Raw genomic sequence first — 54,934 nt, forward strand, 5'->3', positions numbered from 1 at the left:
ACCCTCACGATGCCGCCATCGTGCGCGCCATCATTGCCCTGGGCCACAGCATGCAATTCACCATCATCGCCGAAGGCGTGGAGAACCCCGCGCAGCAAGCCTTCCTGGCCGCCGAGGGCTGTGAGCAAATGCAAGGCTACATCGTCAGCCTACCCCTGCCGCCGGAGCTTTTTGCCGCAAGCCACCTTCACCTGCGTGTTTCAGAGTTTTCGGATGGCACAGCGGAGAATCCATCGTTATAATCCGCGACCTGTTAAGGGCCTATAGCTCAGTTGGTCAGAGCAGAGGACTCATAATCCTTTGGTCCACGGTTCGAGTCCGTGTGGGCCCACCACCTTCAAAGCCGCGTATTACGCGGCTTTTCGCTTTCTGGGGCGTTGCGAATTTTAGCCTACCCGCCTTCAAATTTCGTCAATGTGTCCACAATGTGTCCACGCATACCTGCAAGGGGGTTCAGCCTGACCACATCCGCGAGGTGTCCAGGACTGAAATGGGCGTACTTCTGAGTCATAGCCAAAGTGGCATGGCCAAGCACTCGCTGCAGGGTAAGGATGTCGCCGCCATTGCGCATGTAGTGGCTGGCGAAGGTATGCCGCAGGACGTGTGTCAGTTGACCGTCTGGCAGATCGAGGCCCAGCTGGTCGACCACTTTTCGAAAGATGTTGTAACCGGGCCGGAATGGTAGTGCTGCCTGCAGGCGCTTTTCGAATTCAGTGGTGATCGGCACCGAGCGGTTCTTGCTGGACTTCGTTTTGAGATAATTGATCAGACCATCACGCACCTGGCGCGGTTGCAGCCCTTCGGCTTCACCCCAGCGCGCCCCCGTCGACAAGCAGACCTCCGCGATCAACCCAGCGTCTGAGTCCTCCACCGCCAACGCATCGAGCAGTGGCTTGATCTCGTCGGCTTCAAGGTAGGCCATCTCGGTTTCGTCAAACTTGAGCTTGCGCACCAGCGCCAGCGGGTTCTCCCCTGTCCACTCCCCCAGCCTAGCCAGCTCGTTGAACACAGCCCGCAAGTAAGCCAGTTCATGATTAAGCATATTCGCGCTGATCGGCTTTCCCTTACCTTCAGCCTGGCTGAATCCACGACCTGGTGTTGCCCTGGTGTGCTTACCCTCTGCCCGCTCTGCGCGGTAGGTCGCAAAGTGGGATGAGCTGAAGCTATGGGCTTTGGGGTTTCCCATCCGCTCCGCCATAGCTAGGAGAAGCTGCAGACGTTCGTCCCCTGTCTTGAGGTTTTGGCCGTGCAGCTTGTGCCACAGCTTCATCAGATCGGAGAGTGAACGATCGTCTCGCTTCGTGGGCGCTTCGAACTCCCCACGCGAACCGTCGCCCATCACCCGCCGCTCCACGTGCACCGCCTCGTTCTTCGAAGCAACACGCTTGCGGAAACGCGGCCCGTTGCGCCCCTCAGGGCGACAGTCGACCAGCCATACACCTGATGGAAGTTTTTTTATGGCCATGAGTTACACCGGACTCACCTGGCCGATCTCCACAGCAGTTCTACCAGTGGTCAGCCAGAGCGCGTATTTCGTGAGTTGTGGGTGGTTGGCCACGACCAGGAACGGCGCCAGTGCTACTTCCGTAATTCCCGCCTCATATTTCTTCCAGGTACTCAGGCTGAACCCCAGCAGTTGGCAGAACTCACCCTGTGTCATCCCTTCCTTAGATCGAATCGCCTTCATCTTGGCCGGCATATCCATGCACTACTCCTCGCTTGACAGGTTCCAATATTGGAACCATCATTGGTTCCACATATGGAACTTTGGTCCCCAATATTTGCGAGAGGTTAACAGAATGCAGATCGTAATCGACACGCCATACATCACCGTTGGTGAGTACGCCCGGCGCTCCGGACAGTCCGATACAGCGATTCGTCGTGAGATTGAACAAGGCCGCTACATCATTCGCCCCAAAACTGAGGGCTCCAAGTCGGCCGTGTTGATCAACATGGTTCATCTGGCTATTGAAGCAGCCGAACAGGCAGAGCGCCTGCAAAAAGCATTGTCAGCAGTCACCAAGGAGGTTCCAGAAGACGGAGCGTTAATCTCCGCAAAGAATGCAGCGAAGCTGGCCGGGCAAGTAAGAGCAGCCAAAAACCCCAAGACAACCAATCAGCACTAAGGGGTGGCCATGAGTAAGCGCTTAACCGCCGACGACTTCGACAAAATCTACATGGAGGACGTGATACCCGCCCTCAAGAACGACCGCGACCTGGACTTTCTGGCCAAAGACGAGTCCACCGATTACTACAACAAGGGCGTATGCCCGGGCTGTGGCAAACGCTCGCTCTACATCAGCAAACAGAAGCCGTTTCAGCTCAAATGCAACCGCCTGAACAACTGCCAGTTCGAAGAAAAAACCCGCGATCGCTACAGGGACCTGTTTGAAAACCTGAGCGAGCGTTTTCCAACGAGCGCCGATAATCCGAACGCTACCGCCGACGCATACCTACAGCGTAGCCGTGGCTTTGATACCGCACGTATCGCCGGTTGGTACGACCAGGCCCGCAGGCAGATGGCTGACGGCTCCTATGCGGCCACAGTGCGTTTTCCGCTGTGCGATGGGTACTGGGAGCGCATCATCGACGCGCGCGCCGTAGTAGCGAACAAAGGCGACAAGGCCGGCATTCGCAAGGGCATGAAGTACAAGGGCGAAGGTTGGGAGCCGAAGGGCCAAGCCTACGAGAAAGACGACCTGGTCTTCATCGTGGAAGGGATCTTCCACGCCATCGCTTTATGGCTTGCCGGCTATAAGGCGATCGCGGCCATCAGCTGCAACAACTTCCCCTGGCAGATCATCGAAGCGAACCAAGGCAAGGGCGTGCGGTGGGTGATCGCCCTCGATGACGATCACGCGGGTCATGAAGTAATACCCAAGTACCGTGAACGCCTGGCCAAGATGAAGGAAAGCTGCCAGGTCGCACTGACCGGTGCCCGCGATTGGGATGACGTCTATCGAGACGGTCAGCTCGATAACGTGTTCATTGATGAAGCGCTGTATCAGGGGCGACTGTTCTGCGCCAGTTCGGCAATGAAAAAGGCCTACTTGCTTTACATGCGCCGGTCGCGCCCTTTTTTCCTGGTCGAGTTTGAACACTGCCTGTTTTCAGCGCGGGTAAACACGTCCGAGCTGCAGAAGGATATGGACGACATGCCGCGTAAAGCAGGCGAGGAACCGACCGGGTATCAAACCGAATTCGCCAAGCACACGACCATCAACCAGGTCGCCAACTGCGTGCCGCGCTTTGAGTACCTGGAGCGTGACGCAATAAGCGGTGAGCAACGCTACTTCTTTCGCTTCGACTTCTCAAACCGCCGCCTGAACTGCACGGAGCCACTGCCACCCAGCGCAATCACAGAGCCGCGAGGCTTCGCCAAAGCACTCCTGGAGCGCACGCCAGGCGGCATGTTTGAGGGCGGAGAAAAGGTATTGGGCATGCTCAAGAGCGAGTGGCTACGCAATCCCACCGTGGTCCGGACCTTGCCCTTTGTCGGGTATGACGAGGTGACCGGTGCCTACTGCTATCCCGGATTTGGCTTCCACAAGGGCAAGGCGATCCAGGTGAACGATCATGGTTTTCTCAATATCAAGGGGCAAGGTTTGAAGACTTCCGCCCGTAGTTTTCCGATGCACCGCGGCGAGTCATTCGATCCGTCCTGGTTCAATGACTTCAAATCAGCGTTTGGGCTCAACGGGCTGGCCAGTCTCGCCTGGTGGACTGGCTCACTATTCGCAGAGCAGATCCGGACGGTTCAACAGGGGTGGGCATTCCTGGAGCTGACCGGAGAGGCGGGAGCGGGCAAATCTACTCTCATTCGGTTTCTGTGGCGGCTGGTGGGTCGCAAGAACGAGGAAGGGATCAAACCTAGCGGTTCAGGCGCATCCGCCATCGGCCTGCTGCGTTCGCTGTCCGCCGTAAGCAACCTGCCCGTGGTGCTGATTGAGTCTGACAAAGAAACCACCGATTCCATGGGCCGCACGGTAATCGTCCAGTACAGCTGGGACGAGATTAAGCCTCTGTTCGACCTGAACGCCAAACTACGTGTGACCGGCGTAAAGACAGGTAACAGTGACACCGATGCTCTGATCTTTCGCGGTGCTATCTGCATTTCACAGAACACCATGGTGGAAGGGTCAGAGGCGATCATCACCCGTATCGGGTACTTCCATATGACGTGTGATCACCACACGCCTGCGTTGAAGGAAGTAGCGGACGCTCTCAAGGCAATGCCGGTCGAACAATTGTCCGGCTACCTACCTGCAGTGCTGTGCCAGGAAAGCGCCTGGTTACAACGTTACTTCGACGCATACCGCGACTGCGAACGTCGCTTTCTGGCTCTCGGTGGTGTCAGCCATGCACGGATCGTACAGGTCCATGCGCAGATACTGGCTGCAGCAATGGCCACTCAACCCCTGTTTCCTGATTGGTCCGATCGTGACATGGAGAACCTGGCCAAGCACCTGGATGCCCGAGCGCTCGATCGACAGCAAACACTTTCCGCCGAACACAAGACTGCAGCCCTGTTCTGGCAGGCCTATCACTACCTGAACGAGCAGGTCATCACGATCGAGGACAGCGACGGTCGGCGCCAAGAAACACGGGAAACCCTCAACCACAGCTCTGACAAAGGTCTGATCGCTATCAACATTCAGCATTTCCAGACTGCGTGTCGGGCAGCAGGCCTTGAAGCGCTGCCAACAATCCTTCTGCAAAAAGCCCTGAAACAGAGCCGGACTCATCCCTTCTTGGAAACCCGGAAATGCCACTCCCGCATTGAACAGCGCTCGCTGAACTGCTGGGTGTTTAAGAAGGCTGGATAGCTTCGCCAGACGGGAGGAGAGAGCAGCTGGAACAGCCTGGGAAAGAAGCAGCCGCATTTCTGTGTAATCCCTTAAATCATCTGGAATAACTGGAATGAATAGGAATACATCAATGAATACAGTCAGTTACAGACACTCAGCAAGACATATACCACTGGAAGGAGCCGGAAGAAATTTCATTCCATTACCTTCCACCAACCTTCCACTTTTGGGGGTTTGCTGTGAATTGGCTGCAGCCCAGGCACTGCGCGGCCTGCAGCTGAATGGCGTGCTGATCACCTTCCACCACCTTCCATCCCCAGTGGAAGGAGCAAAAAGATTCTCAGGCCAGCAAATACGCGGGTTTGAGAGCGTCCGCCCTTACGTCCTTCCGGTTATTCCAGACGGGCGGGGGGTACACACAACGCAGGAGGTCGACTGATGAACATCCGTTACACCGTAAACAGCGAACCAGGTGCGATGCAGTTGCCAGCGACATACCTACTGGTCGCAAAAGCCGAGGATCTGGCCGAACTGGTTGCCAGCGACTTCTGGCGCAAGCACAGCAACCCGCCCAGGTCATGCGAAGTGCACCTGGAAGGCGTCGATGGAGTGGATTTAGGAAAGTTTGAGGTTCAGAGCGAGACACGCCCGGTGTTCACCGCCAAAGCAGTGACCCAGGGTTGAAAGAGACGGTGCCGAGGAGCTGCAACTCCCCGACACCAACCACCAAACGAAGGAGAGGCAATATGCAAGCACCTACACCGAACGGCAGCGGTTTGAAGGCTACCACAACGTCACCGCAGCTGCAGGCGGTCGCACTGGTGGGTGGCGCCCTGATTGGCTTCCTGGTCATGAAAACGCCAGAAGCACGGAGCGAGCTGGAGAGCGTCACCGCCCGCAGCGTGAGCGACCTGTCAGCCCAGGACGCCCGAATCATTCAGGAACTGTTGGCAACGCACCTGCCCGCCCCCAAGGTTTGAAGGAGTACCATCATGCAAGAAGAAATCAGCAACTCCCGCAACGCAGATAAATTTGTCGTCCGCCTGCCTGATGGGCTGCGCGAGAAAATTTCAAGTCTGGCAACAAACAACGATCGCAGCATGAATTCGGAAATTGTGAACCGCTTAAAACGCTCAATCGTTGTTGAGGAATTGGCCGAAGAACAGACCAAAATGATCGGAATATTGCTCCGCCGCATTGAAGAACTTGAGGCTGATGCAAAAGTTAAGGAGGTCGCGTAATGTTTATTGACGGAAACTATATATCCATTACAGATATTGAAATTGATGAAGCTCGACGGCAGTTGGCTATCACTGCTGATTTTTCCTTACGTGAGGCTACACAGCAGCTCTACCATGACCCCGGAACTGGCTTGATCGTAATTCCGATGCCAGCAGACCTTTTTGTCATGGGGTTTGAGAGTAAATCAGGAAAAAGAAAATTTGGCGTTGTTAGAATGAACTCAATAAAAAACAAAATAGCCCAAAGTAAACACCACACATAACAACCAATAAAATGGGCGCATAAGCGCCCATTTCTTTATCCGAAAAATAAATAACTGCATCATTATATCAAACAAAATATTAGCAATTACAAAACAAATAAAAAATTTGCAAACCCTTGACTGACATGTTTCAGGATTACAAAATATTAGCGATGTGCCATTACGCAAACGGAGTTAAGCCATGACACACTCAGCCCCCTGCCTTACTGAGCTAGCCGACGATATAGAAAACCACGGATACATGCTTGCCCTTCTCACAGACGTTCAGACAACTGAGCTATCCCCAAAAGGGAGAATTGGTTTAATCCAACTGTCCACAAGCATCGTTAAAGAGTTTGACGACATTCAAAATCGCTTCCGCAGTTACCGGGCGTCGTTAACACCCAACTGCTGAAATATTTGCATCTGGCGACTTTTGCTCATATTGCTAAGACGGTCAAACACCAAACGATCCATCATTTGCTCAGAAGGCCTGAGCGTGTGAGAAAACGTCAGGTGTGAAACCCAACGGTGACCGCAGTCCTGGCAGTCACAGTAAAGCGATACAAATTCCGAAGAAATATCATTTCTAGAAGAAATTCGACTCTTACCGCCACATTCTTTGCAATAGACTCTCATACGCTCCCCCTCGTAAACGCAGGGTACTATTTGGTCGAAATAGTACCCACCCCCCAGTCAATACATCATCAGCCTGCAGCAGACTCTACCTCACGCCAACTGATACGCCTGTCATCGCGCAGTACTTCATTGACATGATCAAACAGCTGACAAATCGGTCGAATTTCGTTGTTTGTATAAACCCGATCAATTTTTTCGATATCACCAAAACCGCCGGTGTTTTCAGGAATGATACCCGCCAGCGCCGGATTCATCCGCCATGCAGCTATTATATCGTTCCTTGTAATGTTCTTCACTTTTTCCAGCTCATCCTTGGCTTGAAAATCTCCAACAGGAATGATCTTTATCGCATTTTCCTGGCCGCCCGGGATGTTCACAAACATCGACCGAAAGTTACCCACACCCTTGCTCGCACTGATCTGAGCGCGCAAGTTTTCTTCGTCCTCTTCCGAAAGGTTTGGATCATTGGTATAGAAAATATATCCCGCGTGCGCTCCGTTGCTGTAATAGCGCCTGCGGAATAATGTAGCCGCCTCATTCAGCAACAGTGCTTGAAGTCCCCCAAGATAGTCGGGAATACCATAGATATTTTGCTCGACGTCATAGTCCTTGATATGGATCACTTCGTCTTGGTCAAACTCTTGTTCTTTACCATTCGGCAACAGCATCACAAAGCCGCCGTCTACCTTCACCCGCATGTTGATTGCGGGCAGGTGTTCAAGCTCCAGGACATGGCCGAGGAAATTCTCGTGCCCCAGGAAGTAGGCTTCTCCAAACACCATGTAATCCAAAGCCGCGCACCCCATGGTGTAAGTACTGCACCCCGCAGAGGGCAGGAATTCACGCAGCAACAGATTGCGCTTGAACTTGGGGATTGCACCGTGATGGGCGTTTGCCCTGAGCAGCTTGGCCAGACCGGCCCTGGACACCGGGGGCTTGTACAGGCGCCCGTCGTCGGTAGCGAACACGCCCAGGTACTCCCCGATATTCGCGGTCAGGACCTGTTCTGGCTCCCCGAACGTGAACATACGCGTTGGCCCTGGTGCGGGCCGGCTCTGTTGCTGCTTTCTGGATGGTTTGGGCATGGGCTCCGCTCGTCAGGTAGCGGCTGCGTCGCCGCTTGTTGGTGTTCAAAGGTTCGTTGTGCAGGGCGTGCATAACCGCCCACGCGATATCGGCGTGACCAGTGGCGTCCGTTCTGGATGCACTGAACGTGATCTGGCCACCGTTGGTGGTGCCGCGTTTGATGGTTAGGAAGGCTTGCGCAATGTCGGTCCAACCGGCGTCCCATTCGATCCGTGCCGCCTGGATGACGTCTTGTGCTTTCAGGACCAGCGTGGTTTTGGTTTCGAGGCTGTAGTGGATCTGCTTGGCCCTCGGGTAGAAGTCGCACACCAGGTCATAAACGCCGATCCCGACACCCGTGGTATCAATACCAATATGCTGGACGTTGAAGCGCTCGGTCAGTCGCTTCACTTGGGCCGCTTGATAGGTGAACGACTGCCCCCGCCAGCTGTACTTCTCCAAGATCCTGAACTTGCCGCCAGACTCGTCCGGCGGGGCAACCACCACACAGGTAGCATCGTCCCGGGTACGGCTCGGGTCATACCCCAGCCAGACCGGCCTGTCGCCAAACGGTCGTTCCGCCTTCTCCTGGTAGTCGTCCCAAAGCATCAGATCCGAATAGCAGCGCTCCAGGTCTTTCAGTCCAAACGCGCTCTGTGTGCTGTCGATAAACTTGCACATGTAGAGCTGATCGAAAGTTTCCTCGCTGTTTTCCAGGCGCAGGCGCTCGATGTTGAACAGCGTGCAACCTCCCGCCTCCGCGTCCAGAACCGTGATCATCTTGCGCCACTGGCCATCAGGGCACAGCGCCCCGGCATGAATTGCCGCCTCGCTGGGCCAATTCTTCGCCAGCTTTTTGCCACGCGTGCTGTTCTTGAATTCTTCACCGGTCCAAAACGGATAGGCCTGGTGGGTAACAGCGCTTGGAGTTGAAAAATAGGTTTTGCGCCACTTGGCGTGGGAAGCCATTGCACCCGCCAAGCCGTCCAGCTTGAGGAAGTCACGAATCCAGAAGTATTCGTCGATGTAGACGTGCCCGTGGTGCCCCTGGGCCGTGCTGCTGTTCGTGGACAGAAAGCGCAGTTCGGCCCAAGGCTTGCCGTCCTTTGAAAGTTTGATGGGGTTGCCGGTCAGTTGAATGTCGAACCATTCGGCGGCAAAGGTCACGATATAGCTGCGGAAAATCTCGGCCTGGGCGCGACTGGCCGACAGGAACATCTGGTTATCCCCCGTCAGTACCGCGTCCATGAACGCCTCGGCGGCAAAGTAGTACGTCAGGCCGATCTGACGAGATTTAAGGATGTTCCTGATTCGCGCTGTGAGCGGGTTTTGCTTGGCTTCAAACAGCTCCAGCTGGTAACCGAACATCTTGGAAGTGAACTTCTCCAGGAAGTCCACTTCCGTCAGCCTGCTGATGTCGTTTTTCAGCTCTTTTTCCCGCTTCTTACCACCGCGCTGCCCTCGCTCTTGCCGATCGCCCTGCGAGCTATCGGGTTGAGCCTTGGGTGCATCACTGGTCGCAGTTGAAGCCGGGCGGCTGGCCTGTTTCTGCAGTCGCTCCCGAATCGACGTCAGGCGCTCCAGTTCATCCAGTTCGCCTTTGGTGAGCATTTCCAGTTTTTCCAGGATGAGCGTGATGCGCCGGCTGACAGCAGTCAGCGGTTCTTCATCCGTCAGCATCTCGTCCCATGAGCCCTGCCTGATCCAGTAGTAAATAATCCGGACGTTTGGCAGCTTCAATTGAGCCTGAATTTCTTTCACCGACGCACGGCGAAGGTAGAGACGTTTTGCGGCTTCTTTGACTTCTGTTGAGTAGTTCATGGGGCGCAGTCTATGCGCCGATTTCCGCTCAAACTCGGCCATCTTGTGAGGAAAATTCCTATTTTTGCTGAATAGGAATTTCGCTCAAGCAAAGCGTTTGGCCGGGGTCGATCGACTGCCTATCTTGGCGTTCATCGACCACCACCGAGCGCTCCACCAATGCCCCGATCCCTTGTCTCCTACTGGAAGCGCGTAGCTGTTAGCGGCCCAACCGCCGACAAACGCGAGATTACTGTCCAGGAACTGCGCGACTGCGCGGAGACCTACAAGCTGTCTTTCTACACGGCAGTGATCTGGAGCGAGCATGAACGCTGGCCAGGCTCCCACGGCACCGTTTATGCCGTGCGTCTCGTTGAAGACGATCCAGAACTGGAGCCTGGCCAGGTGGCTCTGGAGGCCCAACTCAAACCCAACGACAAGCTGCTGCACTTGAACGACCAGGGCGAAAAGCTGTTCTCCAGCGTCGAGATCACCCCCGACTTTGCGAACTCGGGCCGCTTCTACCTCACAGGCCTGGCCGTGACCGATTCCCCCGCCAGCCTGGGCACCCAGGAACTCTACTTCTCTCGCGGCGCCGGCAAGGGCAAGCGCTACTCCAAGGCCTCCTACTTCTGCAATGCCGTGGCCTTGGGCTCCTTACGCGAAGGCGGCCAGCAGCAAGGCGAAGTGCGCCGCCTGTTTTCCGCACTGACCAGCTTGTTCAAGAGCTTTGCCGAAATCAGCGGCACCCCTGAAACCCCCTCACCCGAAGAGAACAAACCGATGGATGAAGCAACAGCCAAGGCGCTCAAAGCGCTGTTTGACCAGTTCGTAATTTTGATGGCCGGCTTCCAGGCCGTACTGGAACCGGTCGTTGAAGATGTCGATACCTCCGACACCCAGGAGCAGGTCGACGCCGTAGGCACTGCCGTGCAGGACGTGGTGGACCAGGCTGATGAAGACCGCGACTTCAACCGCAAAGGCGGCAAAGGTCGTAACAGCAACAGCGTCAAGGAACTGAGCACCCGCATGGACGAGCTGCAGGCGACCATGACCAAGATGTTCAACACTCCGACCAACCGCCGTCAGGTTGGGCGCAACACCGGCGTAAACGACAAGCCGCAAGCCAAGAAGGGGCTGCGCTAATGGGCGCCCTCTCCCAACACGCTGCAGCACAGTACCTGCAGCTCCAGGAAGACCTGGCCGAAGCGTACAACGTCGGTAACGCAGCTCGTACTTTCGCGGTGGAGCCAACCCACGCACAGGAGTTGAACGACCAGATCACCGAGCGCGTGGACTTCCTGGGTCGTATCAACGTGGTGCCGGTCAGCGAAATCAAGGGTGAAAAAGTCCTGTTGGGCCTGAATGGCCCGGCGACCAGCCGCACCGACACCGACAAAAACGATCGCGAGCCGCGTCACCTGCTGGATCTGAAAAACAACGAGTTTGAACTGTTTCACACCGAAACTGACGTTGCTTTGAAGTTCGCCACGATCGACGCCTGGGCGAAGTTCCCCGACTTTACACAGCGCTATCTGGCTGCTGTCCAAAAGCGCATCGCCCTGGACCGCATCATGATCGGTTTCCACGGCGTCAAGGCGGCGCAGCAGACCGACCTGGGCAAGTTCCCCATGCTCCAGGACGTGAACAAAGGCTGGCTGCAGCTCGCCCGTGAGCAGATCCCGGAACAGGTGCTGTCGAGCAGTGACCCGGCCAAAAAGATCGTGCTTGGCAAGGGCGGCGACTATGCCAACCTCGACGGGGCTGTGCATGACGTTAAGCAGATGATCGACCCGGTGTTCCGTGACGAAGGCGACCTGGTGGCCATCATCGGTTCGGACTTGATGGCCTACGACAAAGGCAAGCTGTATGCCGCCCAAGGCCAGACTCCAACCGAAAAAGAACGGATCGAAGATGCGCAGATCATCGCGACCTACGGCGGCCTGCCGTCCTTCATGGTTCCGTTCTTCCCCACCAAAGGCATCCTGGTCACCTCCTGGGCCAACCTGTCGATTTACTTCCAGGACTCCAGCTGGCGCCGCCACCTGATCGAGAACCCGAAGCGCAGCCGTACCGAGGACTACAACGGTCGCAACGAAGGTTACGTGATCGAGCAGTTGGGCAAATTCGCCTACCTGGAATCCGACTCGCTGGAGCTGGCGAAGTGAGCCTGGCGCTGGAGCACAAGCGCCGCATCCTCGCTGAGGGCGCGTCAGCGGTAGCCAGCGCGGCATCAGCTGCCGCGTTGACTTACTCACCAGCAGAGGCCCTGAGCAGCCCTGCAAACGCACGCAAGCACTTAGCGCTGATGGAAGCCGGGCTGGATCTGGACCTTGCTCGCCTGAGCGATATGAAGAACCTGGCCAGTAAACAGTTGCTCAAGCGCGACGAGCTGCTGCCCAAGTATCAGGAATACGTGCAGCGCTACGTCGAATCCGGCCTGGTCTTTCCGAACCGTGTCCTGGTGCAGGTCATGGTCTGGCTGTTCGACACAGCCCAGTTTGAAGACGGCCTGGAACTGGCGGACCTCGCCATCGAGCAAAGGCAGGAAATGCCGGAGCGCTTCAAGCGCGACATTCAGACCTTTGTCGCGGATGCAGTAGCCGACTGGGCGTATGACGAATTCACCGCCAATCGCAGTCCTGAGCCCTATCTGTCCGACCTGTTACCGCGTGTTGACGGTGAGTGGGATCTGCCGGAACAGATCCCGAGCAAGTACCACAAGCTGATCGGCATGCGCGCCATGGAGGCAGAACAGTGGGGCAAAGCGCTTAAGCACCTTGAACGCTCGACCGAGCTGTACTCGAAGGCCGGCAACGGCGAGCGCATCAAGAAGTGCCGCAAAGCCCTGGAAAAACAACCGGCCAACCCGGCCACCGAGTAACCGACTACCCCCCCCAGCGGGAACCCGTGAAACGAGACAGTCATTTATGACCCGCCCCGTTGAAACGGTGTTTCCCGCCCTATTTGAGCGACCAGCAATGAGCTTTTCCGGGAAACCCACCACCTTTGTGGAGCAGGCGATTGAGAACGACGGCTTTTGGCCGAACCTCTCGCTGTCCGAATTCCAGAGGGAACAACGCCTGCCGGCGGAGTACCTGGTAGAGCTGCTGGTAGACGCCCTGAGCATGGCCATGGTCGAAGTAAACGCCGACCTGGGCCACGTAAAGGAGAAACTGCAGGCCGCTGGCATATCGAGCCTGGTAGCCGCCGCAGGTGTAGCAACCCCCACAGATTGGGGTTATGCCCACAAGGTCATGCTCTACAAGCGAGCGGTGTACTGTCGCGCCAAGGGCCAATTGTTGCCCCAGTTCGCCACCGTAACGCGCCGGGAAAGCGCGGAGAACACCGGCAAGGAAGCCCCGGAGCGTTCCGAAACCTTTTTGGCATTCAGTCAGCAGGCCGTGCGCGCTCTGCAGGGCCGTGGCCGCATCACGGCATCGCTGCAATGATCCAACTGCAGGCGCTGACCGCCTACCTGATGGCCCGCAACCTGGTGCTGCCGGAGCAGTTCGACAGCTGGACCGAACAGGTCAATCTGGAACTGATCTGGAAACCTGACCGCAACGGCCTGCACATGGCCGACATGCGCTATCGCGCCGTGTTTTCCCTGGAGCGCTTCACTGACCACCCGGCCAGACTGATGGCCCTGGTGGGCAGTTGGCTGGAAACCCATGACGCCGATCGCAGCCGCCACGATCTACCCGCCCCGATGTTCGCCGTTGAACCGTTGGACCAGGACAGTTTCGACGTGGAGCTGTCGCTGGAATTCATTGAGCCGCAGTACCTGGCCGAAGACCCCACCGGCGAGATCGAGGCCTTCGGCAAAACGTGGGCATTTGTTCCTTTTGACCTCTGGATAGCTGAACACGGCGAGGTCGAGCATGGCGCGTAGGCTGATGGAACTCGACGTGCGCGGCCAGCTGAGCGTCAACGCGCAACTGGCTCTGTTGAGCCTGCCGCCGCAGCTGCGCCGGCGTCTGCTGAACAACGTCAGCAAACGCGTGCGGACCATGAACCGCAAGAGCGTTCGTGACCAGCAGAACGTCGACGGCTCCCCGTTTGCGCCGCGCAAAGCCCCAGGCAAGGGTAAGAAAAAGATGGAGGCCGGGCTGGCCAAACTGCTGGAAGTCACCCGCCTGAGCCCCAACGAGGCAGAGCTGGGTTGGCGCAATGCGCTGACCCGCTGGGTGGCCGCCCAGCAACACAACGGCGTTTCAGAGCGCCGCACCGCTGCGCAGATGCGCCGCTGGAACAAGGTTCCACCGGGCACTGCCTGCACAGACAAACAGGCAAAACGCCTGCGCCGCTTGGGCTTTCGCACCCGCCAGAAGGGCAAAAAGAGCCTGACGCGCCCGTCTGTGGCCTGGATTCAAGAGCACGTGAATTACGCCCAGGCCGGTTTGCTGATCCGCATTCTGAACGACGAACGAACCGAGACGACAGGCGCGCAAAGCTGGGAAATCACCTTGCCGAAACGCCAGTTCATCGGCGTAAGCAGCGAGCGTGACACCAGCCAGCTGGTGAACCTGGTGCTGCAGCAAATCCTTAATTCCCCCCGCTAACGAGGCACAGCATGGCACTTGGCAAAGTCAGCGTTAACAATCTCAATCTGGGCCAGGGCGCCGTAACTGAGATCGAACGCTATTTCTTGTTCATCGGTCCCGGTCCGAAAAACACCGGCAAATTGATCGCCCTCAACACCGACAGCGATCTGGATGCCCAGTTGGGCGTCACCGTCAGCGACCTGAAAACCCAGATCACTGCGGCACGCCTGAACGGTGGCGATCGCTGGGCGTGCCTGGCGGCGCCAATCGCTGCAGATGGCGATTGGACCAAGGCCCTGGAAATGTCCCAGCAGCAGGGCTTTTCTGTCGAGGCGGTGGTGATCACCAAGCCGGTGGCCACTGGTGCCGAACTGTCGGCCATGCATGACGCGGCTGTCTCGGTGAACAACACCTACAGCCGTCGCGTTTTCATCATGGCGGCCACGGCTGGCCTTTCGCTGAGCCCGTTTCAAAGCTGGGCCGAGTACCTGGTGGCACAAAAAGCGATCACCGCCGGCGTATCCGCGCCGCGTGTCCTGGTGGTGCCGCAGTTGCACGGCAATGACCTGGGCGTGCTGGCTGGGCGCCTGGCGAATGCTGCTGTCAGCGTAGCGGACAGCCCCATGCGTGTGGCCACCGGTGCAGTGCTGGGGCTCGGCCCCGTGCCTGTCGATTCCGAAGGCGTGCCGCTGCCGTCCTCGATCCGCGCCGAGCTGGACAAGTCCCGCTACTCCGTTTCGCAGACCTACCCGGACTATCCGGGTGTGTATTGGGGCGACGGCAACATGCTGGACACCCCGGCCAGCGATTACCAGGTGATCGAATATCTGCGCCTGGCCGACAAGGCCGCACGCCTGGTGCGCCCGTTGCTGATTCGCCGTGTGGCCGATCGGCGCCTCAACAACACCCCCAACAGCATGGCCGTGAACATCACCGCGCTGATGGCGCCTCTGCGCCGCATGGCCAAGTCGGTCAAGTTCGCGGGCCAGGTGTTCCCGGGCGAGATCGAAACGCCGAAAGACGGCGACATCGTGCTGGTCTGGAAGAGCAAAACCGCCGTCGAGGCGTTCATCAAGATCAAGCCCCACAACTGCCCGAAAGACCTCACGGCGAACATCGCCCTGGACCTTTCCACCGACGATTCGGAGTAACCCCCTATGTCACGCATTGGCGGCAAAAACTTTGACGTGAACCTGGGCGATCTGCAGGTCCACGTCGAAAGCTGCACCCTGGATATCACCGACAACAGCAAAACCGCACAAACCCGGGGCGTGCCTGACGGCTACGTCGACGGCGACGTGGCCGCAGCTGGCGATCTGGAGCTGGATTCCACCAATTTCAATCTGTTGATCGAGGCGGCGCGCAGTGCTGGCAGTTTCCGCAAGCTGGAAGCTTTCGACATTGTGTTCTTTGCGAAAGCGGGCGACGACGAGCTGCGCATCGAGGCGTTCGGCTGCAAGTTGAAGGTATCCAGCCTGCTGAGCATCGACCCGAAGGGCGGTGAAAAGTCCAAGCACAAGCTGCCTTTCGAAGTCACCAGCCCGGACTTCATTCGCGTCAACGGCGTGCCGTACCTCGACGCCTCCGAGATCGAGGGCCTGAGCTGATGGTGTGTCCGTTCGACCGCGCCCAGGCGTTGGAGCAACGTCAGCGCGACCAGGCGATTAACGCGCAACTGGCCCGGGCCAGGGCGCAGTCGACGGGCCCCAGCCAAACCCACTGCCAGGACTGTGACAACGAGATTCCCGCAGCACGCCAGGCGCTCGGCGGCAAGACCCGCTGTGTGCCTTGCCAGTCTGCTTTCGAGAAAGGAGTGCAGCGATGAGCACGAATCAGGCGGCGCAGGACACCGCCATCGCCTTTGCCAAGGCTGCGCCCGCAATCGGCGTGGCCGCGACAGGTGCGACCGGTACGGTCGACTGGTCAGCGGTCGCCTACATGCTGACGGCCCTGTACATGGTGCTGCAGATCCTGCTGTTGGTGCCCAAGTACCGCCAGATGCTGCGTGACTGGAAGGTGAAGCCATGAGCCTGCGCGGCAAGATTGCCGCCGGCGCGATCGCGCTGTGCAGCTCGTCGCTGATGTTGTTCCTGGGCACCTGGGAAGGCACCGGCCAGAACACCGTGTACGCAGACAAGCTCGCCCAAGGCCTGCCCACCGTGTGCAAGGGCATCACCCGCTACACAAGCCCTTATCCGGTGGTGGTCGGTGACTACTGGTCGGATGCTCGCTGCAGCGAGGTGGAGCAACTGGTGACCCGCAAAGGCCAGCTGCAGTTGGCCGACTGCATCACCAATCAGCAGGTGGGCCAGGGCACGTTCGACGCCCTGAGCAGCCATGCCCACAACCTGGGCACGCCAAACACCTGTGCCAGTCGGGCTGTCGCGTTGATCAACGCGGGCCGCATCAAGGACGGCTGCAATGCCCTGGCATGGGCGGCGGATGGCAAGACGCCTGTGTGGGCCTACGTCACGACCGCCCCGGGGCAAAAGGAGTTTGTCCGGGGCCTGCACCGGCGCCGGCTGGCCGAGGCCGAAATGTGCAAGGCGGACCTGTGATGAGAGAGGCCATGTTTGTCCTGGTGCTGTGTCTGATGACCTGGTCCGGCTACCACTTGCTGGGAGGCCAGCGTGATGAAGCTCGCCGCGAGCGTGACGCGGCCTTGTATGAAGCCGCAGGCCTGCGCGAAGCCGCACGCATCAGCGGTGAACGGCTGGCCGAACGTGACGCCATCGACCTTAAACGTACCCGGGAACTGACCCATGAACGCACCCAAAACGATGCCTTGCGCCGCGCTGTTGACGCTGATGATCAGCGGCTGCTCGTCAACGCCACCTGCAGCGTGTCCGCTTCCGGCCATGCCGGCGCCGGCGGCCTGGCTGATGGCAGATCCGCCGAACTCGCTGCAGACGCTCGATCGGATTATTTCACCCTCAGAGATCAGCTTGCCCTCAGCCGGCAAATGATCCTGGGCCTGCAAGACCACATGCGCCGGGTTTGCCTGCGCTGATTCCCACCACTTTTTAACCCTGAATGGAGCAACACACATGACCGATAAACGCGTGATCACCCTGGAAGTAGGCGACAAGGAATTCACCTTTGAACTGACCCCGCAAGACGTGACCAAGTACTTCAATGCTGTGACCCAAACCAACAAGGTGGCGCCCGCCAACAACCTGTTGGTGACCGCCGTTGCACAGGACGAGCGCGCCAGCCTCAAGGCACTGCTGGGCAACCCTGTGTTGGTGATGCAACTGGCCGGCGCGCTCCTGGAGGAATACAGCCCGGACGTTGAAGTCACCGTAAAAAAGCCCTCGACCACGCCGAACGACTGACCGAAAACGGCCTGGGCCAGCTGGTGGCCCTGGCCAGTCGCTGGCTACCAGGTGCCGAGCCCACCGCCGAGGTGATGGGCACGGCCAAGTGGCTGGAGGACGAGCATTGGCGACGGATGGAAATTGCGATCGCCAACGGCATTGCCCATGCATTGAACGGATAAACACCGATGGCTGACCAAAGCGCCCGCCTGGCCTTCATTTTGAGCCTGACCGATAAGGTCACCGCCCCGTTGGGCAAGGTGAAAATGGGCTTTTCTGACCTGGCCGAACAGAGCCAGAAAAACATCACCCAAATGGGCATCGGCCTGGGCGGGCTGGTGGGCGCCGGTATGGCCATCAGCGGTTCGCTGGAACCGGCTCTGGAGATGAACCGGGCTTTGGGCGAGGTTCGTTCGCTGGGCGTCGCAGAAGAGGCCCTGGATGCGCTGAACAAGAAGTCGCTGGAGTTTTCCGTGGCCTACGGCGAGAACGCCCGAGACTTCGTGGCATCGGCGTATCACATCGAGGGCGCCATCAAAGGCTTGAGCGGCAGTCAGTTGGCCACGTTCACCAATGCCAGCAACCTGCTGGCCAAGGCCACCAAATCCGACGCGGACACCATGGGCTCCTATGTGGGCACCATGTACAACCTGTTCAAAGGCCAGGCCGACGCCATGGGCAAAGGCGAATGGGTTGATGTTCTCACCGGACAGACGGCCACGGCGGTCAGATTGTTCCGCACCAGTGGCGAGCAGATCGGGGAAGCCTTCAAGGCCGCCGGCGGCCTGGCCAGCACTGCAGGCGTCAGCCTGGCGGAGCAAATGGCGGTGCTGGGCACTTTGGGCAGCACCATGGATGGCGGCGAGGCTGGAGGCCTGTACAAATCGTTTTTCGAGAACGTCAGCGATGCGTCCGAAAAGCTGGGCCTGTCGTTTGTCGACCAGCAGGGCAAGTTGCTGCCGATGATGGACATTCTGGACAAGCTCAAAGGCAAGTTCGGGGATCTGTCGATCGAGGCCAACGGCAAGAAGCTGCGCGATGCCTTCGGCGGCGAGGCGGCTCGCCTGATCACCACGTTGCTGGGCGACACCGAGCGCCTGAAAAACGGCATGGATCAGTTGGGCAATGTGCGTGGCCTGGAAAACGCCGAAAAGATGGCCATGGCCATGGTCGACCCATGGCAGCAGTTCGGCGCCGCCGTTGAAGCGCTGCGTATCGCGTTCGGCCAATCGCTGATGCCGATCATCCAACCGCTGATGGCCAGGCTTACCGCTGTGGCCACCACGCTGACGCGCTGGTCCCAACTGTTCCCCAACATCACTCGCGTGGTCAGCCTGGCTAGCCTGGTGATTTTGGGGCTTACGGCGGGTATGGCTGCACTGACCTTTGTCGTGGGCATCAGCAAGATGGTTTGGCTCGCCCTGGTGACGGTCTGGAAAGTGGTCCAACTGCTGCAGCTGCGCTCCGTGGCGGCATTTCTGCTGCAGGTGGCTACCGTCGCGTTGTACGTCACCGGTCTGACGCTCTTGTACACCACCATGGGCATCGTTCGAGGCGCCATGCTGCTGTGGCAGGGCGCTATCTGGCTGGTCAATGCAGCGCTGACGGCCAACCCTGTCGGCGTCATCGTGATGGGGATTGCGGCCCTGGTGGCCGTGGTCGCGGCTGCAATCATCTATTGGGACGACTGGACCGGCGCGCTGATGGACACCGAGGCGTTCAAGTGGGTGAGTGCCCAACTGACGGCCCTGTCTGACTGGTTCGGTTCCATGGGCGGCTGGACGGGCATGGCCAGTGCTGCGTGGGACGGCATCGTCAGCATTTTCAAAAAGGCGATCAATGGCCTGATCGACATGCTCAACAAAATCCCGGGCGTGCAGATCGACGCGGCGTTTGGCGACATGCCGGCGGCGCCGGATCTGCCGAGCATAAGCGCGCCCCAGGTCGAGGCGCCGTTGTTACCGAAACTGGTCAGCGCTCCCCAGCAGCAGCCCATAGCGGCCCCCCTGGTGATGCCTGCAGCACCGGAAACACCAGCCCCAGCTATGCCGGCGCTCAGCGCACTGGCGCCCCAGGCACAGGCGCCTGCCCTGGTACTGGCCCCAGTGCCGAAACCACCGGTCCAGATCGCACAGCCCAAGGCGGTTGTGGAGGCCCCGCGTGCGGTACCGGCATTGGTGACGGCTCAGACCATTCCGGTGCCGGCACCGGTTGGTCCGCAGCTTGCCGTGCCCAAGCCGGTGCTGCAGCCGCCGGCGCTCGTCACGGCGGCACCACCGACCCAAAAGGCCGAGCAAAGCCAGGAGCGCATCAACGGATCGGTGGCCAGCCTTTCACCCAAGCGACCAGATGCCGTACCCCGGGGCGGCCTGCTGAGCAGCATCCAGAACAACACCCAAACCCAAAACAAGGGCACCCACGTGGAGAACGTCAACATTCACACCGGTAAACCGATGAACCCGCTGGAGCTGGAAGGCATGTTGGCCATGGCGGTGGGCGGATGAGCGACTACATCGACCTACTGATCCTGGACAACGATCTGGCGCTGGACCCTTCCCGCCAGCCGGTGCTGATCGAGGACCGGGCCAGTATCGCCCAGGACATTGCCCACATGATCCGTGATAGCGGCTTGCTGGTCACATTGGTGGCCGAGCGCAGCAAGTTGCGTCAGCGCGACTGCATCCAGCAGCTGGAGCTGCTGGTGGAGTCCGACGAACGCCTGGTGCCCGGTACCGCACTGATTAACCAGGTGCAGCCTGGTCAGTACCTGGTCACCGCCAAAACCATCAAGTTTGGCCAGATCGAGGTGACGCTATGAGCGACGTGGACTTCAAGCAGGCGCTTGCAGACGCCGGCATACCCGTGACCGAAGACGGATTGCGCAAGGCCTGGGAAAAGGAAGTGGCGGCTCAGGGCAGCAAAATGAGCAACACCAGCGCTTACTCGCCTTTCTGGCGGGTAATGACTGCCCTGGTGACCAAACCGGTGCTGTGGCTGATCGGATTTATCAGCGACACCGTGCTGCCCAACTTCTTTGTGAAAACCGCGCGTGACAAGTGGCTGGACATGCTCGCCTGGGCGGTCAACATCGAGCGCAAAGGCGCGACCAAGGCCCAAGGCGTGCTGTTGTTTACCCGCGATGTGCCGGGTGGTGCTTTGAACCTGCCCGCCGGCATTGTGGTGCAGTCGGCGGCGATTAACGGGCATACCTATCAGTTGGTCACTACCCAGGCTGTCACCTTCGCAGATGGCGTACTGCAGCTGGAAGTCCCGGTGCAGGCCCTGGAAGTCGGCAGCGGCTACAACCTGGCTCCGGGTTATTACGCAATCCTGCCGGTGCCGATTGCCGGCATCGTCCAGGTGGTCAACGCGGACGGCTGGCTGATTGCACCTGGTGCAGATCCTGAACCGGACGACCAACTGCGTTTGCGCGTGCGCAACCAGTTCTCGGCGGTCAACCAATGGCACACCGATTCGGTCTACCGCGCCATGATTTCAGCCTTTCCGGGCGTGCGGCCCGATGGTGTGTATTTCCTGCATGGCGCGCCCCGTGGCCCGGGCAGCGCAAATGCCTACGTGCTGTTTGATGCAGACGTGCCGGCGGCGACGTACCTGGAGCAAATCAACGCCCATATCCGCGACCAGGGCAACCATGGCCACGGCGATGACTTGCTGGTGATGGTCATGCCCGAAACCCAGCACGCGCTGAGCCTGACCCTGTGGCCACGGCCACTTCTGACCGTTGAGCAGCGCGCCAAGCTGCAGGCGGAAGTGGAACAGTTCATTCGTGCGGCGTTCCGCGAGAGCGGCACGGGCGACTATCAGCCGACGCTGACCTATCCACAGTCGCGGTTCTCGTTTAGCCGCCTGGGCGAAGAGCTACACCAGCAGTTCGCCGGCATCGAGTCGCTGCATTTTGACAATGCCGACATCGTGTCAGAGCTGAGCATTCCCAGGATCAAAAGTCTGCAGGTGGCGCTTGCATGATCAAGCTCAATTTACCGTTCTGGCTCGACGGCCCGCAGCTGGCGAAATTGAAAGCCGCCGCACAGGCCTGGTGGGAAAAGGTTGAAGGCTGGCTGCAGTGGCCACTGCTGCAAATGGACGCCCAAACCTGCCACCTGACCATCCTCGATCTGCTGGCCTGGCAACGCGATATCAGCCGTTTCAAGGACGAGCCTGAAAGCTTGTACCGCCTGCGCGTCAAGTTCGCCTTCATCAACGCGGTCGACGCTGGCAGTACAGCAGGGCTCAAACGCATCCTGCAGCGCCTGGGCGTGGGCTACGTCGAGATTGACGAGCGTATGCCCGATCGGGATTGGGACGTGGTCATGTTGCGCCTATCCGACTCTCAACTGTCGCAAAACCCTGAGCTGTTGCGGGTACTGATTCAGCAATACGGTCGTACCTGCCGGCGTTATGACTTCGTGACCCTCACCCCCGTATCGCTGCGCCTTGTCGCGGCTGACTTTAACGATGATCAGCGAACGCTGATTGCCAGCCTGTAGGAGCCCCCATGGGAGCCAGCATTACCCTTGCAGGTGAAAGCCTGATCGCCCAAAAACTGGGATCGCAACAGCGTCTCGATGTTGCGCGTTTCATCTTTGCCAACGTGCCCGGGCTCAATCCTGCAGCACCGGTCGATCGGGCTGCCGGCAAGCCATCGGCGGCGCAAATCGTCCATACCTACACCATCCCGCCGCAAAACATCGGCTTTGTGAACCCGAACCAGGTGGTTTACAGCTCGATGCTGGGAAGCGACGTGGGGGACTTTGACTGGAACTGGATCGGCTTGGAAACCGCCGAGAACGTGTTGCTGGCCGTGGCTTACGTGCCGCTGCAGCAGAAGCGCAAGAACATTCCGCCGCTGCAGATTGGCAACAACGTCACCCGCAACATGCTGGTGGTGTTCGACGGCGCCCAGGCGCTGACCGGCATCACCATTGATGCCAAGACCTGGCAGCACGACTTTACCGTGCGCTTGAAAGGAATCGACGAGCGCGAGCGCCAGAGCAACCGCGACGTGTTTGGTCGAGCGTGCTTCTACCGCGACGGCCTGCAGGTAGAGAAGGTCGCGGCTGGATATCAGCTCAAACCAGGCCTGGCGTACATCGAGGGTATTCGCGTCGAGTTGGCCAGCGCCTTGCCGATCCTGCCGCCGGCGTTACCTTCGCCGGTATGGTTGGACGTATGCCTGCGCCGCGAGCTGAACGACGTGCTGGCCAGCTGGAAAGTGGTGTTTGCCCCCAACCAGGTCGACTACCTGGACACCGATGGTGCCTGGCATTACTGCATCCCCTTGGCACACCTGGTGAACGCCAACCAGGTCAACGATCTGCGTGTGGTCGCCCCGATCGACGGCCCACTGGTGGACCACTTCGCCGCCAAGGTTGGCCATTACCCAGATTTACGATCAGGCTCTGCCACTCGGTTGGCCACCCCCCGCGCAATCAATGGAGTGGCTTTTGACGGTACGCAGGACATTGCGGTGCAGGACGCCACCAAGCTGCCGCTGAGTGGTGGGACGATGATCGGTGATGTGGTCTATGCGGCTGGCAATTATTTTGGCAGTGCCTGGGCACGCGGGATGACGTTTACGTCCGGCGGGAAAATTGTCGGCAGCATTGGCGGCTACGGCTCGTCCACCGGTTTCAAATCCCTGTTCATGGGCTTGGGCACTGATGGATACCTGACTGGCAACGGCGTGCGCGTTTCGGACGCTGGAGTGGCGATTACGGGACAGATATCCGGCGACGGTGGCGGACTGGTGAACCTTAACGCCGGCGCGCTCACTGCCGGCACGGTGCCCCGGGTAAACCTGTCCGGCTCCTATGACATCAAGATCACGGGCAATGCCGGTACCGCTACCCGCCTGGAAACGGCGCGTCAGATCAATGGCGTGGCCTTCGACGGATCAAAGAACATCGCGATCGTTGATGACTCAAAGCTACCGCTTACCGGTGGTCAACTCACCGGTGGTTTGCGGTTCAACACACCCTTGATTGGCGGCGCATTTGCCAGCTGGCAAGAACGGCAAACCGCTATTCAGGTTGACTGCCCCCAAAACGTTGCGGCGTACTCCGTTTGGAAAGCAACCAATTGGGCTGAGCGCCACCTGGCGGCAATGGATGTCCATTCGGGCGGCACGTCCAGTTCAAGGGCGTCTGTCGTGATTCATGTCGGAGCCACTGCCAACGCCTTAACGTTAGACGGCGCCGGGAACCTGACCATCAGAGGCGCCTACTATGGTGATGGCGGGCAGTTAACCGACTTGAATGCCAACGCTCTGACCCTTGGAACGCTGCCCAAGGCCCGTTTGAGCGGCACCTACGAAATAGCTGTATCGGGCAATGCCACCACCGCGACGAAGCTGGAAAAACCGCCCCTGATCAATGGCGTAAGGTTCGATGGAACGACAAACATCGCGATTGAGGACGGCTCGAAACTACCTCTCACCGGCGGATATCTGACGGGAACAACGCGGTTTGACTTCCGCGCCATGGCGGGGGCGTTTATCGACTGGCGTACGCGATCCCCCGCTGTACAGGTCGATTGCCCTGAAAACGGCTACGCATACCTGATGTTGAAAGCCACCAACTGGAACGAACGCCACCTTGCATCTGTAGACGTCTATTCAGGCGGCGGCAGCAATACGCCGGTGCAAGTCGTCACCCATGTGGGGGGCACCAACAATGCAATGACGCTTACCGAAGGCGGCAACTTGTCGGTGGCGGGGATGTACAGCGGCAATGCCGGCGGCTTGACCAACCTGCCCCAAGCAACCCCGGACATACCTGGGGCGGTTTTCAAGAACACAGCGTCCCTCAGTCCGACCGGTTGGTGGAAGTGCGCGCAGACCGGGCTGATCCGCCAGTGGGGGATCACGCTGGGTGCTTCGGACAAGGTGACACACCGTAGTTTTCCGATCGCCTTTCCGAACCGGTGTGTATCCCTCGTCGCGTCTCGGACCAGTCTTTTTTATGACGACGTGGCCTCGGGCACCAACACCTTGATCGTCAGCAACACTCAATTTTCCGTGATTTCTGGCCCTTTCAGTTCGCCAGATGAAATTTATTGGGAGGCCACTGGTTACTGATTATGACTCTCTATTTTCATGCACCTACCGCCGGCTTTTACGACACCCGCGCCCATGGCGAGCGCACCGTGCTGGTGGCTGATCCAAAGTGGAAGCGCCCAATGATCAGCATCCCTGACCCAAACTGGATGGCGCCCGAAGGTTCTACGCAGAAGGCGCCGACAATCAAAATCCAAGACCCCAAGGCCACGCCTCCGTTGGTCGAAGTTCCAAACCCAACGTGCAACCTCCCGCCTGCCAGCGAACTACTGGAAATTACGTTGAGTGAATACCAGGCACTGTTTGCGGCCCAGGCCATGGGCAACGTTATCAGCGCGGTCAAGGGCCGGCCCGTGGCGGTCGACCCGCCCCCGCTGACTTGGGATCAGCGTAAAGCCGAGTACCTGGCCAGCGTGCAAGCGCATCTGGACACTACCGCCAAAAATGCCGGCTACAACGACCTCAAGGACGTGATCACCTATGCGGATGAACCTGCAGTACCGAAGTTTCAGGCTGATGGTGTGGCGTTTCGGGCTTGGCGCTCGCTGTGCTGGGCATTCTTCTACGACCAGTTGACGGCGATCGAACAAGGCAAGCGCAAGACCCCGACCAGCGCCGAGCTGGTGGCCGAATTACCCGCCCTGGTGTTGCCAAATGCCTGACATGAGCTGGTCACCGGTGGCGATGCGCTGGCCCGTACAAGCCACCGAATGGATGGGGCAGCTGTCCACTGCACAAAATCTGGCTGGCGGTGAGCTGGCCAGCACAGCCATGCGCCTGGCAGGCCTCAAGGACATCACCAGCACCAATCCGGGCCCGGTGGGTAACGCTGCCCAGGGTGCGATCACTGCAGGTCGCTCAGCGCTCGACGAACAGATGGGCGAGGCGCCGGCGTGCCTGGTGGTGACGCCGTTCCAAAGTAGCATTGGCCAAGGGCGCGGATATCAGCGCTTTCTGTCGGCGCCGAACTTGTTGCAGCACCTGGCGGCCAAACTGGTCGACGCCAGCGACAGCGGGCGCCCGGACACGACACAACACGCGCTGTGCGTGATGTTCCTGGCTACCCGCCTCGATCAACTGGCCGACAGCCTGGCACGCTTCAATGCCTTGCTACCGATGCCCGACCTGGTGCGGGCCGAGCGCCGTGCACGCCACCTGTCCAAGCTGGAGACGGAAAAGTGGGAGATCCCCGCCGCCGGCACATTGCCGCGTTGGCAGGCGCTACCCCTGGAACGCTGCACGGTCGTAAAAGCCGCGCAGCAGTCCATGGCCGGCCAGATCGCCGTTCTGGAAAGCTATGCTGCTGACAGCTCGCCCATGGCGGATCTGGCAGCGCTGGCCACACGCAAGGTGGCCCAGCAAAAGAGCCGCGACCAGCAGTTGGCCAACCTCAAAGCACAACTGGCCGGCGGCCATCCCGACAACAGCATGCGTGCACGCCTCATCGGCCCCGGCAACGCCGCCGAACTTCGCAAGGCGCTGCTGTCGGGTGACGCCCCGGGCCATGAATGGGTTTTGTGTGCCGGCACTTTGCTGGTCGGATCTGAAAAGGGCCTGAGCTTTGTCCAGGAGCTGGTGGGCCTATGACCTTACTCCTGGACGGGCAGGAGGTTCGCGGCAAGAACCTCAAAGTCACCGGTAATTTGCGCATAGAGAGCGACGATTTGTCGGGGCAGACCAGCAACACCGACAAAGGCCACAAGGGTTTCAAGCCCAAAACCCTGACCGTCACCCTGATGATTCCTTTCGTTGACCAGGTGCAGTTGCGCGAACTGATGCGCCTGGTGGAAGCGACCGAAGCCGGTGGCCAGCTCAAAACCTACCGTATCGTCAACGACACCGCCGCAGCCTTCGGCATGCGCCAGGTCACCTTCACCGAGGGCGTCAGCGCCCGCGAAGACGATAACCTGCGCGGATGGCTGATCCAGTTCACGCTGACAGAGAAACTGTCGAACCCGGAAAAAGTAGAGGGACGGCGATCAAGCAACGCCGTTACGGCCCAATCTGGCCCAGGTGGCGCGGTTGGAGGCGCCGCCGGCGAAGGTCAAGGCGCCGCCACGGAACTGACCGGTTTTGAAAAAACCCTGCAGAAAATTGACACCTGGCTGGGCGGGCCCACGACATGAAGCTGCACAAGGTGCTGACGGTCGGCGGAACGCCGCATGTCCTGGTCAAAAACGAAGTCCGGCTGGACGCCAAGAGCCCCGGGCGGGCTACGTTCACCATTCAGGCCAAGGCACCGGTAAAGGGGCTGGTGACGCTCGATATCGGCTACAACGAAAACACTCTGCAGCGGCACTTCATTGGCTACGTCGAGCGCTCCAGTACGGCCAGCAGCACCCAGCAGGTGCTGTTCTGCCGAGAACTGGCCGCGATTCTGGCCAACCCGATGCCGTTGAACCTGCGCCACGTCGACCTGCGCGCTGTCCTGGGCGAAGTCAGCCAACACACCGGCCTGCGCTTTCGCGTGCCCGAACAGCCATATGCCAGCGTCAAGGCGCCATTTTTTTACAGCCTGGCCGCCGGCTATCAAGCGATGGACAGCCTGGCCCGGGTATTCAACATCCCCGACTTTATCTGGCAACAGCAGGGCGACGGAGAGGTGTTTGTGGGCAGTTGGGCCGACAGCTTTTTTGGAATTCGCTCGCCGCTGCAGCTGCCGGTGGAGCTATTCGAAGATTACCAGGGCAACCAAAGCGCAATGATTGCGGCCCTTCCCGGGTTGCGACCAGGTGCAACGATCAACCACGGCGAGCGCATCACCAGTGTGGCGCTCATCGACAACCAGATGGCCATCCGATGGACGACGCAATCCGCCGCAGCGTAGAGCGGCAATTCCCTGAACTCACCGGCGGTTACCACCTGCCACGCTTTGCCCGGGTTGTCGGAGTGGCAGACGCCCCTGCCGGCGCCGGGATTTGTGACGACTTCCGCCCACGTTATGCGGTCGACGTCGAAGTCCTGGGGCCGGATGGTGAACCAGATCCCGCACTGCCGATTCTGACCGGCGTGCCTTTGCCGCTTCCCACCGGCGGCGAGGAAATGGGCATCTATGCGTTCCCCGAGGAAGGCACCCAAGTGGTGGTGTGCTTTGCCTACGGCCTACCGCACAAGCCGTATATACAGACGATCCTGCCCCACGGCCTGAGCATGCCCAGCGTGCCGAAAGGCGATCAGGTGTGGCAGCACAGCGAGGCTTGTCAGCAGCGTGTCGATGCCGATGGCAACTGGCTGCGCCAGACGGATGGAAAGATCCAGGACAAGGCGATCGAGCGGGAAGTGGAGGCGATGGGCAACAGCGAGCGCTTCCAAAGCCATACCAGGACGGTAGACGATCACTCAACCGAGTCTGTGGGGGGCATCAAGCAGATCGAGGCGCTGGGGGCAATGAAGCTGCTGTCAGGCGGATCTGCGAGCCTGGCGGCTGTGGATGATCTGCACCAGGCGACCGGGCGCGACTTGAACCTGGTGGTGGGACAGAAGCACAACGCCACGGTAGGCGCCAATATGGAGGAAAGGATCCAAGGGCTACGCAAGAGCGTGGCGGCTGTGAGTCAGAGCTTAGTGGCTCCCCATACCTGGTTAGGTTCTGGAGAGGTGAATGCATTGCGGGTGCTATGTGATCTTATTGACCTTATTGAGCAAATGAATAGCCAAATTGCAGGGCATATGCACGGCCCTAGTCCTGCTCCCAGCAACTCGGCTGCTTTTATACTTAATGCGGATATAGCAAGCCGGCATGCAGCAAGGCTCAAGAGCATAGTGCTTTAGTATAATTAAATAATAAAGCTAGCTAGCCTACTGCTTCAGGAGCCCTCTTATAAAACTCTAGCTCTCGAGATAAGTGCTCAGCTATTCCAGTGCATAGGCGTAGTACATCTCTGTTGAAATCCATGACTTCCCGTGGAGTTACTTGCTCCTCCCAGTTTTCACCATGCGCTATCCTATTTCGTTTTTTTAACAGTTCTTGGATTATCCCAACATAACCAACATCACGCCTTTGTTTTTTGGGGATCCATTTTCCATCAATAATATCTATGATCTTTTGATGAAGAATTAAATCCCCGTTGACGGCCAACCCTATAAGGTTATTTAACTGCTGACTCTGACTTACTGTTGTGTAGGTGGTTTCCAGCTGAAAATCTTTGGCACTAAGTTTATCTATTATTTCTGGTATGCCTATATTTTGAAACAGACTTTCAACTATATCTACAGAGGGATTTCCTTTAGTTTTCCCAATGGCCTCTTGCAAAAAAGGAAAGTGCGTATCGCGACTTATACAATCTTTGAGATTTAAAATTTTAGGAAGTGCTTTGTTTCTATTTTCTGTAATGCTATGCTGTACAACCGAAAGGAGAAGTTCATCTCCTGCTCTATTAAGCGGAAGCTTGAGATCATTAAGTTCACCGACAAACTCCTCGATCAATTTTTTTAAAAAACCCTCGAAGTAACCAGTCAGAAGAACTAGTGCAGCTCTCGTCATTGTGTTAGCTGCCGATCTTCTAGGCGACGAATCATTTAGCTCACCCAAGACCGCACCAATCTCGCCACCTTGCAGCATCACTTCTGCTAATTTCGCGACCAGATCGGTTTCTTCAATTTTTAGTTTCAGTTCCGTTAAGCAATGGAATGTCATCCGTCTCGTTCCTTGTGCTCAAGCAAATAGATATTTGCACAATTCTTCTGTTCGGCGAATGGCTGTTGCCTTTTTTGCTGTACCTTGGAAGAGCGTACTCCAGTACTTATCGTCAGAAAAAGCGTCCATAACCTTACCTCGATTCATACGACCTATTTCACCAGCCTCAACTAGCCTTGAAACGCCAATCATTTGCGACTCATAGATAGCACCGTTGATTAGCGTATGAGCGAAGCGATCATCCTTCCCCCTTACTACAGGGCGCCGAAATGCTGTACCAGGCCCAAGATGCTCCTTGATAAGTGCAATGGTTGTTTCGAAAAGCTCCTGCAATTGATGACGGCGGCTTTCCGTAAGCGATCTATTTTGCTCCATGTAATTATTTAAATACTCAGTATAGTTCCCTGGATAATCGGCTCCTTCATGAAGATCTCTGTAGGCAAAAAACCTCAGGATCAACTCCTCGGCCTTCATGTTTTTTTGATGGTTCTCGGGCAAAGCAACCATCTCAAGAAAGTCAGCATTTCTAGCTAAAACTTTAATTAGGTCATTAAAATTCCCATGAAAAATAGAATTTCTAACTTCCTGTTCAGTTAGGGATGAACTGCCAGTATTTAGCCGCTCAAAAACTTCAAACTTTAACGCCTGATCGGACTCATTCAGAACGACTATGCATCGTATGGGGCGCTTAGTTATAGCAGATCTATCAATTCTATTTAATTCCGTAAATTTTTTTCCGTTAAGATCTGGCCGCAACTTTAATCCGTTCAACATTAGCTCTTGCCCAGCTTCTGGCCGAATGAAGTTCAGCAAAGAAGTTAGTCGTTGCTGACCATCAATTACGCTAAATGTTCCGTCCGCCTCTTCCGCAAAATATACAACGGGAACGGGGATATTCATAAGAATAGACTCAACAAAACGCGAAGCTTTGTCTTCTTCCCAGCGATAAAGCCTTTGATAATCCGGATTAAGGGTTAACTCACCTTCTACTACCATATCAACCAACTGTCTAACAGCGTAATCATACTGTTGAATAAGTACTTTTCGCTCATTTACAGCAGAGTAAGGCTCGTCGTCAATTACGTCTAAGCCCGCGGGGGTTTCATGGTCTACTTCGGCTTCACTCATTTCATAGCTTCCTGAAAGGTACATGTTTGCGATCCGTACAGGCCTATCAAAATATCACCCAAACAAAAAAATGATAGATAAAAACACTTATCCCCCTCCCGCCGACGCGCTTTGCGTCAGAAAAAAGTGCAAAGGCCCGAGGCAGTGCAATGCCTGGGCACAGTAGGCCCAGCGCGGGCCACGGGGGATCAGAGTGCATTGCACGGTGTGCAAAGGTTTGAAGCGCTATGCAAGCGGGTACAGTCGAATGTGTCCACAATGTGTCCACACTCAAAGCAGATATCCTTCCCCAATGCTTACCAATATCCAATAAAATCAGCACAATGGCAGACTTTACCAGTCGGCATGGGCATTTTTTTGGGGCTCATAATCCTTTGGTCCACGGTTCAAGTCCGTGTGGGCCCACCAACTCCAAAAGCCGCGCATTGCGCGGCTTTTGTGTGTCTGGAAGTCTGTAACATGTAGCCCACTGCCCTCAGCACTGGAGTGCCCACTTTGCCCGTCCTCGATGAAATCGACCGTCAACTGATCGCCGCCCTGCAGATCAACGCTCGTGAAAGCGTGGCGATGCTTGCGCGGCAGCTGGGTATCGCGCGCACCACGGTGACGTCGCGCCTGGCACGCCTGGAGAAGACCCAAGTGATTACCGGTTATGGCGTGCGCCTGGGCCAGCGGGTAGTGGACGGCGGTTTGCAGGCTTATGTGGGGATTACCGTGCAAGCGCGCTCGGGCAAGGATGTGTTGCGCAGGCTGAGTGCCATGGCGCAGGTCCAGCAGTTGTGTGCGGTCAGCGGTGAGTTCGATTACGTGGCGTGGCTGCGCACCGATTCGCCGGAACAACTGGATCAATTGCTGGACCAGATCGGCAGCGTCGACGGTGTCGAGAAAACCACCACCTCCATCATCCTCAGCAGTAAATTGGACCGCGGCCAGCCAATCTGACCACTTGCTTCGTCACCTTGACTAAAAACAATTCAATCCGACGACACTTTGCGTCTTATTAACGAACACTGCGCTCCCTAAACTGGCTGCCATCTTTTCCTATACTCCACGGGACGTGCCCCGCCGAGTCGCCAGCCAGGTGTGCCATGAACGAAGCCAACCAAAAGACTTTCCAAAAGCCCAATCGCCACCCTGCAGACGGCAAAAAGCCCATCACCATCTTCGGCCCGGACTTCCCGTTTGCCTTTGACGACTGGATCGAACACCCCGCCGGGCTGGGCAGTATTCCCGCCGCCCAGCATGGGGCTGAAGTCGCCATTGTCGGCGCCGGGATCGCCGGGCTGGTGGCCGCTTACGAGCTGATGAAGCTGGGCCTGAAACCCGTGGTATACGAAGCCTCGAAGATGGGCGGCCGCCTGCGCTCCCAAGCATTTGAAGGCGCCGAGGGCATCATCGCCGAACTGGGCGGCATGCGTTTCCCGGTGTCCTCCACCGCGTTCTACCACTATGTGGACAAACTGGGCCTGGAAACCAAACCCTTCCCCAACCCGCTGACTCCGGCCTCCGGCAGCACCGTGATCGACCTCGAAGGCCAGACCCACTACGCGCAAAAACTCTCCGACCTGCCGGTGCTGTTCCAGGAAGTTGCCGACGCCTGGGCCGATGCCCTGGAAGCCGGCTCGCAGTTCGGTGATATCCAACAAGCTATCCGTGATCGCGACGTACCGCGTCTCAAGGAGCTGTGGAATAAGCTGGTGCCGCTGTGGGACGACCGCACTTTCTACGACTTCGTCGCCACCTCCAAGGCCTTCGCCAAGCTGTCGTTCCTGCATCGCGAAGTCTTCGGCCAGGTGGGCTTCGGCACCGGTGGCTGGGACTCGGACTTTCCCAACTCCATGCTGGAAATCTTCCGTGTGGTCATGACCAACTGCGACGATCACCAACACTTGGTGGTCGGTGGTGTGGCGCAGGTGCCCATGGGTATCTGGCGTCATGTACCGGGGCGCTGCGCCCACTGGCCGGCGGGTACCAGCCTCAGCTCGCTGCACCGGGGCGCGCCACGGGCCGGGGTGAAGCGTATTGCCCACGCCGCCGATGGCCGTTTCGCCGTCACGGATAACTACGGCGACACCCGCGAATACGCGGCGGTGCTGACCACCTGCCAAAGCTGGCTGTTGACCACCCAGATCGAGTGCGACGAAAGCCTGTTCTCGCAAAAAATGTGGATGGCCCTGGACCGCACCCGCTACATGCAATCGTCGAAAACCTTCGTCATGGTCGACCGCCCGTTCTGGAAAGACAAAGACCCGGAAACCGGCCGCGACCTGATGAGCATGACCCTGACCGACCGCCTGACCCGGGGCACTTACCTGTTCGATAACGGCGACGATAAACCGGGGGTTATCTGCCTGTCGTACTCCTGGATGAGCGACGCGCTGAAAATGCTCCCGCAGCCCATCGATAAGCGCGTAAAACTGGCCCTCGACGCCCTGAAGAAGATTTACCCGAAGGTCGACATCAAGGCGCGCATCATCGGCGACCCGATTACCGTGTCCTGGGAAGCCGACCCGCATTTCCTCGGGGCCTTCAAAGGCGCGTTGCCCGGCCACTATCGCTACAACCAGCGCATGTATGCGCACTTCATGCAGAAGGACATGCCCGCCGAACAACGTGGGATTTTTATCGCCGGCGACGATGTATCCTGGACCCCGGCCTGGGTGGAAGGCGCGGTTCAGACCTCGCTGAACGCGGTGTGGGGCATCATGACTCACTTCGGCGGCCGCACTCATCCGGAAAACCCAGGCCCGGGTGATGTGTTCGATGAAATCGGGCCGATTGCTTTAGCGGATTAAGGAGTCAAGCATGCGTGTCGCCCTGTACCAATGCCCACCACGACCGCTGGATGTGGCCGCCAATCTCAAACGCCTGCATCAAGTGGCGCACGAGGCCTCGGGCGCCGATGTGCTGGTGTTGCCGGAGATGTTTCTCAGCGGCTACAACATCGGCGCCGAAGCCGTTGGCGCACTGGCTGAAGCCCAGGACGGCGCGTCGGCACAGGCAATCGCCGCACTGGCCAAAAGCGCCGGGTTGGCGATTCTGTATGGCTACCCGGAACGGGCCGATGACGGGCAGATCTACAATGCCGTGCAGTTGATCGACGCCCACGGCCAACGCCTGTGCAACTACCGCAAGACTCACCTGTTCGGTGATCTGGACCACTCGATGTTCAGTGCCGGGGAAGATAATTTCCCGGTGGTGGAGTTGAATGGCTGGAAGCTGGGGTTCCTGATCTGCTACGACCTGGAGTTTCCGGAAAACACTCGGCGCCTGGCCCTGGCCGGCGCCGAGTTGATCCTGGTGCCCACCGCCAATATGGTGCCATTCGACTTTGTCGCCGACGTCACCGTGCGGGCGCGGGCCTTCGAAAACCAATGCTATGTGGCTTACGCCAACTATTGCGGGCATGAAGACGAGATTCAATATTGCGGGCAAAGCAGCATTGCGGCGCCGAACGGCCAGCGAATCGCCCAGGCCGGGCTGGATGAAGCCTTGATTGTGGGCGAGTTGGATCGCCGCTCAATCCTGGAGGCCCGCGCCGCCAATCACTACTTGCAAGACCGTCGCCCGGAGCTCTACGGCGTGCTGAACAAACCCTGAGCCAGCCGGTTTGCCGGCGGTTTGTTAACATGTCCACACCCTACGTTTCGGAAGTGTCCATGCCTGCCCCGGCCCACCCTCATCATCGTCATCTGACCCTGGCCAATGGCCTGCAGGTTTCTCTACGCCATGCACCGCGCTTGAAGCGTTGCGCCGCAGCCCTGCGGGTGGCCGCCGGCAGCCATGATGCGCCTTTGGCGTGGCCGGGATTGGCGCATTTTCTGGAGCATTTGTTGTTTCTGGGCACCAAGCGTTTTCCCGCGAGCGACGCCTTGATGGCGTACGTGCAGCGTCACGGCGGCCAGGTCAACGCCAGCACCCGGGAGCGCACCACCGACTTCTTTTTCGAGTTGCCTGTGTCGACCTTCGCCGAGGGGCTTGAGCGACTGGCCGAGATGCTCGCTCATCCACGCCTGGCAATTGAAGATCAACTGCGTGAACGTGAAGTGCTGCACGCGGAGTTCGTCGCCTGGTCGCAGGATGCCCAAGCGCAACGGCAGGTCGCACTGCTCGAAGGTCTGGCCGATGATCATCCGCTGCGGGGTTTTCATGCCGGTAATCGCGACAGCCTGCCCGTGGAAAGTGAGCTGTTTCAGCAAGCGCTGAGGGCATTCCACACCGACTTCTATCAGAGTGGGCAGATGACCCTGAGCCTTGCCGGCCCCCAGCCGTGGGACGAACTCGAAGCGCTGGCGCGGCGGTTCAGCGAACAGCTGGCCGCCGGGGCTGGCCACCCACAGGCCGCTCCGCCGGCGCTGATGCGCGACCAGGCCACGAGTTATCAGCACACTGCCAATGGTCACCTGCACCACGTCATTGCCTGCGATGTACCACGCGAAGCCCTGGAGTTTCTCTGTACCTGGCTCAACAGCGCAGCGCCCGGCGGGTTGCTGGCTGAACTGAAAAATCGAAAGCTGGCCAGCACATTGCAGGCCTCGGTGCTTTATCAGTTCGCTGGGCAAGCACTGCTGGATATCAACTTTGCTCTCGACACCCACGCTGATTCGGCGGCGCTGATCGAGATGTTGTTGCACGACTGGCTGAGCTTTTTCGCCCACAGTGACTGGACGTCACTGCGCGAAGAATTCGCCCTGCTGGCGGCGCGTCAACTTCAGGTCCAAGGCGCCCTGGCGTTGGCGCGGCACGAAAGCCAAGCGCTGTCGGAGCACAGCGTCAGTGCCTTGAAGGCCCTGCTTGATTCACTGCAGCTGAAGCCCGCCCAGCACACTTGGCAGTTGCCACCCGGCAACCCCTTCCTGCGCCCGCCCGTCAAAGAAGAACGCGCCGGCCTGATTCGCGGCCAAACCAGCGCCCATCGCGGCCTGCGCACCTTTGCCCAGGATCGTTCCCGAGGCCGACGCGAAGCCTCCGCGCTGACGTTCAGCAAAGCCTTGGCTGATGACACCGAGGAAGGTGCGCTCTATCTGCATTGGCAGTTTGATTCAAGCCTCCCTGCCGGGCTGGAAAGCGCATTGCAGCCGTTGCGGGACAACGCCCATCAGGCGGGCGTCGAGTTATCGTTCGAAACCCTCGCCAATGACTGGTGGGTGAAAATGACCGGCCTCCACGAGCCGATGCCGGCCGTGCTCGAAGCCTTGGCGCACAACCTTAACCTGCCCGTGGCCCATGAGACGCCCTCCAACGCAGCGCCGCTGATTGCTATCCGAGCACTGCTCAAGGCGCTCCCGGCTTGCTGTGCCGGTGCTCGCAGCGAACCTCGCGTGACGCCGGCAGCGTGGAACACCGCCCGCTGGCAAGGGTTGGGCCTGGGGTTGCCTGCCGCATGCGAAGCCGCGATCAAAAGCGCTGCCGCTCGTTTGCCTGGGCAGCCCGCGAGCATCGAGTACCAACACCCGCCCATCGGTGGTCAACGTCTCTGGCACGCGATGGCAACGGCGTCCGACGAAGCGGCATTACTGCTGTTTTGCCCGGCACCCACACAATCCCTGGAGGACGAGGCCGCGTGGCGCCTGCTCGGGCATCTGTTGCAGGGGCCTTTCTACCAACGCTTGCGCGTCGAGCTGCAAGTCGGCTACGCCGTATTCAGCGGCGTGCGACAGATCAACGGGCAAACCGGGCTGCTGTTTGGCGTGCAGTCCCCCAGCGTTTCCCTCGCCGGTATCGTCGAACACCTGCAAACCTTTCTGACACAACTGCCGTCGTTGATCGAGGGCAGCGCCGACCTGGGGGGCCAGGACCTGGCCCGGCAGCTCACGGCACTTTCTGTCGCCCAAGCCGCCGAGCAGCTTTGGCACGCGCAGTTGGCCGGCCATTCGTCGGGATATCTGGAGCGGCTTGAACAACTCATCCGATCTCGCACGCGTGAAGATTTACTGCAGGCCGCCCGGCAACTCAACAATGCCTCGGGCGGCTGGCGCTGTGTCGCCAACGGCCCACGTATCAGCGATCACTGGCAAGCCGCAGGCTGATCATTGCCAGGCCTGCAAAAGGCTTTTTCTTTCGAGACAGCGCTAACTTGAGAAGAATTGCGTAATATTCATACGCAGTATCTGAACATCTCCGACAGGAGGTGGACTATATGTAGTAGTTGGTAGTGAACGTCCCATCCTTTGGTAGGAGTATGAATATGACCTGGTCCAAACCTGCTTACACTGATCTGCGCATCGGTTTCGAAGTCACCATGTACTTCGCCAGCCGTTAATCCGCTGGGTAATACAACGCCTCGGTTCGCCCGGGGCGTTTTTGTTTTGAGCTTTGCTTGATGGAGCGACCATGTTTGTCCAGATTCTAGGTTCCGCCGCCGGCGGTGGTTTCCCACAGTGGAACTGCAACTGCGTGAACTGCGCAGGTTTTCGTGATGGCAGCTTAAAGGCCCAGGCCCGCACCCAGTCGTCCATCGCGATCTCCGACGATGGCGTGAACTGGGTACTGTGCAATGCCTCGCCGGATATCCGGGCGCAACTGCAAGGCTTTGCCCCGATGCAACCCGGCCGTGCCCTGCGCGACACCGGCATCAGCGCGATCATCCTGATGGACAGCCAGATCGACCACACCACCGGCCTGCTGAGCCTGCGTGAAGGCTGCCCGCACCAGGTGTGGTGCACCGACATGGTCTTTGAGGACCTGAGCACCGGTTTCCCGTTGTTCACCATGCTCACCCATTGGAACGGCGGCCTGGTCAGGAACCGCATCGAGCTGGACACCGGCTTCACCATCCCGGCTTGCCCAAACCTGCGTTTTACCCCGTTGCCACTGCGCAGCGCTGCGCCGCCCTACTCGCCACACCGCTTCGACCCGCACCCAGGCGACAACATCGGCCTGATCGTCGAAGACCTGCGCACCGGCGGCAAACTGTTCTACGCCCCGGGACTGGGCAAGGTCGACGCGCCGTTGCTGGAGATCATGGCCGGTAGCGATTGCCTGCTGGTGGATGGCACGATGTGGGATGACGATGAAATGCAACGCCGTGGCGTCGGCACCCGTACCGGCCGCGAGATGGGCCACCTGGCGCAGAACGGCCCCGGCGGCATGCTCGAAGTGCTTGCGCAGTTGCCTGAACAGCGCAAGGTACTTATCCACATCAACAACACCAACCCGATTCTCGATGAAGACTCCCCCGAGCGGGCCGAGTTGGTGCGGCGCAATGTCGAAGTGGCTTACGACGGCATGAGCATCGAACTGTAGGAGCGGGCTTGCCCGCGAAAAACTCAAGGGCACCGCGCGCCCGTCATCGCTAACCACCTTCGCGAGCAAACTCGCTCCTACAGGAGACCTCTTATGACTGAAAGACCGATGAACACCGCAGAATTTGAAAAGGCCCTGCGGGCCAAGGGCGCCTTCTACCATATCCATCACCCGTACCACGTGGCGATGTATGAGGGCCGCGCCACCCGCGAGCAGATCCAGGGTTGGGTCGCCAACCGCTTCTACTATCAGGTAAATATTCCGCTGAAAGACGCGGCGATCCTGGCCAACTGCCCGGACCGCGAGATTCGCCGCGAGTGGATTCAACGCCTGCTTGACCACGACGGCGCTCCCGGCGAAGACGGCGGGATCGAAGCCTGGTTGCGCCTGGGCCAGGCGGTCGGCCTCGACCCCGATCAACTGCGCTCCCAGGAGTTGGTGTTGCCCGGTGTGCGTTTTGCGGTGGATGCCTACGTCAACTTCGCCCGTCGCGCCAGCTGGCAAGAAGCCGCCAGCAGTTCGCTGACCGAGCTGTTCGCCCCGCAGATCCACCAGTCGCGCCTCGACAGTTGGCCGCAGCATTACCCGTGGATTGATCCAGCCGGCTACGAATATTTCCGCACGCGCCTGGGCCAGGCCCGTCGCGACGTGGAGCACGGGCTGGCGATCACCCTGCAGCACTACACGACTCGCGAAGGCCAGGAGCGCATGCTGGAAATACTCCAGTTCAAACTGGATATTTTGTGGAGCATGCTGGACGCCATGAGCATGGCCTATGAACTCAACCGCCCGCCCTATCACAGCGTGACCGAGCAACGGGTGTGGCATAAAGGGATCACCCTATGAGCTTTGATCGCAGCAAAAAACCGACCTGGCGCCAAGGCTATCGCTACCAGTACGAGCCTGCGCAAAAAGGCCATGTGTTGCTCTATCCTGAAGGCATGATCAAGCTCAACGACAGCGCCGCCTTGATCGGTGGCTTGATCGACGGTGAGCGCGACGTCGCGGCCATCATCGCCGAGCTGGAAAAACAATTCCCCGGTGTGCCTGAACTCGGTGAAGACATCGAGCAATTCATGGAGGTCGCCCGTGCTGAGCACTGGATCAACCTTGCCTGAAAAACCCGCTGTCGGCCTGCCGCTATGGTTGCTCGCCGAGCTGACTTACCGCTGCCCGTTGCAATGCCCGTATTGCTCCAACCCGCTGGATTTTGCCGAGCAGGGCAAGGAGCTGAGCACCGAGCAGTGGATCAAGGTGTTTCGCGAAGCGCGGGAAATGGGTGCGGCCCAACTGGGGTTTTCCGGCGGTGAACCGCTGGTGCGCCAGGACCTCGCAGAGCTGATCGCCGAGGCACGCCAGTTGGGGTTCTACACCAACCTGATCACCTCCGGCATCGGCCTCACCGAACAGAAAATCAGCGACTTCAAAAAAGCCGGCCTGGACCATATCCAGATCAGCTTCCAGGCCAGCGATGAACAGGTGAACAATCTGCTGGCCGGCTCGAAAAAAGCCTTCGCGCAAAAACTGGAAATGGCCCGTGCGGTCAAGGCCCATGGCTATCCGATGGTGCTGAACTTTGTCACCCATCGGCACAATATCGACAAGATCGACCGTATCATCGAGCTGTGCATCGCGCTGGAAGCCGACTTCGTCGAACTCGCCACCTGCCAGTTCTATGGCTGGGCACAACTCAATCGCGTGGGGTTGCTGCCGACTAAAGAGCAGTTGGTGCGCGCCGAGCGCATCACTAACGAATACCGTGCCAAGCTTGAAGCCCAAGGGCACCCCTGCAAGCTGATCTTCGTGACCCCGGACTACTACGAGGAGCGCCCAAAAGCCTGCATGAACGGCTGGGGCAGTCTCTTTCTGACGGTGACACCGGACGGTACCGCCCTACCCTGCCACGGCGCCCGACAGATGCCGGTGCAATTTCCGAATGTGCGCGATCACAGCATGCAGCACATCTGGTACGACTCGTTCGGCTTCAACCGCTTTCGCGGCTATGACTGGATGCCCGAACCGTGCCGTTCGTGTGACGAAAAGGAAAAGGACTTCGGCGGCTGCCGCTGCCAGGCCTTTATGCTGACCGGGGATGCGAGCAATGCCGACCCGGTATGCAGCAAGTCCGAGCAGCACGGCATCATCCTGCAGGCGCGGGAGGAGGCCGAACACGCTACTCAGACCATTGAGCAACTGGCCTTTCGCAACGAGCGCAACTCACGACTCATCGCCAAAGGCTGACGGCCTCAGCGCTTGGCGATGATGTACACCGCATGCACGATGCCCGGGATGTAGCCGCACAGGGTCAGCAGGATATTCAGCCAGAACGCGCCACCGAACCCCACTTGCAGGAACACGCCCAGTGGCGGCAACAGGATGGCAATGATGATACGAATGAAATCCATAGGGTCAGCTCCAGAAAATCGGCTCGTGTGAGCCGTGTAGCTAATCGACCGTGGGGGTTTGCGAGGGTTCAGTGGGTTCTGGCATTGGGCCATCTTCAAGCCAGAATTTCCAACCCGTGCTTCTTTACGATGCTCAGCAACTTGAGCGCCATGCCGCTGGGCTGTTTCTCACCAGATTCCCATTTTTTGACCGTGGAGGCACTGGTGTTCAAGTAACGCGCGAAAACAGGTTGGCTCACATGGCTGCTTTCACGCAGCTGCTTGATCTGTTCGGCTGGAATTTGCGCCGGGACCGTTGCAAGGCACATCTCGTCGAACTCACGTAGAGTGGTTTTGCTGATTGCCCCTATCGAGTGCAGCGCCTGGGCCGATTTATGAACAGATTCCAGCGCTTCACTTTCATACTTTTTGATCATGATGTATCTCCACAAACTCCTTGAGGTCCAGTAGTTGCTGGACTTGTGCCGCGCTTAAAGCTTCCCACAAACATACCACTCAGTGGTATAGACTAGAAACGCGGGCACGCAAAATCTCTCTGCCCCCTCGTCGGCAGTCCTTGCCGACGCTTGCCAAAAAGCCATTGTTTTCACTGATGCTCAATCAACAATTTCAGTCCAAAAATTTCGCAGACAAAAAAACGCCCCCAGCCAAAAGAATCAGGCTGGAGGCGCCGCGTAGGCCGCGAGACGGTTCAGGAATAAGGGATTAAACGGCGATGCCCTTGCGGCATTGCAGTTGTGCGGTACGCACGCGAGAAAAGGCGCGGGCCAGGCGCAGGAGCATTTCGTCGATGTTGCTTTTGCTCACGGTCAGCGCCGGAGTGAAGCGCAGGCAGTTAGGTTGCGGGGCATTGAGGATCAGACCTTCGTGCAGGGCGGCCTTTACGACGGCATCCGCAGAATCATCCGACAACGTCAGGCCCCACATCAGACCCTGGCCGCGTAATTGGCCGTGGTCGTAACGGTAGGCCAGGCGGGCGAGACCTTCGCCGAGGTAACAGCCAGACTCACGCACCTGCTCCAGGAAACCGTGCTCCAGCACCGTATCGAGAACCGCCAGACCGGCCGATGCCATCAGCGCATTACCATGATGGGTGCCCTCCAGCTCGCCGACCTCGAAGCAGCAGGCTTTGCCGCGCGCCAACAAGGCCGCCAGCGGCACGCCACCGCCCAAGCCCTTGCCGAGCATGATGATGTCGGCGCGTATACCGTACTGCTGTTCAGCAAGTAAGGCGCCACAGCGACCGATGCCCGTTTGCACTTCATCAAGAATCAGCAGGATGCCCAGCTCACGGCATAGGCGCTCAACCCCCTTGAGGTAGTGCTCGGTGGCGGGAATCACGCCGGCTTCGGCCTGGATAGGTTCCAGCATGATGGCGACAGTACCGGCATCCACGGCGGCGTGCAGGGCGGGTAGATCGTTGAACGGCACATGGCTGAACCCAGGCAACTGCGGTTCGAAACGGTTGTCACAGCCGCCCGACGACGCCGACATGGCCGCGAAGCTGCGGCCATGGCAGCCGTTGCCCGCGGTGATGATGCGGTAAGCACTACCCCGATGCAGTTGGCCCCATTTGCGTGCCAGCTTGATCGCCGCTTCGCAGGCTTGCGCGCCGCTGTTGAGCAGGTAGCCCTGGTCGCTGCCGGTGTGTTCGCACAGGCGCTCGACGAGGTTGAGTTGCAGGCGGTTGTACAGGCCATTACCCGGGTTGATCAGTGCTTGAGCCTGATCCGAGAGCGCCTTGATCAATACCTGCGGGCTGTGGCCGAGGCTGTTGGCGGCACCGCCCTGGCTGAAATCGAGGTAGGCGCGGTCATCACTGTCCCAGAGCCAGGAGCCCTGGCCACGCACGAACACCTGTGGCGGGCGCGCAACGGTGGGCATCAGGCGCGCGCTGGAAAGGTCATTGCCGGCAGTGTCCAGAATCAGATCGTCCAGGCTCGGCGCGGGGCGACGGAACAGATTCACAGCTCACCTCCAATAGCAACCCGACCTTGATCGGTGCTGGGTGCCGACACTGCCTTGCGGTTTTTTGTCTTGCCTATGTAAACGCTATCAACATAAACGCTGTTCATTGCCCGATCCGGCCCTGTACGCCCTGTGAATAGGCGCTAGACTAGGCGTCTGCAGGGCCGACGGCCATTTCGATTTTCCAGCTTTTTCGATAAGTAAGTCTTATGGATTTCAAGCAACTGCGTTATTTCGTCGCGGTGTATGAGGAAGGCCACGTAGGCCGTGCCGCTGAACGCCTTTCGATCTCTCAACCGGCGTTGTCGCAACAAATCCGCCAGCTGGAACAGAACCTGGATGTGGGCCTGTTCGAGCGCAGCAGCAAGCGCCTGTTACCTACCTTGGCCGCTCATACGTTGTACAACCATGCCTTGCCGCTGATCGATGGCATGCAGCAAGCCGTTGAAGCCTTGGGCAACTTCAAGGGCCAGGCGATGCGTACCTTGGCCATCGGCGTGCTGCAGACGGTGCACACCAGCCTGGTTCCGCAAATGCTGGAGCGTGTGCGCAAGGCGCAGCCTCATTTGGTCGTGCAAATCTACGAACTGACGGGGCTTGAAATTGAACGGCGCCTGCTCAACGGTTCGCTGGACATTGGCATCAGCTATCTGCCGCCACGCCAGCCGGGGCTGCACGGCACGCTGCTGTATGAGGATGAATTGAAGGTGGTGATCCCCGAGGACCACCCGCTGCGCGAGTTCAAGAAAGTCTCGCTGAAGCAGGCGGCCGAATTGCCAATGTTGCTGTTGGGCGAAGAGTTTCAAGTGCGCCAGATCTGGCAAGGCCAACTGTCCAACCTTGGGCGGCGCCCGCAAGTGCAGGCAGAGCTCAACACCATGGTGGGCATTCTCGACAGCCTGCCCCACAGTAAATTGGCCACGGTGCTGCCAGGGCGCTCTCAGGACGAGCACAACAGCAAGGCCTTGTTGTGGAAACCCTTGAGTGAACCCAGGGTGCCACTGAAAGTGGGCTTGGTGTGCCGTGATCTACAACGACAGCAGGCGACCGTGGCCTTGCTGCGCACGCTGCTGGAAGGCGTGATGAATGCCCCGCAGGCAAGCGCCTGACTTTTTCGCGGGCAAAAGAAAACCCCGCCGAAGCGGGGCTTTGCAGACTGTTTCCCTGACATCCATTTCACTCCGCCATCCTGGCAGAATCCTACGTGTCCGTGTTGTTGCTTTGCGCTTCCTGCGCGACGTCCATGTGAAGTAGATTATCGGTGGATCCAATTTGGCGATAGAGGACGAATAGCAGCACGTCATGTAAGAGATTGCTTACACGCCCTCCAAGCCTTTAGAACTGTGCCTCATCCAGCAAATACAGCGATTCGCTGCCCGCTTTTACCGACGCGCTCAATGAGTGGATACGCGGCAACAGGCGTGCAAAGTAAAAGCGCGCCGTGCCCAGTTTGCTGGCGTAGAAATCTTCTTCAGCCTCTTTGCCCAGCGCTGCCTTGGCCATGCGTGCCCACATGTAGGCGTAGGCCATGTACCCAAACGCGTGCAGATATTCCACCGACGCCGCGCCGATCTCATTCGGGTTGGTCTTGGCGCGGTCCAGCACCCAGGCGGTCAATTCATCCAGGTTATCCACCGCTGCGCTGAGTGGGCGGGTGAACTCGGCCAGTTCGGCATTCGCCGTGGCGATGAACTGACGGACTTCGTCGGCGAACAGGCTGTAGAACTTGCCACCGCTGCCCACGATCTTGCGCCCCATCAGGTCCAGGGCCTGAATGCCATTGGTCCCTTCGTAGATCTGGGTGATGCGTACGTCGCGCACCAATTGTTCCTGGCCCCACTCGCGGATGTAGCCATGGCCGCCGAACACTTGCTGGCCGAGTACGGTGGTTTCCAGGCCCAGGTCGGTGAGAAACGCCTTGGCAACCGGGGTCAACAACGCCACCAGGTTATCGGCGCGTTCGCGAGCGGCGGCATCTTCGCTGAATTTGGCGATATCCAACTGCGTCGCCACATAGGTGGAGAACGCACGGCCGCCTTCGTTCGCGGCCTTCATGGTCAGCAGCATGCGCCGCACGTCCGGGTGCACGATGATCGGGTCGGCGGCCTTGTCTTTGGCTTGGGCGCCAGTCGGTGCACGGCTTTGCAGGCGATCGCGGGCGTATTCGATCGCGTTCTGGTAGGAGCGCTCGCCGGACGCCAGGCCCTGGATACCCACGCCCAGACGCTCGTAGTTCATCATGGTGAACATCGCCGCCAAGCCACGGTTTGGCTCGCCGACCAGGTAGCCCACGGCTTCGTCGAAGTTCATCACGCAGGTCGCAGACGCCTGGATGCCCATCTTGTGTTCGATCGAGCCGCAAGTCACCGGGTTACGCGCGCCCAGGCTGCCGTCGGCATTGACCATGAACTTCGGCACCAGGAACAGCGAAATCCCCTTGGGCCCCGCCGGTGCATCCGGCAGCTTGGCCAGCACCAGGTGGATGATGTTTTCGGTGAGATCGTGCTCGCCACCGGTGATGAAGATCTTGGTGCCGCTGACCTTGTAGGAACCGTCCGCCTGAGGCTCGGCCTTGGTGCGGATCATCCCCAGGTCCGTACCGGCATGGGCTTCGGTCAGGCACATGGAGCCGGCCCACTCGCCGGAATACATCTTCGGCAGGTAAGCGGCTTTAAGCTCTTCACTGGCATGGGTATTGATCGACACGCAGGCGCCGGAAGTCAGCATCGGATACAGGCCGAACGCCAGGCTCGACGAGTTGATCATTTCTTCGACTTGCGCCGATACGGCTTTGGGCATGCCCATGCCGCCGAAGACAGGATCACCCCCGACACCCACCCAGCCGCCTTCAGCGTAGGTTTTGTAGGCCTGTGGGAATCCATCCGGCGTGCTGACCGCACTGTCCGCCCAGCGGCAGCCTTGCTCGTCGCCACCCCGGCTGAGCGGCGCGATGGACTTGGCGGTCACCTTGCCGGCCTCTTCGAGAATGGCCTCAACGGTTTCGGCATCCACGGTGTCTGCCAATGCCGGCAATTGGGCCCAAGTATTGGCGACCTCAAACACTTCGTTGAGGACGAAGCGCATATCACGCAGCGGCGCTTTGTAATCAGCCATGGCAAACCTCGTGAGAACGTGAAAAGTGATTCGATAGGGATCGGTTTTATGAGCCCCGAGTGTACCCGAACAACTTTTAAGACACATAGGGTCCACTTGTGACTGATTGGTATTTTTAAGTCACTCCAATGCAAATGCTTGCGCAGACAGACTCATCAGGCACTCGCTGCCGGCCTCCACGGCGGCGCGGTGGCCCGTTGTACGGGGCAGCAGGCGCTTGAAGTAGAAGTCGCAGGTGCCCAGCTTGGCCTTGGCGAACTCGATGTCGTCTTGCGCTTGCGCGGCAATGGCCATACGCAGCCACAGGTACGCCAGGATGATATAGCCGCTGTACATCAGGTAATCCACGGCCGCAGCGCCCACTTCATCCGGGTTTTTCATCGCCGCCATACCAACCTTCATCGTCAACTCGCCCCACTGCTGGTTCAACTGGTCGAGTTGCTCCACATGGGCCTTGAGCTGCGGATGTTCGGCATGCGCCGCGCAGAACTTATGCACAATCCGGGTGAAGCCACGCAATAACTTGCCCTGGCTGCCGAGCACCTTGCGCCCCAGCAAATCCAGCGCCTGGATGCCGTTGGTGCCTTCATAGATCGGTGCAATCCGCGCATCCCGCGCTAGTTGCTCCATGCCCCACTCGCGGATGTAGCCATGGCCGCCGAACACCTGCATACCGTGGTTGGTCACCTCCAGCCCGGTCTCGGTCATGAAGGCTTTGCAGATCGGGGTAAGGAAGGCCAACAGGTCTTCAGCGGCCTGGCGCTGGTCGGCGTCGTGACTCAGATGCGCGGTGTCGAGCAATTGCGCGGTGAAGTAGGTCAATGCGCGGTTGCCCTCGTTGAAGGCTTTCATGGTCAGCAGCATGCGCCGCACGTCGGGGTGCACGATGATCGGGTCGGCGGCTTTGTCCGGGGCCTTGGCGCCGGTCAGCGAGCGCATTTGCAGGCGGTCGTTGGCGTATTTGATCGCGCCCTGGAAACTCGCTTCACCGTTGCACAAGCCCTGCATGCCGGTGCCCAGCCGTGCGTGGTTCATCATGGTGAACATGCAGTTGAGGCCTTTGTTGGCCTCGCCAATCAAAAAGCCCCTGGCACCGTCGAAGTTCAACACGCACGTGGCCGAGCCCTTGATCCCCATCTTGTGTTCGATGGAGCCACAGTGCACCGCGTTACGCTCACCCGAGTCCGCATGGAACTTGGGCACGATAAACAAGGAAATACCCTTAGTGCCCGCTGGCGCATCCGGCAGCTTGGCCAGTACCAGATGGATGATATTGGCGCTCATGTCGTGCTCGCCGGCCGAGATGAAGATCTTGCTGCCGGTGACCGCATAGCTGCCGTCCGCCTGTGGCACGGCGCGGGTCTTGATCAGGCCCAGGTCGGTGCCGCAGTGGGCTTCGGTGAGGCACATCGTGCCGGTCCACTCGCCGGCGGTGAGTTTGTTCAGGTAAGTGGCTTTCTGCTCGTCGGTGCCGTGGGCGTGGATCGCCGTCATGGCCCCGTGGGTCAGGCCGGGGTACATGCCCCAGGACGTGTTGCTGGAGCCGATCATTTCGCTCAGCACCAGGCCCAAGGATGGCGGCAGGCCCTGGCCGCCGTAGGCCGGATCTGCCGCCACGCCGTGCCAGCCGCCGTCCACGTACTGGGCGAAGGCCTCCTTGAAGCCCTTGGGGGTGGTGACCACGCCATTGTCGAAATGGCAGCCCTCTTCATCACCGCTGCGGTTGAGCGGTGCGAGCACGTTTTCGCAGAATTTGGCGCCTTCTTCGAGGATCGCACTGACCATGTCCGGCGTGGCATCCGTAGCCCCCAGCGCCGCATAGTGGCCATGGAAATCAAACACGTTGTCGATCAGAAAGCGCATGTCGCGCAGGGGAGCTTTGTAGTCAGGCATGGCGATGTCTCCGGCAGCAGATACTTTCAACCTACTGCCGGCCAAGACTGCAAACAATCACTGTAGAACCGCTGAATACAGCGCCATCACTCAACCGGCAGCGCGCTCCATACGCACCGCGCCACGCCGGGTCTGCCCGGCCGCGACCACGCAATTACGCCCGGCCCCCTTGGCGGAGTACAGGGCTTCGTCGGCGGATTTGAGCACCTCTTCCGGCGTGCGCTGCTCGGCCTGGCGCTCGGCCACGCCGATGCTGACGGTCACCGACACACTGGACGCCCCGCTGCCTGTGCGACGCTGACGGCCCTGATGATCGTCATGGGGACGGTCCGGGTTGCGCAACTTGATGTCGTAGTTGGCAATGATCTCGCGGATCTCTTCCAGGTGCGGCATGCACTCATCCAGGGTCTTGCCGGCAAACACCACGGCAAATTCTTCACCGCCATAACGGTAGGCACGCCCGCCGCCATTGACCTTGGACAGCTTGCTGGCGACCAGCCGCAGGACCTGGTCGCCCACGTCGTGGCCATGGGTGTCGTTGAAGCGCTTGAAGTGGTCGACGTCGCTCATCGCCAACACATAGTTGCGCCCCAGTCGCTGCATGCGTTCGTTGAGCGCGCGCCGCCCGGGCAAGCCGGTCAGCTCATCGCGAAACGCCATTTGATAGGCCTCATGGGCCACACCGGCGGCAATCATCAACATCACCTGGCTGCACATGATGTTCAGCGTGAACGGCAGGATGAAGGTTTGCGGCAACATCCAGAACATTCCCAACAACCCGACCAACTGCGCGGCGTGCAACGGACGCGGCTGGTACCAGTACTGGGCGGCCAGGGTCAGGAAGCCGACCAGGAACATCGGGTAAGAGAGTTGGATCAGGCTCATCCAGCTGCCATGCAGCGCCGGCCAACGAATTTCTGCCAGCCAGTTCAGCAAGGCCTGCGGGAAACTCTGCTCTAGGGCCAGCGCAACGCTGCCCACGGCGATCAGCACCGCACACCGGGCAATGAAGTCGCGAAACAGGTGGGTCTTCTCCTGCCACAGCGCGTAGATGCTGAACAACAGCGGCAACAGCAGGCAACACAGATGAAACACCACGGCGGCGTCTTCACGCACGCGGCCATTGTCGCGGTAAAAGTCCGTCTGGGTGTCCAGCAAGAAGTAGGTGATATACACCGTGATCATCAGGAACAGTTCACGCTGGCGCCGATACACCGCGCAATACGAACCACCGAGCAACAGCACCAAGGTCGGCAGCACGTTGAACAGCGAAGTGAAGAAGACATTGAGGTCTTTGACATACGCAGCCGAGAGCCCGGCCAGCAATAGCAGCAACGAGGGGAGAAAATGGCTGAAACGTACAGCGGACACGCGTGACAAGGGTAAAGCTCCGACCCGCCGATAAAGATGGCACAGTGCCTTCACTGCGCACAGTTAAGCACATTCAATATGACCTGTATCACATTGCCATCACTGTAACGGCAGCCAACCCCAATCCCTGAGTGTTGCGCTGTGTTTTTTATCGCACCCAATAAAAAACCGCCACTCCCGAGGGAGCGGCGGTTTTCAGCAGAACCCGGTAAGGCTTAGTAAGCCAGGCCGAAGTTCTCTTCTTTCATGTCCATCAGGTTGTTGGCGCCCGACAGCATGGTTGCAACGTGAGTGCGGGTACGCGGCAGGATGCGCTGGAAGTAGAAGCGCGCAGTCTGCAGCTTGGCGGTGTAGAACGCCTCTTCGGTGGTGCCGGCAGCCAGTTTTTCGGCGGCCAGGCGCGCCATGTCGGCCCAGAAGTAAGCCAGGCACGCGTAACCGGAGTACATCAGGTAGTCCACCGAGGCGGCACCGACTTCTTCACGGTCTTTCATCGCGGCCATGCCGACCTTCATGGTCAACTCGCCCCACTCTTTGTTCAGTGCAGCCAGCGGCGCGACGAACTCTTTGACGGCTTCGTTGCCTTCGTTGGCCTGGCAGAACTTGTGCACGATCTTGGTGAAACCCTTGAGCGCTTCGCCTTGGGTCATCAGCACTTTACGGCCGAGCAGGTCCAGCGCCTGGATGCCGGTGGTGCCTTCGTACAGCATCGAGATGCGGCTGTCGCGAACGTTCTGCTCCATGCCCCACTCGGCGATGAAGCCGTGGCCACCGTAGATCTGCACGCCGTGGTTGGCCGCTTCAAAACCGACTTCGGTCATGAACGCCTTGGCGATTGGGGTCATGAAGGCCAGCAGGCCATCGGCCTGTTTCTTGGCTTCGTCGTCGGTGCCGTACTTGACGATGTCCACTTGCTTGGCGGTGAAGTACACCATCGCACGGTTGCCCTCGGCGAAGGCTTTCATGGTCAGCAGCATGCGGCGCACGTCAGGGTGCACGATGATCGGGTCGGCCGCTTTGTCCGGCGCTTTCGGGCCGGTCAGGGAGCGCATTTGCAGGCGATCACGCGCATATTTCAGGCCGCCCTGGAAGCCGATTTCAGCATGGGCCAGGCCCTGCAGTGCGGTACCCAGGCGAGCGGTGTTCATGAAGGTGAACATGCAGTTCAGGCCTTTGTTCGCCGGGCCGATCAGGAAACCGGTGGCCGCGTCGAAGTTCATCACGCAGGTAGCGTTGCCATGGATGCCCATCTTGTGTTCCAGGGAACCACAGGTCACGGCGTTGCGCTCACCGATCGAACCGTCTGCATTCGGCAGGAACTTGGGCACGATAAACAGCGAGATACCTTTGGTACCGGCCGGTGCATCCGGCAGGCGCGCCAGGACGATGTGGACGATGTTATCGGCCATATCGTGCTCACCGGCCGAGATGAAGATCTTGGTGCCGGAAACTTTGTAGGAACCATCAGCCTGAGGTTCGGCCTTGGTGCGCAGCATGCCCAGGTCGGTGCCGCAGTGCGGTTCGGTCAGGCACATGGTGCCGGTCCACTCGCCCGAAACCAGCTTGGTCAGGTAAGCCTCTTGCTGCTCAGGCGTGCCGTGTTCGGAGATGGTGTTCATTGCACCGTGGGACAGGCCAGGGTACATGCCCCACGACCAGTTGGCCTCACCGACCATTTCGCTCACGGCCAGGCCCAGGGACTCCGGCAGGCCTTGGCCACCGTGCTCCACATCATGGGCCAGGCTTGGCCAGCCGCCCTCGACGAACTGCTTGTAGGCTTCCTTGAAACCAGTAGGGGTCTTAACGCCTGACTCGCTCCAGGTACACCCTTCGATGTCACCCACGCGGTTCAACGGTGCCAGCACTTGCTCACAGAACTTGGCGCCTTCTTCAAGAATGGCGTCAACCATGTCCGGGGTAGCGTCCTGGCAAGCCGGCAGGCTCTGATAGTGCGCTTCATAACCGAGCAGTTCGTCACGAACGAAGCGAATATCACGCAAGGGGGCCTTGTAGTCAGGCATAGCGATAAACCTCTGCTGATGTATCTGGGATGAACAACCGCGTGGATTTGTTGTGGCGGTCAAACAGGTGTTTGAAACATACGTTTACGACCTGGGGTTGTCAAGCATCGTCCAGGCGCCATTTGTCATGACACGCATCAACGACACGCACGGCAGGGCCTGCGGCGTGTTGCCACTGTCAAAGGAGTTTAGAAGTTCGTCAGGATGACGTAGAACAAATGTGGGAGCGGGCTTGCTCGCGAAAGCGGTGTGTCAGTCAATCCATCAAAGACTGATCCACCGCTTTCGCGAGCAGGCCCGCTCCCACAGAAGAGCAGATAGGCGCAAGGATTAAGCGTAGGTATCGATCAAGGTGCCGAGCATTTCGTCCGAAGCCTTGGCGACTTTCACGCCCAGCTCCACTTGAAACTTGCCTTGGGCCATCTCGACCATATCGCTCGCCGAGTTGGTGGGCTGGGCACGGCCATTGGCTTGCAAACGGTCGCGTTGGGCGTCCGAGGGCTGGGTCGTCGCGGCGCTGGCAATGTTGCCGGCGGCCTGGTCGACACGGTTCTGCCCGGTCTGGATGGTGCTCAGTCCCGAATAAAACGCGCTGCTTCCGGAGATTTCCATGGCGTAAGCCTGCCTTTAGAGAATCGTGAAGGTAAATTGAAGCAGAGATTCCGGCAAAAGGCCCGTCAAAAACACTAATGGCCTATTGCCCTGTTATAGCCAAAATCAGTCAAGCAGATCCAGTTCCAGGTGCGCGGCAACCGCTTCGGCCCCGGCCTGCTTGAGTCTCGGCACCCGCCCCAGGCAGGGCGCCGGCAAGCGTTCAGCCAGGGTGGCAAGGTTCTCTTCCAGACGAGAGGTCTTCGGATCGATGATATTCGCCACCCACCCCGCCAGCGGCAACCCATCGCGGGCAATCGCCTCGGCGGTGAGCAAGGCGTGGCTGATGCAGCCCAGACGCACCCCCACCACCAGGATCACCGGCAACTTCAGGGCCATGGCCAAGTCCGACAGGTTGGCCTGATCGGCCAAGGGCACCCGCCAGCCACCCGCGCCCTCGATCAAGGTGAAATCCGCCTGCTGCGCCAGTATGTGCTGCATCGGTTGCAACAGCGACTGCACCGTCAGCGCAACACCGGCCTCCCGCGCCGCCAGATGGGGGGCGATGGCCGGTTCGAATGCCACCGGGTTGACCTCGGCATAGGTCAGCGGCAACGAGCATTCAGCCAACAGCGCCAGGGCGTCGCTATTGCGCAGCCCTTTGGGCGTGATCTGGCAACCCGAGGCGACCGGCTTTGCCGCAGCGGTGCTTTTGCCCGCAAGGCGGGCGGCATGCAAAAGGCCCGCGGCAATGGTGGTCTTGCCCACATCCGTGTCGGTACCGGCGATGAAGTAAGCGGCGCTCATAGAGGTTTCTCCAGTACGGCGTACACCACTTGATACGTGGCAGGCAGGCCCTGGGCCTGACGGAACTGCTCGTAAGCGTTCACCAGTGCAGCAATCCGCGCGCGGCCCGTCAACCCTCCCGGGCGGCCCGGGTTGAGGTTGTGCGCGCCCAACGCCTTGAGTTCGTGGGTCAGGCTGCGTACGTCCGGGTAGTGCAGCACATGGGGTTGGCGCTCCAGGCTGACGACGCGCAGGCCGCTGGCGGCGCAGAGCTGTTGATACGTCTCGAAGGCACGGAAACGGTTGACGTGCACCAGGCCATCCGCCGCTCGCCAGCTTTCGCGCAACTCATGCAATGTGCCCACACACAAGCTCGCGAATGCCAGCACGCCGCCGGGTTGCAGCACGCGACGGGCCTCGCTGAGCACCGCGTCGAAATTTGCACACCACTGCACCGCCAGGCTGGAATAGATCAGCCCCAGGCTCTGAGCTTTAAGCGGCAAGCGCTCGGCATCCCCGGCAATGAAATACCCCGCGCCGCCCAAGGGCCTGGCGTGATTGAGCATACCTTCGGCGATATCCAGCGCCACGCCCTGGCTGTCGGGCAACCGCTCAGCCAACACACGGCTGAAAAAACCGGTGCCACAACCCATGTCCAGCCAGCGCTGTGGCGTTAGGGCCAGCGGAAGGCGAGCCAACAACGCGGTGCCCACCGCACGCTGCAACTCGGCCACGCTGTCGTAACTGGCGGCTGCGCGGGAAAACGACGCGGCCACTTGGCGCTTGTCCGGCAAGCCACCCGGCAGAGGGGGCAGGGATAAATCAGTCATCAACGCACTCATGCAAAAAAGCCTGGATGGCCCCCGCAACACCGTGAGGGTCTTCCAGAAGAAAAGCGTGGCCGGCCTGTTCAATCAGGCCGATTTCAACATCGGGCAGCAAGGCCAATAGATCACCGGCCGCTTCGGCCGGTACCAGCCCGTCCAGGCCGGCAAACAGGTGTAACTGCGGACCGCGAAAGGCCTGCAAAGCGGCGCGGGTATCAAGCCGGGCGAGCAGTTCAAGACCGGGCATCAACACGCTGGAAGGTGTATGCGGCGCGCCGCTGACCAACAAACGCGACAACCCGCGCGGGTCTTCGGCGCCCTTGGCGCACAACAGGCCGAAGCGTTTGAGGGTGACTTGGGAGTCGGCATGGCAACCGGCGAGGAACGCATCGAAGGTTTCGCCGGGCATCGCGCTCGGCCAGCCGGCATGGGCGACAAAACACGGGTTGCTCGCCAACGTCAGCAAACCACAGCAGCGCTCACCGCGCCGCGCCGCCAATTCGGAAGCCAGCATGCCGCCCAGGGACCAACCGCCCAGCCAGGCGTTGTCCGCCAGCGTGGCGTCGAGTTCGTCGAGCCAGTCATCCAGCTCGCTGGAGTCCAGTACCGGCAACGGTTCGATCTGCACCTGCAGGTGCTCGTCGAGGCCCTGCAAAGCGGCGGCCAGAGGCTCCAGCGGTGACACGCCGAGGCCCCAACCGGGCAGCAATATCAGTCGATCACGCATGGTCGGGCTCCGTGGCGCCTAACAAGCGGAAACACTCTTCCAACGCCGTTAACAATAGCTGCACCTGGGCCTCGCTGTGGGCCGCCGTCAACGTGACGCGTAAACGCGCACTGCCGACCGGCACGGTGGGTGGGCGGATCGCGGTGACCATCAAGCCGCGCTCGCGCAACATCTGCGACAGGCGCATGGCCTTGGCGCTGTCGCCGATCAGGATCGGTTGGATCGGCGTGAAACTGTCCATCAACGCCAGGCCGATCTGCTCGGCGCCCTGACGGAACTGACGAATCAAGCCATTGAGGTGCTCACGCCGCCAATGTTCGGTGCGCAGCAGCTCGAGGCTTTTCAAGGTGGCGCAAGCCAGGGCCGGCGGTTGGCTGGTGGTGTAGATGTACGGGCGGGCGAATTGGATCAGGCTTTCGATCAGGTCGTCACTACCGGCCACAAAAGCCCCGGCGGTGCCGAACGCCTTGCCCAGGGTGCCCACCAACACCGGCACGTCTGCCTGGCTCAAGCCAAAATGCTCGACGATCCCACCGCCGTGGGCGCCCAACGGGCCGAAGCCATGGGCGTCATCCACCATCAGCCAGGCGCCCTTGGCCTGGGTTGCACGGGCCAATGCGGGCAGGTCCGCCAGATCGCCGTCCATGCTGAACACGCCGTCGGTGACCACCAGGGTATTGCCGGTCGCCTTCTCCAAGCGCTTGGCAAGGCTGTCGGCATCGTTATGCAGGTAACGATTGAAACGCGCACCCGAAAGCAGGCCGGCATCCAGCAGCGAAGCGTGGTTGAGGCGGTCTTCCAGCACCGTATCGCCTTGCCCCACCAGCGCCGTGACCGCGCCGAGGTTGGCCATGTAGCCGGTGGTAAACAGCAAGGCCCGTGGGCGACCGGTGAGGTCGGCCAGGGCTTCTTCCAATGCATGGTGAGGTGTGGCGTGGCCAACCACCAAGTGCGAAGCGCCGCCGCCCACGCCCCAACGGGACGCTCCGGCGCGCCAGGCTTCGATCACTTGAGGGTGGTTGGCCAGGCCCAGGTAATCGTTATTGCAGAACGCCAGGAGCGGCTGGCCGTCGACCACCACTTGCGGGCCTTGGGGGCTGTCCAGCAGCGGGCGTTGGCGATAGAGGTGTTCGGCACGGCGGGCAGCGAGGCGCGCGGCGAGATCGAAAGACATGCAGGCCTCGGTATTCAAAGACTGGAGACTGAGCGCGATCAAATGTGGGAGGGGGCTTGCTCCCTCCCACATTTGGATCGCATTTCAATCAGACGGCAGCGTTATAGAACTGTTCGCTGCTCTTTTGCTCGACCAGCGCCTGCTCGATCGCCGCCTGATGCACTTCATCGGCGTGCTCTTCGCGGGCTTCCGGCAGGATGCCCAGGCGCGAGAACAGTTGCATGTCCTTGTCGGCCTGCGGGTTGGCGGTGGTCAGCAGTTTGTCGCCGTAGAAGATCGAGTTGGCGCCGGCGAAAAACGCCAGGGCCTGCATC

61 protein-coding genes and 1 tRNA gene (2 of these 62 only partly in view) are annotated in these 54,934 nt (G+C 59.3%); 42 read left to right on the plus strand and 20 right to left on the minus strand.

Annotation, left to right across the window (positions count from 1 at the left end; genetic code table 11):
* Both C9383_RS15745 and C9383_RS15750 read left to right on the plus strand, forming a co-directional pair.
* Positions 1–242, plus strand: the end of a protein-coding gene (locus tag C9383_RS15745) for a bifunctional diguanylate cyclase/phosphodiesterase (RefSeq protein ID WP_090368484.1). The gene continues 3,499 nt to the left of window position 1, outside the view; 242 of the gene's 3,741 nt are visible here — the last part of the coding sequence; its start codon lies off the left edge, out of view; it ends in the stop codon at positions 240–242.
* A gap of 15 nt (positions 243–257) precedes the next feature.
* A tRNA-Ile gene (locus C9383_RS15750) sits at positions 258–334 on the plus strand.
* Between the two features lie 57 nt (positions 335–391).
* Here the strand turns inward: C9383_RS15750 and C9383_RS15755 are convergent.
* Positions 392–1,465 carry a phage integrase gene (locus tag C9383_RS15755; protein WP_090368482.1) on the minus strand — a complete coding sequence of 358 codons (1,074 nt, stop codon included), beginning with the start codon at positions 1,463–1,465 and terminating at the stop codon, positions 392–394.
* A 3-nt stretch (positions 1,466–1,468) separates the two neighbouring features.
* The gene (locus C9383_RS15760; protein WP_090368480.1) at positions 1,469–1,705 is read right to left on the minus strand and encodes a helix-turn-helix domain-containing protein; all 237 of its coding nucleotides are present in this window, start codon (positions 1,703–1,705) and stop codon (positions 1,469–1,471) included.
* A 94-nt stretch (positions 1,706–1,799) separates the two neighbouring features.
* Here C9383_RS15760 and C9383_RS28415 point away from each other — a divergent pair, with 94 nt between their 5' ends.
* From C9383_RS28415 to C9383_RS15790, 6 genes are all read left to right on the plus strand, one after another.
* Positions 1,800–2,126: a hypothetical protein gene (locus C9383_RS28415; RefSeq protein ID WP_235863216.1), complete on the plus strand. Its 327-nt coding sequence runs from the start codon at positions 1,800–1,802 to the stop codon at positions 2,124–2,126.
* A 9-nt stretch (positions 2,127–2,135) separates the two neighbouring features.
* The gene (locus C9383_RS15770) at positions 2,136–4,826 is read left to right on the plus strand and encodes a toprim domain-containing protein (RefSeq protein ID WP_090368478.1); all 2,691 of its coding nucleotides are present in this window, start codon (positions 2,136–2,138) and stop codon (positions 4,824–4,826) included.
* A gap of 420 nt (positions 4,827–5,246) precedes the next feature.
* Positions 5,247–5,492: a hypothetical protein gene (locus C9383_RS15775; RefSeq protein ID WP_090368477.1), complete on the plus strand. Its 246-nt coding sequence runs from the start codon at positions 5,247–5,249 to the stop codon at positions 5,490–5,492.
* A gap of 62 nt (positions 5,493–5,554) precedes the next feature.
* Positions 5,555–5,788, plus strand: coding sequence for a hypothetical protein (locus tag C9383_RS15780; protein ID WP_090368475.1), 234 nt, complete (start codon positions 5,555–5,557; stop codon positions 5,786–5,788).
* 12 nt (positions 5,789–5,800) lie between these two features.
* On the plus strand, positions 5,801–6,049 hold the full coding sequence (locus C9383_RS15785) for an Arc family DNA-binding protein (protein WP_170122279.1): 249 nt from the start codon (positions 5,801–5,803) through the stop codon (positions 6,047–6,049).
* Positions 6,049–6,312: a hypothetical protein gene (locus C9383_RS15790; RefSeq protein WP_090368472.1), complete on the plus strand. Its 264-nt coding sequence runs from the start codon at positions 6,049–6,051 to the stop codon at positions 6,310–6,312. The genes C9383_RS15785 and C9383_RS15790 overlap by 1 nt, the downstream gene beginning before the upstream one ends.
* Before the next feature lie 363 nt (positions 6,313–6,675).
* Here C9383_RS15790 and C9383_RS15795 read toward each other — a convergent pair whose 3' ends face one another.
* The 3 genes from C9383_RS15795 to C9383_RS15805 form a co-directional block, all read right to left on the minus strand.
* Positions 6,676–6,930 carry an ogr/Delta-like zinc finger family protein gene (locus C9383_RS15795; protein ID WP_090368469.1) on the minus strand — a complete coding sequence of 85 codons (255 nt, stop codon included), beginning with the start codon at positions 6,928–6,930 and terminating at the stop codon, positions 6,676–6,678.
* A gap of 68 nt (positions 6,931–6,998) precedes the next feature.
* Positions 6,999–7,859 (minus strand): phage portal protein, encoded by an 861-nt coding sequence (locus tag C9383_RS15800; RefSeq protein ID WP_235863295.1) that lies wholly within the window; start codon positions 7,857–7,859, stop codon positions 6,999–7,001.
* Positions 7,771–9,816, minus strand: a complete 2,046-nt coding sequence (locus tag C9383_RS15805) for a terminase large subunit domain-containing protein (protein WP_159438930.1) — start codon at positions 9,814–9,816, stop codon at positions 7,771–7,773. Before C9383_RS15805 ends, C9383_RS15800 begins: the two co-directional genes overlap by 89 nt.
* A 159-nt stretch (positions 9,817–9,975) precedes the next feature.
* On the opposite strand from C9383_RS15805, the gene C9383_RS15810 reads away from it, so the two are divergent.
* The 24 genes from C9383_RS15810 (at position 9,976) to C9383_RS15920 (ending at position 28,505) form a co-directional block, all read left to right on the plus strand.
* Positions 9,976–10,941, plus strand: coding sequence for a GPO family capsid scaffolding protein (locus C9383_RS15810; protein ID WP_090368465.1), 966 nt, complete (start codon positions 9,976–9,978; stop codon positions 10,939–10,941).
* Positions 10,941–11,963, plus strand: a complete 1,023-nt coding sequence (locus C9383_RS15815; protein WP_090368463.1) for a phage major capsid protein, P2 family — start codon at positions 10,941–10,943, stop codon at positions 11,961–11,963. The genes C9383_RS15810 and C9383_RS15815 overlap by 1 nt, the downstream gene beginning before the upstream one ends.
* Positions 11,960–12,679 (plus strand): phage terminase small subunit, encoded by a 720-nt coding sequence (gpM, locus tag C9383_RS15820; RefSeq protein WP_090368461.1) that lies wholly within the window; start codon positions 11,960–11,962, stop codon positions 12,677–12,679. Before C9383_RS15815 ends, gpM begins: the two co-directional genes overlap by 4 nt.
* A 97-nt stretch (positions 12,680–12,776) precedes the next feature.
* On the plus strand, positions 12,777–13,247 hold the full coding sequence (locus C9383_RS15825; RefSeq protein ID WP_090368459.1) for a head completion/stabilization protein: 471 nt from the start codon (positions 12,777–12,779) through the stop codon (positions 13,245–13,247).
* Positions 13,244–13,690 (plus strand): phage tail protein, encoded by a 447-nt coding sequence (locus tag C9383_RS15830; RefSeq protein ID WP_090368457.1) that lies wholly within the window; start codon positions 13,244–13,246, stop codon positions 13,688–13,690. The genes C9383_RS15825 and C9383_RS15830 overlap by 4 nt, the downstream gene beginning before the upstream one ends.
* Entirely contained in the window at positions 13,680–14,360 is a 681-nt protein-coding gene (locus tag C9383_RS15835) for a phage virion morphogenesis protein (protein ID WP_090368455.1), read from the plus strand. Before C9383_RS15830 ends, C9383_RS15835 begins: the two co-directional genes overlap by 11 nt.
* An 11-nt stretch (positions 14,361–14,371) precedes the next feature.
* Positions 14,372–15,493 carry a DUF2586 domain-containing protein gene (locus C9383_RS15840; RefSeq protein WP_090368453.1) on the plus strand — a complete coding sequence of 374 codons (1,122 nt, stop codon included), beginning with the start codon at positions 14,372–14,374 and terminating at the stop codon, positions 15,491–15,493.
* A gap of 6 nt (positions 15,494–15,499) precedes the next feature.
* Positions 15,500–15,949: a phage protein gene (locus C9383_RS15845; RefSeq protein ID WP_090368451.1), complete on the plus strand. Its 450-nt coding sequence runs from the start codon at positions 15,500–15,502 to the stop codon at positions 15,947–15,949.
* Positions 15,949–16,167 (plus strand): TraR/DksA family transcriptional regulator, encoded by a 219-nt coding sequence (locus C9383_RS15850; RefSeq protein WP_090368449.1) that lies wholly within the window; start codon positions 15,949–15,951, stop codon positions 16,165–16,167. The genes C9383_RS15845 and C9383_RS15850 overlap by 1 nt, the downstream gene beginning before the upstream one ends.
* The gene (locus tag C9383_RS15855; protein ID WP_090368447.1) at positions 16,164–16,370 is read left to right on the plus strand and encodes a hypothetical protein; all 207 of its coding nucleotides are present in this window, start codon (positions 16,164–16,166) and stop codon (positions 16,368–16,370) included. The genes C9383_RS15850 and C9383_RS15855 overlap by 4 nt, the downstream gene beginning before the upstream one ends.
* Positions 16,367–16,900, plus strand: a complete 534-nt coding sequence (locus C9383_RS15860; protein ID WP_090368445.1) for a lysozyme — start codon at positions 16,367–16,369, stop codon at positions 16,898–16,900. The genes C9383_RS15855 and C9383_RS15860 overlap by 4 nt, the downstream gene beginning before the upstream one ends.
* Before the next feature lie 11 nt (positions 16,901–16,911).
* Positions 16,912–17,352 (plus strand): lysis system i-spanin subunit Rz, encoded by a 441-nt coding sequence (locus tag C9383_RS15865; protein ID WP_235863214.1) that lies wholly within the window; start codon positions 16,912–16,914, stop codon positions 17,350–17,352.
* A gap of 37 nt (positions 17,353–17,389) precedes the next feature.
* Entirely contained in the window at positions 17,390–17,677 is a 288-nt protein-coding gene (locus C9383_RS15870) for a putative phage tail assembly chaperone (RefSeq protein WP_090368441.1), read from the plus strand.
* 20 nt (positions 17,678–17,697) lie between these two features.
* Entirely contained in the window at positions 17,698–17,841 is a 144-nt protein-coding gene (locus C9383_RS28190; protein WP_032872601.1) for a DUF6890 family protein, read from the plus strand.
* 6 nt (positions 17,842–17,847) lie between these two features.
* A complete protein-coding gene (locus C9383_RS15875) occupies positions 17,848–20,163 on the plus strand; it encodes a phage tail tape measure protein (protein WP_090368439.1) in 2,316 nt (771 codons plus the stop codon).
* Complete coding sequence (locus C9383_RS15880) at positions 20,160–20,477, plus strand: DUF2590 family protein (RefSeq protein WP_090368437.1); 318 nt, start codon at positions 20,160–20,162, stop codon at positions 20,475–20,477. Before C9383_RS15875 ends, C9383_RS15880 begins: the two co-directional genes overlap by 4 nt.
* Positions 20,474–21,646: a baseplate J/gp47 family protein gene (locus C9383_RS15885; RefSeq protein ID WP_090368435.1), complete on the plus strand. Its 1,173-nt coding sequence runs from the start codon at positions 20,474–20,476 to the stop codon at positions 21,644–21,646. Before C9383_RS15880 ends, C9383_RS15885 begins: the two co-directional genes overlap by 4 nt.
* Positions 21,643–22,167 carry a phage tail protein gene (locus C9383_RS15890; RefSeq protein ID WP_090368433.1) on the plus strand — a complete coding sequence of 175 codons (525 nt, stop codon included), beginning with the start codon at positions 21,643–21,645 and terminating at the stop codon, positions 22,165–22,167. The genes C9383_RS15885 and C9383_RS15890 overlap by 4 nt, the downstream gene beginning before the upstream one ends.
* A gap of 8 nt (positions 22,168–22,175) precedes the next feature.
* On the plus strand, positions 22,176–24,755 hold the full coding sequence (locus C9383_RS15895; protein WP_090368430.1) for a phage tail protein: 2,580 nt from the start codon (positions 22,176–22,178) through the stop codon (positions 24,753–24,755).
* Positions 24,756–24,757: 2 nt separating this feature from the next.
* Positions 24,758–25,396 (plus strand): hypothetical protein, encoded by a 639-nt coding sequence (locus tag C9383_RS15900; protein WP_090368428.1) that lies wholly within the window; start codon positions 24,758–24,760, stop codon positions 25,394–25,396.
* Between the two features lies 1 nt (position 25,397).
* The gene (locus C9383_RS15905; RefSeq protein ID WP_090372299.1) at positions 25,398–26,321 is read left to right on the plus strand and encodes a hypothetical protein; all 924 of its coding nucleotides are present in this window, start codon (positions 25,398–25,400) and stop codon (positions 26,319–26,321) included.
* Positions 26,318–26,860, plus strand: coding sequence for a baseplate complex protein (locus tag C9383_RS15910; protein ID WP_090368426.1), 543 nt, complete (start codon positions 26,318–26,320; stop codon positions 26,858–26,860). The genes C9383_RS15905 and C9383_RS15910 overlap by 4 nt, the downstream gene beginning before the upstream one ends.
* Positions 26,857–27,561 (plus strand): hypothetical protein, encoded by a 705-nt coding sequence (locus C9383_RS15915; RefSeq protein WP_090368424.1) that lies wholly within the window; start codon positions 26,857–26,859, stop codon positions 27,559–27,561. The genes C9383_RS15910 and C9383_RS15915 overlap by 4 nt, the downstream gene beginning before the upstream one ends.
* On the plus strand, positions 27,534–28,505 hold the full coding sequence (locus C9383_RS15920) for a hypothetical protein (protein ID WP_090368421.1): 972 nt from the start codon (positions 27,534–27,536) through the stop codon (positions 28,503–28,505). The genes C9383_RS15915 and C9383_RS15920 overlap by 28 nt, the downstream gene beginning before the upstream one ends.
* A gap of 22 nt (positions 28,506–28,527) precedes the next feature.
* Here C9383_RS15920 and C9383_RS15925 read toward each other — a convergent pair whose 3' ends face one another.
* Together C9383_RS15925 and C9383_RS15930 are read right to left on the minus strand one after the other, a co-directional pair.
* Positions 28,528–29,370, minus strand: a complete 843-nt coding sequence (locus C9383_RS15925) for an MAE_28990/MAE_18760 family HEPN-like nuclease (protein WP_090368419.1) — start codon at positions 29,368–29,370, stop codon at positions 28,528–28,530.
* Positions 29,371–29,388: 18 nt separating this feature from the next.
* On the minus strand, positions 29,389–30,498 hold the full coding sequence (locus C9383_RS15930) for a DUF262 domain-containing protein (protein ID WP_090368417.1): 1,110 nt from the start codon (positions 30,496–30,498) through the stop codon (positions 29,389–29,391).
* Positions 30,499–30,993: 495 nt separating this feature from the next.
* Between C9383_RS15930 and C9383_RS15935 the strand changes: the two genes are divergently transcribed.
* The 9 genes from C9383_RS15935 (at position 30,994) to pqqE (ending at position 39,984) form a co-directional block, all read left to right on the plus strand.
* A complete protein-coding gene (locus C9383_RS15935; protein WP_060757265.1) occupies positions 30,994–31,440 on the plus strand; it encodes an Lrp/AsnC family transcriptional regulator in 447 nt (148 codons plus the stop codon).
* 146 nt (positions 31,441–31,586) lie between these two features.
* Entirely contained in the window at positions 31,587–33,293 is a 1,707-nt protein-coding gene (locus tag C9383_RS15940) for a flavin monoamine oxidase family protein (RefSeq protein WP_090368415.1), read from the plus strand.
* Between the two features lie 10 nt (positions 33,294–33,303).
* A complete protein-coding gene (locus C9383_RS15945) occupies positions 33,304–34,098 on the plus strand; it encodes a carbon-nitrogen hydrolase family protein (RefSeq protein WP_090368413.1) in 795 nt (264 codons plus the stop codon).
* A 59-nt stretch (positions 34,099–34,157) separates the two neighbouring features.
* Positions 34,158–36,527, plus strand: coding sequence for a pyrroloquinoline quinone biosynthesis protein PqqF (pqqF, locus tag C9383_RS15950; RefSeq protein ID WP_090368411.1), 2,370 nt, complete (start codon positions 34,158–34,160; stop codon positions 36,525–36,527).
* Between the two features lie 158 nt (positions 36,528–36,685).
* Positions 36,686–36,760 carry a pyrroloquinoline quinone precursor peptide PqqA gene (pqqA, locus tag C9383_RS15955; protein ID WP_003194766.1) on the plus strand — a complete coding sequence of 25 codons (75 nt, stop codon included), beginning with the start codon at positions 36,686–36,688 and terminating at the stop codon, positions 36,758–36,760.
* A 71-nt stretch (positions 36,761–36,831) separates the two neighbouring features.
* A complete protein-coding gene (gene pqqB / locus C9383_RS15960; protein WP_060757261.1) occupies positions 36,832–37,743 on the plus strand; it encodes a pyrroloquinoline quinone biosynthesis protein PqqB in 912 nt (303 codons plus the stop codon).
* A gap of 93 nt (positions 37,744–37,836) precedes the next feature.
* Entirely contained in the window at positions 37,837–38,589 is a 753-nt protein-coding gene (gene pqqC, locus C9383_RS15965; RefSeq protein ID WP_060757260.1) for a pyrroloquinoline-quinone synthase PqqC, read from the plus strand.
* Positions 38,586–38,861: a pyrroloquinoline quinone biosynthesis peptide chaperone PqqD gene (gene pqqD, locus C9383_RS15970; RefSeq protein ID WP_060757259.1), complete on the plus strand. Its 276-nt coding sequence runs from the start codon at positions 38,586–38,588 to the stop codon at positions 38,859–38,861. Before pqqC ends, pqqD begins: the two co-directional genes overlap by 4 nt.
* Positions 38,854–39,984 (plus strand): pyrroloquinoline quinone biosynthesis protein PqqE, encoded by a 1,131-nt coding sequence (pqqE, locus tag C9383_RS15975; protein ID WP_060757258.1) that lies wholly within the window; start codon positions 38,854–38,856, stop codon positions 39,982–39,984. The genes pqqD and pqqE overlap by 8 nt, the downstream gene beginning before the upstream one ends.
* Before the next feature lie 5 nt (positions 39,985–39,989).
* Here pqqE and C9383_RS15980 read toward each other — a convergent pair whose 3' ends face one another.
* The 3 genes from C9383_RS15980 to C9383_RS15990 all read right to left on the minus strand — a co-directional run bounded on the left by C9383_RS15980 (position 39,990) and on the right by C9383_RS15990 (position 42,116).
* Complete coding sequence (locus C9383_RS15980) at positions 39,990–40,148, minus strand: YqaE/Pmp3 family membrane protein (protein WP_003228885.1); 159 nt, start codon at positions 40,146–40,148, stop codon at positions 39,990–39,992.
* A 95-nt stretch (positions 40,149–40,243) separates the two neighbouring features.
* Positions 40,244–40,564: a helix-turn-helix domain-containing protein gene (locus tag C9383_RS15985; protein WP_060757257.1), complete on the minus strand. Its 321-nt coding sequence runs from the start codon at positions 40,562–40,564 to the stop codon at positions 40,244–40,246.
* A gap of 289 nt (positions 40,565–40,853) precedes the next feature.
* Positions 40,854–42,116 carry an aspartate aminotransferase family protein gene (locus C9383_RS15990; RefSeq protein ID WP_090368409.1) on the minus strand — a complete coding sequence of 421 codons (1,263 nt, stop codon included), beginning with the start codon at positions 42,114–42,116 and terminating at the stop codon, positions 40,854–40,856.
* Between the two features lie 209 nt (positions 42,117–42,325).
* Between C9383_RS15990 and C9383_RS15995 the strand changes: the two genes are divergently transcribed.
* Positions 42,326–43,225: a LysR family transcriptional regulator gene (locus C9383_RS15995; protein WP_090368407.1), complete on the plus strand. Its 900-nt coding sequence runs from the start codon at positions 42,326–42,328 to the stop codon at positions 43,223–43,225.
* Between the two features lie 226 nt (positions 43,226–43,451).
* On the opposite strand, the gene C9383_RS16000 is transcribed toward C9383_RS15995, so the two are convergent.
* From C9383_RS16000 to bioB, 10 genes are all read right to left on the minus strand, one after another.
* Positions 43,452–45,230 (minus strand): acyl-CoA dehydrogenase C-terminal domain-containing protein, encoded by a 1,779-nt coding sequence (locus C9383_RS16000; protein ID WP_090368405.1) that lies wholly within the window; start codon positions 45,228–45,230, stop codon positions 43,452–43,454.
* A gap of 120 nt (positions 45,231–45,350) precedes the next feature.
* Positions 45,351–47,123, minus strand: a complete 1,773-nt coding sequence (locus tag C9383_RS16005) for an acyl-CoA dehydrogenase C-terminal domain-containing protein (RefSeq protein ID WP_090368403.1) — start codon at positions 47,121–47,123, stop codon at positions 45,351–45,353.
* A gap of 90 nt (positions 47,124–47,213) precedes the next feature.
* Complete coding sequence (locus C9383_RS16010) at positions 47,214–48,503, minus strand: GGDEF domain-containing protein (RefSeq protein ID WP_090368401.1); 1,290 nt, start codon at positions 48,501–48,503, stop codon at positions 47,214–47,216.
* A gap of 206 nt (positions 48,504–48,709) precedes the next feature.
* Positions 48,710–50,515 carry a phenylacyl-CoA dehydrogenase gene (locus C9383_RS16015; RefSeq protein WP_060757251.1) on the minus strand — a complete coding sequence of 602 codons (1,806 nt, stop codon included), beginning with the start codon at positions 50,513–50,515 and terminating at the stop codon, positions 48,710–48,712.
* Between the two features lie 330 nt (positions 50,516–50,845).
* A complete protein-coding gene (locus C9383_RS16020) occupies positions 50,846–51,127 on the minus strand; it encodes a hypothetical protein (RefSeq protein WP_060753328.1) in 282 nt (93 codons plus the stop codon).
* Positions 51,128–51,232: 105 nt separating this feature from the next.
* On the minus strand, positions 51,233–51,913 hold the full coding sequence (bioD, locus tag C9383_RS16025) for a dethiobiotin synthase (RefSeq protein ID WP_060753329.1): 681 nt from the start codon (positions 51,911–51,913) through the stop codon (positions 51,233–51,235).
* Complete coding sequence (gene bioC, locus C9383_RS16030; RefSeq protein WP_090368398.1) at positions 51,910–52,722, minus strand: malonyl-ACP O-methyltransferase BioC; 813 nt, start codon at positions 52,720–52,722, stop codon at positions 51,910–51,912. The genes bioD and bioC overlap by 4 nt, the downstream gene beginning before the upstream one ends.
* Positions 52,715–53,446: an alpha/beta fold hydrolase gene (locus tag C9383_RS16035; protein ID WP_090368396.1), complete on the minus strand. Its 732-nt coding sequence runs from the start codon at positions 53,444–53,446 to the stop codon at positions 52,715–52,717. The genes bioC and C9383_RS16035 overlap by 8 nt, the downstream gene beginning before the upstream one ends.
* Positions 53,439–54,620 (minus strand): 8-amino-7-oxononanoate synthase, encoded by a 1,182-nt coding sequence (gene bioF, locus C9383_RS16040; protein WP_060753332.1) that lies wholly within the window; start codon positions 54,618–54,620, stop codon positions 53,439–53,441. Before bioF ends, C9383_RS16035 begins: the two co-directional genes overlap by 8 nt.
* A gap of 88 nt (positions 54,621–54,708) precedes the next feature.
* On the minus strand, positions 54,709–54,934 hold the 3' end of the coding sequence (gene bioB, locus C9383_RS16045; protein WP_090368395.1) for a biotin synthase BioB. It continues 830 nt past the right edge of the window; 226 of the gene's 1,056 nt are visible here — the last part of the coding sequence; its start codon lies beyond the right edge, outside the window; the stop codon is at positions 54,709–54,711.

This window comes from Pseudomonas palleroniana (assembly GCF_003031675.1).
Lineage (GTDB): Bacteria > Pseudomonadota > Gammaproteobacteria > Pseudomonadales > Pseudomonadaceae > Aquipseudomonas > Aquipseudomonas palleroniana.

What these genes read in the sequence shown, in the direction of transcription:
- C9383_RS15895 (WP_090368430.1), top strand. Translation starts at nt 22,176, where the DNA reads ATGGGAGCCAGCATTACCCTTGCAGGTGAAAGCCTGATCGCCCAAAAA.
- C9383_RS16005 (WP_090368403.1), bottom strand. Translation starts at nt 47,123, where the DNA reads ATGCCTGACTACAAAGCTCCCCTGCGCGACATGCGCTTTCTGATCGAC.
- C9383_RS15860 (WP_090368445.1), top strand. Translation starts at nt 16,367, where the DNA reads ATGAGCCTGCGCGGCAAGATTGCCGCCGGCGCGATCGCGCTGTGCAGC.
- C9383_RS15795 (WP_090368469.1), bottom strand. Translation starts at nt 6,930, where the DNA reads ATGAGAGTCTATTGCAAAGAATGTGGCGGTAAGAGTCGAATTTCTTCT.
- C9383_RS15875 (WP_090368439.1), top strand. Translation starts at nt 17,848, where the DNA reads ATGGCTGACCAAAGCGCCCGCCTGGCCTTCATTTTGAGCCTGACCGAT.
- C9383_RS15805 (WP_159438930.1), bottom strand. Translation starts at nt 9,816, where the DNA reads ATGAACTACTCAACAGAAGTCAAAGAAGCCGCAAAACGTCTCTACCTT.
- C9383_RS15890 (WP_090368433.1), top strand. Translation starts at nt 21,643, where the DNA reads ATGATCAAGCTCAATTTACCGTTCTGGCTCGACGGCCCGCAGCTGGCG.
- bioF (WP_060753332.1), bottom strand. Translation starts at nt 54,620, where the DNA reads ATGTCTTTCGATCTCGCCGCGCGCCTCGCTGCCCGCCGTGCCGAACAC.
- C9383_RS15855 (WP_090368447.1), top strand. Translation starts at nt 16,164, where the DNA reads ATGAGCACGAATCAGGCGGCGCAGGACACCGCCATCGCCTTTGCCAAG.
- C9383_RS15905 (WP_090372299.1), top strand. Translation starts at nt 25,398, where the DNA reads ATGAGCTGGTCACCGGTGGCGATGCGCTGGCCCGTACAAGCCACCGAA.
- C9383_RS15850 (WP_090368449.1), top strand. Translation starts at nt 15,949, where the DNA reads ATGGTGTGTCCGTTCGACCGCGCCCAGGCGTTGGAGCAACGTCAGCGC.
- C9383_RS15770 (WP_090368478.1), top strand. Translation starts at nt 2,136, where the DNA reads ATGAGTAAGCGCTTAACCGCCGACGACTTCGACAAAATCTACATGGAG.
- C9383_RS15920 (WP_090368421.1), top strand. Translation starts at nt 27,534, where the DNA reads ATGGACGACGCAATCCGCCGCAGCGTAGAGCGGCAATTCCCTGAACTC.
- C9383_RS15880 (WP_090368437.1), top strand. Translation starts at nt 20,160, where the DNA reads ATGAGCGACTACATCGACCTACTGATCCTGGACAACGATCTGGCGCTG.
- C9383_RS15930 (WP_090368417.1), bottom strand. Translation starts at nt 30,498, where the DNA reads ATGAGTGAAGCCGAAGTAGACCATGAAACCCCCGCGGGCTTAGACGTA.
- pqqD (WP_060757259.1), top strand. Translation starts at nt 38,586, where the DNA reads ATGAGCTTTGATCGCAGCAAAAAACCGACCTGGCGCCAAGGCTATCGC.
- C9383_RS15830 (WP_090368457.1), top strand. Translation starts at nt 13,244, where the DNA reads ATGATCCAACTGCAGGCGCTGACCGCCTACCTGATGGCCCGCAACCTG.
- C9383_RS15845 (WP_090368451.1), top strand. Translation starts at nt 15,500, where the DNA reads ATGTCACGCATTGGCGGCAAAAACTTTGACGTGAACCTGGGCGATCTG.
- C9383_RS16020 (WP_060753328.1), bottom strand. Translation starts at nt 51,127, where the DNA reads ATGGAAATCTCCGGAAGCAGCGCGTTTTATTCGGGACTGAGCACCATC.
- C9383_RS15755 (WP_090368482.1), bottom strand. Translation starts at nt 1,465, where the DNA reads ATGGCCATAAAAAAACTTCCATCAGGTGTATGGCTGGTCGACTGTCGC.
- C9383_RS15885 (WP_090368435.1), top strand. Translation starts at nt 20,474, where the DNA reads ATGAGCGACGTGGACTTCAAGCAGGCGCTTGCAGACGCCGGCATACCC.
- C9383_RS15815 (WP_090368463.1), top strand. Translation starts at nt 10,941, where the DNA reads ATGGGCGCCCTCTCCCAACACGCTGCAGCACAGTACCTGCAGCTCCAG.
- C9383_RS15780 (WP_090368475.1), top strand. Translation starts at nt 5,555, where the DNA reads ATGCAAGCACCTACACCGAACGGCAGCGGTTTGAAGGCTACCACAACG.
- C9383_RS15870 (WP_090368441.1), top strand. Translation starts at nt 17,390, where the DNA reads ATGACCGATAAACGCGTGATCACCCTGGAAGTAGGCGACAAGGAATTC.
- C9383_RS15775 (WP_090368477.1), top strand. Translation starts at nt 5,247, where the DNA reads ATGAACATCCGTTACACCGTAAACAGCGAACCAGGTGCGATGCAGTTG.
- bioD (WP_060753329.1), bottom strand. Translation starts at nt 51,913, where the DNA reads ATGAGCGCCGCTTACTTCATCGCCGGTACCGACACGGATGTGGGCAAG.
- pqqC (WP_060757260.1), top strand. Translation starts at nt 37,837, where the DNA reads ATGACTGAAAGACCGATGAACACCGCAGAATTTGAAAAGGCCCTGCGG.
- C9383_RS15785 (WP_170122279.1), top strand. Translation starts at nt 5,801, where the DNA reads ATGCAAGAAGAAATCAGCAACTCCCGCAACGCAGATAAATTTGTCGTC.
- C9383_RS15915 (WP_090368424.1), top strand. Translation starts at nt 26,857, where the DNA reads ATGAAGCTGCACAAGGTGCTGACGGTCGGCGGAACGCCGCATGTCCTG.
- C9383_RS16035 (WP_090368396.1), bottom strand. Translation starts at nt 53,446, where the DNA reads ATGCGTGATCGACTGATATTGCTGCCCGGTTGGGGCCTCGGCGTGTCA.
- C9383_RS15865 (WP_235863214.1), top strand. Translation starts at nt 16,912, where the DNA reads ATGTTTGTCCTGGTGCTGTGTCTGATGACCTGGTCCGGCTACCACTTG.
- C9383_RS15910 (WP_090368426.1), top strand. Translation starts at nt 26,318, where the DNA reads ATGACCTTACTCCTGGACGGGCAGGAGGTTCGCGGCAAGAACCTCAAA.
- C9383_RS15790 (WP_090368472.1), top strand. Translation starts at nt 6,049, where the DNA reads ATGTTTATTGACGGAAACTATATATCCATTACAGATATTGAAATTGAT.
- C9383_RS15980 (WP_003228885.1), bottom strand. Translation starts at nt 40,148, where the DNA reads ATGGATTTCATTCGTATCATCATTGCCATCCTGTTGCCGCCACTGGGC.
- C9383_RS15995 (WP_090368407.1), top strand. Translation starts at nt 42,326, where the DNA reads ATGGATTTCAAGCAACTGCGTTATTTCGTCGCGGTGTATGAGGAAGGC.
- C9383_RS15900 (WP_090368428.1), top strand. Translation starts at nt 24,758, where the DNA reads ATGACTCTCTATTTTCATGCACCTACCGCCGGCTTTTACGACACCCGC.
- C9383_RS28415 (WP_235863216.1), top strand. Translation starts at nt 1,800, where the DNA reads ATGCAGATCGTAATCGACACGCCATACATCACCGTTGGTGAGTACGCC.
- C9383_RS15945 (WP_090368413.1), top strand. Translation starts at nt 33,304, where the DNA reads ATGCGTGTCGCCCTGTACCAATGCCCACCACGACCGCTGGATGTGGCC.
- C9383_RS15925 (WP_090368419.1), bottom strand. Translation starts at nt 29,370, where the DNA reads ATGACATTCCATTGCTTAACGGAACTGAAACTAAAAATTGAAGAAACC.
- C9383_RS15835 (WP_090368455.1), top strand. Translation starts at nt 13,680, where the DNA reads ATGGCGCGTAGGCTGATGGAACTCGACGTGCGCGGCCAGCTGAGCGTC.
- C9383_RS16000 (WP_090368405.1), bottom strand. Translation starts at nt 45,230, where the DNA reads ATGGCTGATTACAAAGCGCCGCTGCGTGATATGCGCTTCGTCCTCAAC.
- bioC (WP_090368398.1), bottom strand. Translation starts at nt 52,722, where the DNA reads ATGACTGATTTATCCCTGCCCCCTCTGCCGGGTGGCTTGCCGGACAAG.
- C9383_RS15840 (WP_090368453.1), top strand. Translation starts at nt 14,372, where the DNA reads ATGGCACTTGGCAAAGTCAGCGTTAACAATCTCAATCTGGGCCAGGGC.
- C9383_RS16015 (WP_060757251.1), bottom strand. Translation starts at nt 50,515, where the DNA reads ATGCCTGACTACAAGGCCCCCTTGCGTGATATTCGCTTCGTTCGTGAC.
- C9383_RS15810 (WP_090368465.1), top strand. Translation starts at nt 9,976, where the DNA reads ATGCCCCGATCCCTTGTCTCCTACTGGAAGCGCGTAGCTGTTAGCGGC.
- C9383_RS15940 (WP_090368415.1), top strand. Translation starts at nt 31,587, where the DNA reads ATGAACGAAGCCAACCAAAAGACTTTCCAAAAGCCCAATCGCCACCCT.
- C9383_RS15825 (WP_090368459.1), top strand. Translation starts at nt 12,777, where the DNA reads ATGAGCTTTTCCGGGAAACCCACCACCTTTGTGGAGCAGGCGATTGAG.
- pqqF (WP_090368411.1), top strand. Translation starts at nt 34,158, where the DNA reads ATGCCTGCCCCGGCCCACCCTCATCATCGTCATCTGACCCTGGCCAAT.
- pqqB (WP_060757261.1), top strand. Translation starts at nt 36,832, where the DNA reads ATGTTTGTCCAGATTCTAGGTTCCGCCGCCGGCGGTGGTTTCCCACAG.
- C9383_RS15760 (WP_090368480.1), bottom strand. Translation starts at nt 1,705, where the DNA reads ATGGATATGCCGGCCAAGATGAAGGCGATTCGATCTAAGGAAGGGATG.
- C9383_RS15985 (WP_060757257.1), bottom strand. Translation starts at nt 40,564, where the DNA reads ATGATCAAAAAGTATGAAAGTGAAGCGCTGGAATCTGTTCATAAATCG.